Annotated in this window: 40 protein-coding genes (1 of these 40 running past the window's edge); 21 read left to right on the forward strand and 19 right to left on the reverse strand. The window is 40.6% G+C overall.

The genetic code is table 11. From position 1 onward, the window contains the following. From AABI99_RS04145 to AABI99_RS04185, 9 genes are all read left to right on the forward strand, one after another. On the forward strand, positions 1–8,205 hold an 8,205-nt coding region (locus AABI99_RS04145), incomplete at its 5' end, for a hypothetical protein (protein ID WP_338363620.1). Next, positions 8,202–10,325 carry an ATP-binding cassette domain-containing protein gene (locus tag AABI99_RS04150; RefSeq protein WP_338363622.1) on the forward strand — a complete coding sequence of 708 codons (2,124 nt, stop codon included), beginning with the start codon at positions 8,202–8,204 and terminating at the stop codon, positions 10,323–10,325. The genes AABI99_RS04145 and AABI99_RS04150, both read left to right, overlap by 4 nt. Beyond that, positions 10,318–11,625, forward strand: a complete 1,308-nt coding sequence (locus tag AABI99_RS04155; protein WP_338363624.1) for an HlyD family type I secretion periplasmic adaptor subunit — start codon at positions 10,318–10,320, stop codon at positions 11,623–11,625. Before AABI99_RS04150 ends, AABI99_RS04155 begins: the two co-directional genes overlap by 8 nt. Positions 11,626–11,637: 12 nt before the next feature. Continuing rightward, a complete protein-coding gene (locus AABI99_RS04160) occupies positions 11,638–12,939 on the forward strand; it encodes a TolC family outer membrane protein (protein WP_338363626.1) in 1,302 nt (433 codons plus the stop codon). A 2-nt stretch (positions 12,940–12,941) separates the two neighbouring features. Next, positions 12,942–13,520, forward strand: coding sequence for an OmpA family protein (locus AABI99_RS04165; RefSeq protein WP_338363628.1), 579 nt, complete (start codon positions 12,942–12,944; stop codon positions 13,518–13,520). 116 nt (positions 13,521–13,636) lie between these two features. Further along, on the forward strand, positions 13,637–14,221 hold the full coding sequence (locus tag AABI99_RS04170; RefSeq protein ID WP_338363631.1) for a VTT domain-containing protein: 585 nt from the start codon (positions 13,637–13,639) through the stop codon (positions 14,219–14,221). Between the two features lie 222 nt (positions 14,222–14,443). After that, positions 14,444–15,367, forward strand: a complete 924-nt coding sequence (locus AABI99_RS04175) for a GGDEF domain-containing protein (RefSeq protein ID WP_338363632.1) — start codon at positions 14,444–14,446, stop codon at positions 15,365–15,367. Between the two features lie 143 nt (positions 15,368–15,510). Next, entirely contained in the window at positions 15,511–16,872 is a 1,362-nt protein-coding gene (locus tag AABI99_RS04180; protein WP_338363634.1) for a hypothetical protein, read from the forward strand. Positions 16,873–17,002: 130 nt separating this feature from the next. After that, entirely contained in the window at positions 17,003–19,714 is a 2,712-nt protein-coding gene (locus AABI99_RS04185) for a DUF2339 domain-containing protein (RefSeq protein WP_338363637.1), read from the forward strand. Positions 19,715–19,767: 53 nt separating this feature from the next. Here the strand turns inward: AABI99_RS04185 and AABI99_RS04190 are convergent, their stop codons facing one another. Next, entirely contained in the window at positions 19,768–23,208 is a 3,441-nt protein-coding gene (locus AABI99_RS04190) for a PAS-domain containing protein (RefSeq protein WP_338363639.1), read from the reverse strand. A 392-nt stretch (positions 23,209–23,600) separates the two neighbouring features. Here AABI99_RS04190 and AABI99_RS04195 point away from each other — a divergent pair, with 392 nt between their 5' ends. The 5 genes from AABI99_RS04195 to AABI99_RS04215 all read left to right on the forward strand — a co-directional run bounded on the left by AABI99_RS04195 (position 23,601) and on the right by AABI99_RS04215 (position 29,140). After that, entirely contained in the window at positions 23,601–23,864 is a 264-nt protein-coding gene (locus AABI99_RS04195; RefSeq protein WP_004586074.1) for a DUF4212 domain-containing protein, read from the forward strand. Positions 23,865–23,874: 10 nt separating this feature from the next. After that, positions 23,875–25,599 (forward strand): sodium:solute symporter family protein, encoded by a 1,725-nt coding sequence (locus AABI99_RS04200; RefSeq protein ID WP_338363671.1) that lies wholly within the window; start codon positions 23,875–23,877, stop codon positions 25,597–25,599. A gap of 111 nt (positions 25,600–25,710) precedes the next feature. Then, positions 25,711–27,549: a DUF294 nucleotidyltransferase-like domain-containing protein gene (locus tag AABI99_RS04205; RefSeq protein ID WP_338363758.1), complete on the forward strand. Its 1,839-nt coding sequence runs from the start codon at positions 25,711–25,713 to the stop codon at positions 27,547–27,549. Positions 27,550–27,564: 15 nt separating this feature from the next. Continuing rightward, a complete protein-coding gene (locus tag AABI99_RS04210) occupies positions 27,565–28,188 on the forward strand; it encodes a 3'-5' exonuclease (protein ID WP_338363674.1) in 624 nt (207 codons plus the stop codon). 292 nt (positions 28,189–28,480) lie between these two features. Continuing rightward, on the forward strand, positions 28,481–29,140 hold the full coding sequence (locus AABI99_RS04215; RefSeq protein WP_338363678.1) for a peroxiredoxin-like family protein: 660 nt from the start codon (positions 28,481–28,483) through the stop codon (positions 29,138–29,140). A gap of 87 nt (positions 29,141–29,227) precedes the next feature. Here AABI99_RS04215 and AABI99_RS04220 read toward each other — a convergent pair whose 3' ends face one another. The 9 genes from AABI99_RS04220 to AABI99_RS04260 all read right to left on the reverse strand — a co-directional run bounded on the left by AABI99_RS04220 (position 29,228) and on the right by AABI99_RS04260 (position 39,280). Then, positions 29,228–29,704: a PaaI family thioesterase gene (locus AABI99_RS04220; RefSeq protein ID WP_338363680.1), complete on the reverse strand. Its 477-nt coding sequence runs from the start codon at positions 29,702–29,704 to the stop codon at positions 29,228–29,230. 83 nt (positions 29,705–29,787) lie between these two features. Next, positions 29,788–31,035: an AMP-binding protein gene (locus tag AABI99_RS04225; protein WP_338363682.1), complete on the reverse strand. Its 1,248-nt coding sequence runs from the start codon at positions 31,033–31,035 to the stop codon at positions 29,788–29,790. A gap of 50 nt (positions 31,036–31,085) precedes the next feature. Further along, positions 31,086–31,907: an ABC transporter ATP-binding protein gene (locus tag AABI99_RS04230; protein WP_338363683.1), complete on the reverse strand. Its 822-nt coding sequence runs from the start codon at positions 31,905–31,907 to the stop codon at positions 31,086–31,088. Positions 31,908–31,985: 78 nt separating this feature from the next. Next, positions 31,986–33,233: an ABC transporter substrate-binding protein gene (locus AABI99_RS04235; protein WP_338363685.1), complete on the reverse strand. Its 1,248-nt coding sequence runs from the start codon at positions 33,231–33,233 to the stop codon at positions 31,986–31,988. A 61-nt stretch (positions 33,234–33,294) separates the two neighbouring features. Then, positions 33,295–34,368 (reverse strand): branched-chain amino acid ABC transporter permease, encoded by a 1,074-nt coding sequence (locus tag AABI99_RS04240; RefSeq protein ID WP_055019334.1) that lies wholly within the window; start codon positions 34,366–34,368, stop codon positions 33,295–33,297. A 78-nt stretch (positions 34,369–34,446) separates the two neighbouring features. Then, positions 34,447–35,340, reverse strand: coding sequence for a branched-chain amino acid ABC transporter permease (locus tag AABI99_RS04245; RefSeq protein ID WP_006791860.1), 894 nt, complete (start codon positions 35,338–35,340; stop codon positions 34,447–34,449). Next, complete coding sequence (locus tag AABI99_RS04250; RefSeq protein WP_338363692.1) at positions 35,337–37,307, reverse strand: long-chain fatty acid--CoA ligase; 1,971 nt, start codon at positions 37,305–37,307, stop codon at positions 35,337–35,339. Before AABI99_RS04250 ends, AABI99_RS04245 begins: the two co-directional genes overlap by 4 nt. Continuing rightward, the gene (locus tag AABI99_RS04255) at positions 37,307–38,125 is read right to left on the reverse strand and encodes an ABC transporter ATP-binding protein (RefSeq protein ID WP_338363694.1); all 819 of its coding nucleotides are present in this window, start codon (positions 38,123–38,125) and stop codon (positions 37,307–37,309) included. The genes AABI99_RS04250 and AABI99_RS04255 overlap by 1 nt, the downstream gene beginning before the upstream one ends. A gap of 114 nt (positions 38,126–38,239) precedes the next feature. After that, on the reverse strand, positions 38,240–39,280 hold the full coding sequence (locus AABI99_RS04260) for a DcaP family trimeric outer membrane transporter (protein WP_338363696.1): 1,041 nt from the start codon (positions 39,278–39,280) through the stop codon (positions 38,240–38,242). Positions 39,281–39,489: 209 nt separating this feature from the next. Between AABI99_RS04260 and AABI99_RS04265 the strand changes: the two genes are divergently transcribed. Then, complete coding sequence (locus AABI99_RS04265) at positions 39,490–43,029, forward strand: PAS-domain containing protein (RefSeq protein ID WP_338363698.1); 3,540 nt, start codon at positions 39,490–39,492, stop codon at positions 43,027–43,029. Here the strand turns inward: AABI99_RS04265 and AABI99_RS04270 are convergent. Beyond that, positions 43,026–43,685 (reverse strand): response regulator transcription factor, encoded by a 660-nt coding sequence (locus tag AABI99_RS04270; RefSeq protein ID WP_338363700.1) that lies wholly within the window; start codon positions 43,683–43,685, stop codon positions 43,026–43,028. The two genes, AABI99_RS04265 and AABI99_RS04270, sit on opposite strands and share 4 nt — an antisense overlap. A 341-nt stretch (positions 43,686–44,026) precedes the next feature. Here AABI99_RS04270 and epd point away from each other — a divergent pair, with 341 nt between their 5' ends. The 6 genes from epd to AABI99_RS04300 all read left to right on the forward strand — a co-directional run bounded on the left by epd (position 44,027) and on the right by AABI99_RS04300 (position 51,328). Beyond that, on the forward strand, positions 44,027–45,037 hold the full coding sequence (gene epd / locus AABI99_RS04275; RefSeq protein WP_338363702.1) for an erythrose-4-phosphate dehydrogenase: 1,011 nt from the start codon (positions 44,027–44,029) through the stop codon (positions 45,035–45,037). A 65-nt stretch (positions 45,038–45,102) separates the two neighbouring features. Then, positions 45,103–46,278, forward strand: coding sequence for a phosphoglycerate kinase (locus AABI99_RS04280; RefSeq protein ID WP_338363704.1), 1,176 nt, complete (start codon positions 45,103–45,105; stop codon positions 46,276–46,278). A 204-nt stretch (positions 46,279–46,482) separates the two neighbouring features. Next, positions 46,483–47,547 carry a class II fructose-bisphosphate aldolase gene (fba, locus tag AABI99_RS04285; RefSeq protein WP_338363706.1) on the forward strand — a complete coding sequence of 355 codons (1,065 nt, stop codon included), beginning with the start codon at positions 46,483–46,485 and terminating at the stop codon, positions 47,545–47,547. Positions 47,548–48,192: 645 nt separating this feature from the next. After that, positions 48,193–48,882, forward strand: coding sequence for a phosphate regulon transcriptional regulator PhoB (gene phoB / locus AABI99_RS04290; RefSeq protein ID WP_004586083.1), 690 nt, complete (start codon positions 48,193–48,195; stop codon positions 48,880–48,882). 58 nt (positions 48,883–48,940) lie between these two features. Further along, positions 48,941–50,248 carry a phosphate regulon sensor histidine kinase PhoR gene (gene phoR, locus AABI99_RS04295; protein ID WP_338363710.1) on the forward strand — a complete coding sequence of 436 codons (1,308 nt, stop codon included), beginning with the start codon at positions 48,941–48,943 and terminating at the stop codon, positions 50,246–50,248. 114 nt (positions 50,249–50,362) lie between these two features. Then, the gene (locus AABI99_RS04300; protein ID WP_338363712.1) at positions 50,363–51,328 is read left to right on the forward strand and encodes a phosphate ABC transporter substrate-binding protein PstS family protein; all 966 of its coding nucleotides are present in this window, start codon (positions 50,363–50,365) and stop codon (positions 51,326–51,328) included. A gap of 65 nt (positions 51,329–51,393) precedes the next feature. On the opposite strand, the gene AABI99_RS04305 is transcribed toward AABI99_RS04300, so the two are convergent. The 8 genes from AABI99_RS04305 to sfsA all read right to left on the reverse strand — a co-directional run. After that, complete coding sequence (locus AABI99_RS04305; protein ID WP_338363714.1) at positions 51,394–51,630, reverse strand: hypothetical protein; 237 nt, start codon at positions 51,628–51,630, stop codon at positions 51,394–51,396. A 30-nt stretch (positions 51,631–51,660) separates the two neighbouring features. Next, complete coding sequence (panC, locus tag AABI99_RS04310; RefSeq protein WP_338363716.1) at positions 51,661–52,509, reverse strand: pantoate--beta-alanine ligase; 849 nt, start codon at positions 52,507–52,509, stop codon at positions 51,661–51,663. After that, positions 52,509–53,303, reverse strand: coding sequence for a 3-methyl-2-oxobutanoate hydroxymethyltransferase (gene panB / locus AABI99_RS04315; RefSeq protein ID WP_338363718.1), 795 nt, complete (start codon positions 53,301–53,303; stop codon positions 52,509–52,511). Before panB ends, panC begins: the two co-directional genes overlap by 1 nt. Positions 53,304–53,333: 30 nt before the next feature. Next, positions 53,334–53,819: a 2-amino-4-hydroxy-6-hydroxymethyldihydropteridine diphosphokinase gene (gene folK / locus AABI99_RS04320; protein ID WP_338363720.1), complete on the reverse strand. Its 486-nt coding sequence runs from the start codon at positions 53,817–53,819 to the stop codon at positions 53,334–53,336. A gap of 4 nt (positions 53,820–53,823) precedes the next feature. Next, positions 53,824–55,173 (reverse strand): polynucleotide adenylyltransferase PcnB, encoded by a 1,350-nt coding sequence (pcnB, locus tag AABI99_RS04325; protein WP_338363760.1) that lies wholly within the window; start codon positions 55,171–55,173, stop codon positions 53,824–53,826. Between the two features lie 214 nt (positions 55,174–55,387). Next, complete coding sequence (gene gluQRS / locus AABI99_RS04330; protein ID WP_338363722.1) at positions 55,388–56,332, reverse strand: tRNA glutamyl-Q(34) synthetase GluQRS; 945 nt, start codon at positions 56,330–56,332, stop codon at positions 55,388–55,390. Positions 56,333–56,348: 16 nt separating this feature from the next. Then, the gene (gene dksA, locus AABI99_RS04335; RefSeq protein WP_286245122.1) at positions 56,349–56,792 is read right to left on the reverse strand and encodes an RNA polymerase-binding protein DksA; all 444 of its coding nucleotides are present in this window, start codon (positions 56,790–56,792) and stop codon (positions 56,349–56,351) included. 225 nt (positions 56,793–57,017) lie between these two features. Then, on the reverse strand, positions 57,018–57,671 hold the 3' portion of the coding sequence (sfsA, locus tag AABI99_RS04340; protein WP_338363726.1) for a DNA/RNA nuclease SfsA. The gene runs 63 nt beyond the window's last position; only the last 654 of its 717 coding nucleotides appear in the window; its start codon lies beyond the right edge, outside the window — the gene reads right to left on this strand; its stop codon occupies positions 57,018–57,020.

Consider the following 57,671-nt stretch of genomic DNA (forward strand, 5'->3'; position numbering starts at 1 on the left):
GGTAATGAGCGCAGCTTTGAAGCCACAGTTACTAATAATACCTACACGATTACCGATGCAGATTTATCAAGCTTAAACGATGGCACATTAACCGCCACAGCCACAGTCAGTGATGTAGCAGGTAATACAGCAACCGATACAGACACCGCCATTCACGATAAAACAGCCGTAACCAGCATTGATGTTGCAACAGGCGATGACGCCGTTATTAATGCAGCAGAGCAAAGTAATGTAGTGGTAAGTGGTGTAATTGAAGAGGCTGATGCTAACCAAACAGCCACTGTGGTATTTACCGACATAAATGGTAAAAAAGTCACGGTTGAAAACGTCTCGATTAATAGCGCAGGTGAGTGGGCAATTAATGCCACGAATATTTCAGAGCTTGCTGATGGTGAAATTACAGCAAGTGTTAGCGCACTAGACGTTGAGGGTAATTTAGCCACAAACGAAACCACCTTTACTAAAGACACCACCATTAATATTGATATTGATACGGGTGAAAACGGCATTAACAGTAGAGCCTTTAAAGCAGGTGAAGTAACTACGCTAAACGGTACAACCGATGCTGAGCCTGGATCTACAGTCACGCTCACTATTTTTGATGGCACTACTAGTGAAGTAGTGACTGCAGCAGTCGCAAATGGTGGGATTTGGACCGTTAACGGTATAGATGTATCTGAGCTTGATGATACAAAGCAGTGGACTATTACGGCAACTGTTACTGATTCTGCAGGAAACACAGCGCAAGATGTCGCACCAACACTCGATGCGCTTGATAGCCAAACATTAAACGAAAGTAGTACTGCAAATGACGGCACAAGCTCAGCCACTAGTTCAATAGAAATAGATGACGCTGATCTTACATTAAGTGCAAACCAATCTGGTCTTGAAAGCTTAACGGTAGACGGCAACCCTGTTTCGGTTACCTTAGCAAACGATGCTTTATCTTTAGAGGTAAAAGACTCGCAAGGTAACTTAGTGCTAAGTGTGTCGCTTGCAGGTGGAGAACTTACTACTACGCTACATGCACCTATTGATCACGAAAGTGAAAGCTTACTTACTGATATTTTTGTTGATGCACTACAAACAGATGCCGATGGCACAACCGAACTAGTCGTTGTACCAACAGTCGTTACTATTACCGACTCTGCCCCACAAAGTAGTGACGACAGTTTTACAGTTACAGAAGCCGACACCGATGCGGGTAGAGTATCAACAGGTAGCTTAGTCACAAACGACAGTGTAATTGAGGGCGCACCAACCGTTACAAGTGTAACATTTAATGGCACTGATTATGATGTAACAACAAGTACATCAGCTACGATTGTAACCGATGAAGGTACATTAACGGTTAACAGCGATGGCACATGGAGCTTTAACGCGCTTGATAATCGAGACTCAACGCCTTCACCACAGTTTACGATTGAATACACAATAGAAGATCGCGACGGTGTTGGTAGTTCAACAAGTACAGCCACATTTACTGTGCAAGATGGCAGTGCGGGTAGCTTTACAAATCAAACAGAAACTTATACAGAAAGCGATTATGGCAGTACTGCAAGCAGTGGTAAAAACTTTACTGTAGAGGCAGGTTCTGACGCACTAGTTGCTAATTCAATCACCTTTGATGACACTATCACAAACTTAAATGCGTTAAACTTAACAAGTGCTGGTGTAGCTATTACCTTTGTATTAAGTGCAGACGGTAAAACAATTACAGGCTCTGCTAATGGCAGCGAAGTAATTAGCTTTAGCGTTAGTGCAACGCAAGATGCTAATGGTAAAGATTTAGATGCTAGGGTTCAAACAACATTAAGCTTACCGCTTGATAATCCTGATGGAGAAAATATAGATTTTGCGCTTTCTCTTAATGGTGAGGATAGTGATGGTACGGTAATTAGCGGTGCGGGTTACGTAACCATAACCGTTCAAGATGGCGGTGGGCCTCAGGTTGAAGATACCTCAGAAACACCTATTAGTATTGACGAAAGTGGTTTAGACCCCGCTAATAATATCACCGTATCTCAGCAAGGTACCGTGAGCACAACAGTTGGCAGTGACACAATAACATCGCTAGCATTCTCTAGTGATTCACAACCAAATTTAACTGCCGGTGGTGTCGCGCTTGTATACACTTTAAGTGATGATGGAAGAACGATAACGGCAAATACTGGCGAAGGTACAGAAACAATTTTTGTAGCGACGTTACCCGACATTAATGGCACGAGTAATCAAAACTTGACATACGAGTTTACGCTTTACCGTCCATTTGACAACACAATAGAAGGTACCGGCGTACCATTGCAAGTCGAAGTGATCGATAATGATGGGGACAGTAATACGACCACATTAAACATTACCGTTAATGATGGCGGGGCAGAGCATACTCAAAATGATATTACTTTAAATGTTTCTGAAACACCTAACAGAGTGGCTGACAATAACGAAGATGGAGATGGCCAAGCAAATACTGATACTGATACCTCATTTACAGTAACAGCAGGTCTTGATGATGTAGTGGACATGCAAGTTAGTATTACTGATGGGGCAGCGGTGCTTGATAGTAATGGTAATCAGCTAACGCAAACTACGCTCGATGAGAACGGTAATGCTGTCACCACAAATATTGTTTGGCAAGTTAATAGCGACGGTACCGCACAAGGTATTTTAGAAGGCACTTCAACCGAGGTCTTTAAAATCACTTTACCAGATGTGAATGTTGATGCACAAACCTCTGCCACCTATGCTATTTCATTCGAAATTTCAGGTGCAATAGATCACACAGGTGATACCACAGATGCACCGCAAATAGTGATTCCAGTGTACACAGAAGATACCGATGGTTCACAAGTTACAAGTAATGTTACGGTGACATTAAACGACGGTACCGACCCTGTAATAGCTAACTCAGCTACAAGTGTTGATGAAGCTAACCTTAGAGGTAATGACTCAATAACGGCAACAGGGCAAATTAGTGTTACCCAAGGCTCTGACGAGATTATTGAGATTAAGCTTGTAGATGACTTTATAACAACCTTTAACAACGAAGGTTACGTTACTGCAGACGGAAATAATGCAATTACATTAAACGATAAAAACGCTGATGGCTGGTATATCGCTACAGCAAATGGCGAAGATGTTTTACGTGTTAAATTTAATCCTGATGGCTCTTACACTTACGAGCAATTTACAGCAATAGAACATCCTGATGCTAACGGAGCCAATACGAAGGATATTAGTTTTGATGTAACAGCTGTTGATGCTGATGGCGATACAAATAACGCGTCAGTAACTATTTCAATAACAGATGATACACCAACAATTGATGCAAACCCTGTTGAAGTCAATTTAGTCGAGGGGCAAAGCACGACTATTGATTTATTAGATACAAACAGCAATGACTTTGTAGGTAATGATAATAACCCAGGCGCTGATGGTGCCAAACTGTCTTCATTTAATTACGGTGGTACTGAATATACTGCGTTTGATTCAGGCAGTGATACCAACGGTAGCTATAAAGAAGTGGCTCTGCAAGATGAAAATGGTAACGATACTCAAGGTACATTGAGAGTATACGAAAGTGGTAAAGTGGTATTTGATACATCTGCATTTGATCAAACAGCAAGTGTTGATTTTAATGAACAAATTACTTACAACGTCATAGATAATGATGGTGATGAAGTGACAGGTTCGATTATCGAACTGACCACTAGTGATGCTGAAGGTTCGATGAGCGTAACAGCACAAAATATCCGTGAAGATGCAACTGATGATAATGGCATTGTAAACTCAGCGCGTAGCCAAATCACAATAAGTATTGACCGGGGAGACATAGATCAAAACGAAACAGTGAGTGAAATTAGAATAGAAGTTGCCTCTTTACAAGGCGGTGAACTTTACCTCAATGACGCTTTAGCAACTGATAACGCTAATGTTTCGATTGTTGATGGCTACTATGTATTCACTGGCGATACGATTACAATTAACGCTGATGATACAGTGACAATAAATGACTTATTTTTTCAACCTGCGCAAAATAGTTCAGATGAAACCCAATCTGTAACTGTAAATATAGAGGCGACAATTGGCATCGGCAGTGCCTCTAGAGAGTTGTCGGCTAGTGATACTATTGCCGTTGAGTCAGTGGCTGACACCCCTGACTGGGATGGCACAAACGATTACAGTTACACAACTGCAGAAGATACCGAAGCTGCTATTAATATTGGCGCTACACTGCAAGATACAGATGGCTCAGAAACACTCACTTATATAATTGATAATATACAAGAGGGCTTAATTGTTACCGCCAATGGCCGTACGCTATCAAACGGTGATGAAATAACCGCAGCAGAGGCACAAAGCTTAACTGTAGTTGGCGAAGAGCATGTAGCGGGCACGTTTACTTTTGATATTACTGCTGTAGCAACAGAAGCTGAAAACAACGATAGTGCATCATCAAGCACGCAAACGGTAACGGTTGAAATAACCCCTGTTGCTGATGAGCCTCGCTTATTTGTGCGAAATCAAACCGTAGACGAAGATGCGCTCACCCCTGCTATAGACTTATTCAGTGGTTTATTAGTTGACCAAGACGGCTCCGAAACACTTAGTTTTGAAGTTGTACTGCCAGCAGGTTTTGAGCTGGTAGACGAAAATGGAAATGTATTAACGCAAGATACAGATGGCAATTGGCTTGTAAGCGATGTAGAGCTGCAAGCAGGGAACATATTCTTAAAACAAAAAGAAGATGCCAGCCGTGCAACCGATGCTACCTTCGATATAACGGTTACAGCTATTGCAACAGAAGCTACAGGAGAAGTAGCACGTACACAGCCAGATACTTTGCAACTTACTGTTATAGGTAAAATAGACCCACCAGAGCTTGATGAAGAAAACAGTAACGATAATTGGGCATTTACGACAGTAGATGATAACAACTTTACGCTGAAAAATACCCAAGGCATAGAAGATACTAACCTACGCTTAGATTTCTTAATTGTGACCTCTGATGTGGATCAGTCAGAAGCAATTAGTTTAGTTATTTCTGATTTACCAGACTCGGTAATGCTAGTAGATGTAAACGGCGACCCAGCAGATTTACCAATTGTTGGTACTGATGCTAACGGCAAGCCAATGTACAGCTTAACGGCTGCAGAGATGGAAAATTACTATTTAGCGCCAGTAGATGACTTTAGTGGTGAAGTTAACTTTAATATTAAAGTAGTCCCGACTGAGGCTGATGGTGATACTGCTGATTACAACATTGCTGTAACTACAAACTTTAACCCAACAATCGACAATAATACGCAAAGCCTAGCTACAACGTCTGAGGGCAGTGAAGATACACGTATTGCGCTTAACTTTAACCCAGATTTAATCGACAGCGACGGGTCAGAAACAATAACAGGTGCTGTAATTACAGGTATACCAGCAAACACTACCCTGTATGTTGATGGCAGCGAAGTGAGCGTAGGTAGTGGGTTTGATTTAGCTGATTTAATCAATGCCGAATACCCAACGCTTGAGGATGTTTTAGCCAGCGATAGAGTGCGTTTGCTGCCTGATGAGGATTTCTCTGGCACGCTAACTGTTGATGTACTTTACACGGTGACCGATACCTCTAATGTAGGCAGTGTGAGCGAGGATATTAGTAGTCAAGTTACAGTCACTGTTAATGGACAGGTTGATACCCAAAGTAGTGCTGAGCGCGATAACAGTGGTGCTGTTACCCGCCTTGAAGCAACGGATGAAACAATTACGAGCTCAAGCAGAACACTAAGCCTATCGGGGGCTGTTAGCTTTACAGAAGAGGATGTTGATGGCTCTGAGGTTATTACTCATATAGAGATAATACTTCCTGATGGCGTAAATATAGAGGTGCTTCATCCAAATGGTGCGTACCCAGATGGCTCTGGCCGCTGGATTATACCTATAGATGCAGGCACAAGTGACACAGTAACAGACGTAATTAATGACCTACTTGCTGATGTAACCTTAGAAGCACAAAACTCTACAGGTGATATAGAGGTTACTGTTAAAGCCCGTGTAGCTGATGGCAGCCATGCAGTATTACTAAGTGACAATTTTACCGTTAACTTTACTGTTGAAGGAGACGGCAGTACGTCAAAGGCTTCTGAAGTAGGGCAATTACAAATTTCTGTTGTTGATGCAGTAGAAGATGAAGCCGTAGATTTTACAGGTCATATTAATACCAGTTTAACTGACGATGAAAACGATACCGTTACTGTTTACATAAACGCTGATAGCCTACCTGAAGGCCTTATTATTGAAGGTGATGGGGTTATCGCAATTCCAGGCGATGACGGTGAAGTTGCTGAATATATTATTCCTGAAGAATCACTTGGCAATTTAAGCTTTACTAGTGCAGGTGAAGACTATTCAGGGCAGTTAATTATTCCGGTAACCATCATTGCGGTAGATGATGATAGTGGCGATGAATATATTGATGACACACAATCGTTAGAAATAGATGTAACCCCAGTCGCGGATGGTGGTGAGTTTAGCGCTGCTATTAACAAAATTAAGGAAGATAACCGCACTACAGCCCTTGGCTTAACATTAGCTTTAACCGATTTAAACCAAGTAGATGATGAATCAAACCCTGAGCAAAATGGGGGAGTTGAAGAAGTTGATTTTTCTCAGCCAATTACGATTACCTTACCAGATGGCGTTGGGTTGTATGACCCTAATAATATGTTTACCGACAACGGTGATAACACATATACATATAACGGTACAGAGGCAGAGTTTGCTGATGCGCTAGCAAGTATAGGGGTTGAACCAATTGAAGACCAATCTGGTACTGACATAGATATTCAAATAACGGCAACCATTGTTGATACCGCACTATTAAGTACAGGTACTGCCACTGATACAACACAAGTTACTAATACAATTAGTATTGCAGTAGAGGCGGTAACTGACGAAGCAGTATTAACAGTAGCTGATGCACAAGGTAGCGAAGATGCCGATATAGCATTAACAGGCCTAAGTGCGCTACTTAAAGATGATGACGGCTCTGAAACTATTTCAATTACTATCTCGGGCGTACCAAAAGATGCCATACTAAAAGATGCTGATGGTAATTTACTTGTTAATAATGGTAAAGATGGTGGCACCTTTAATGGTGAAGACACGACAAGCTGGACTGTCACTGCAGAGCAACTAGCTGGTTTGATTATTGTGCCGCCACTTGATTTTAGTGGTGAATTTGAATTAACTCTAAATGCGCTAACTCAGGATGAATCACCAGGTGATATAGATCAGACCTCAGCCTCGTTTATGGTTGTTGTAAACCCAGAAGCCGACGCACTGGATTTTTCTAAAAAGCCATTTGAAAGCTACGATGGACAAGAAGATGACACCTTGACTATTGACTTAGAGGCCTTTAGTGAAGAAGCGGATGGCACGGAGTCAATTCTGTTAACAGTTAATATAGCCGCTGATTCAGATGATTCAGTCTTGCAGTTTGTAGATGGTAAAGCGTTTATTACAGTAGGAAGTGAAACTGTGTTCTTTACTAGCGATGGTAATGGCGGCTTTAGTGCAACAATTACCAGTGACAGTAACTCTATTGAAAATTTTGACTTTAATGCCGGTGGCCTTGCGTTTGGCACATTAAACATGAGTGTTGATGTTGCAACTGTTGATAGCGCACAAATTAATGGTGAAACCGTAACAAGTGTGGGAGAGACACAATCATCAGAATTTATTATTGAATTAGAACCGCAAGCTGATGCGCCGTTATGGACAGCTGCTGAGGATGTAAATAGTAATTCAACTAATAATATTGCGCTAAACCTGGATGTTGATTTACAAAACCCTGCAGCAGATGAAACGGGCTATATTGAAATTACCGGCTTACCTGATGGATACAACTTTAACGTTGGAGAAAAAGTCGGTGATACGTGGACTGTTGATATTGCTGATATTGAAGCCTTAGCAATTGTTGATGCCGACGCTGGTGATAGTTTCACGCTAACGCTTAATGCGTTTTCTACACTTAATGGTGAAACGCAACAAGCACCTACCGAAGAGGTGAATGTGACTATTTCAGCTTCAGCAAGTAACACTTCAAGCTCGGGTGGAGCTCAAGCTCAATCATTTAATGAAGGTTATGGTGGTAATGATACAGCTCATCAGCAAAGTATAAATGATAGCTTAGAAGGCGATCAAAACGTATGAAGCTAAAGCTACAACGTGAACAAATGCAGCTACTTGGCAAGCACATTGCTGATGCCCTGCATTTACGACATCAAAGTGATAACTTGTTACTGGGTTTACCTAGTAACGAGTTTTCGGCCCATCATCTAGAGCAAGCACTTAGCAACATAAACGTCAGTGCTCAGCAACAAAAAGACCCTAAACACTATGCTTACCCAGCTCTAGCGCTTGATAAACAAGGCGACTTTTATTTTTTTGCAAGTAAAGGTGAAAGTACATTTAGTACAAACGACGAACACGCCAAACAGTTAAGCGAAATCGATACATCACTAATTTGGTATTTATCGCACGATAATGTCACCGATGATCGCTCTGAAAAGCTCCATACCCGTATACCTAGCTGGTTAAGACCTGCTTGGGAGCAGGTAAAACCCTTTTATAATTCATTGCTATTGGCGTCACTAACGGTAAATTTACTCGCTTTAGTGGTTCCGCTATTTACTATGAATGTATACGACCGTGTAGTGCCCAATGCTGCGCTCGATACCTTATGGGTGTTGGCTACAGGTGCAACAATAGCTATTGTGTTCGATTGGTTGTTAAAGCAATCTCGCGGGCATTTGACTGATGCTGCAGGCAGACAAATAGATTTACGTATAAGCAGTATGTTATACGCTAAAGTGCTTGGCATGCGTTTAGAGCAGCGGCCAGCCTCTGCAGGGGCTTATGCAAAACAAGTTCAAGATTTTGATAGTGTTAGGGAATTTATTACCTCTGCAACACTGGTCTCTGTTATTGACCTGCCCTTTACCTTACTATTTTTAGCATTAATATTTTGGCTTGGTGGGTTGATTGTACTCATCCCTGTTGCTGTGCTCAGTATTGTGATTATTACCAGTGTTGTATTACAAGCTAGACTAAACGAAAGCGTAGAGCAGGCATCTAAGTTATCGACTCAGCGCCAAGCGTACTTAATTGAGAACTTAAATCAGCTTGTTGAATTAAAGCAAATGAATGGCCAAGCAAGTGCACAGCAAAAGCTTGAGCAAACACTCGCTCAAATGGTTGATTGGCAAAATAAATCTCGCCACAGTGCAACAACACTTACACATACGGTTGCTAGCCTCAGTCAGTTTACAAGTATTGGGCTAATCGTATTTGGCGTGTACTTAATAAGTAATGGCGATATTAGCATGGGCGCATTAATAGCTATTGTTATGCTAAGTGGTCGAGCATCAGGGTCTATATCTTCGCTGGCAGGGCTTGTTTTAAAGTACAAGCAAACGCAAACAGCTATCGAATCAGTTAAAAATATAATGGCATTAGAGCAAGAGCAGCAAAGCGGCGAAAGCACAATTGATGCTGCCCTAAATGGCAATATTACAGCGCGTTATTTAAGCTTTCAGTACCATGAGCAAGAGCTTGAAGCTATTCATAATATTAACTTTGATATAAATAAGGGTGAAAAAATAGGACTTTATGGCCGCGCAGGGTCGGGTAAATCAACATTACTGGCTATTATTGCGGGCCAATATAGAGCAACCTCAGGGCAGCTTTTAATAGATGATATAGATATAAAACATTGGTCTTTAAGTGCATTGCGCAGGCAAAGTGGTTGGGTCGCACAAAGCCCTAGTTTGTTTTATGGTTCCGTACTTGAAAATATCACATTAGGTGCACAAAACATCAACCCTACCGACCTCACTAATGCGCTTGTGCAATCAGGTGTGAGCCGATTTATAGACCGTTTAGAATCGGGGCTTGAAACGCAAGTCGGTGAATTTGGACGCTTTCTATCAGGCGGTCAGCGGCAAGCAGTATGTATTGCTCGCGCGCTACTGCAAAGTAATAACGCGTTGCTTTTATTAGACGAACCCTCTTCAGCAATGGATGAAGGGCACGAAAAGCTATTAATAAAAACCTTAAAAGAGCGCACCGAAACAGTGGTTATTTCTAGCCATCGTAAAGAAATGCTCTCTATTTGCGATAGAATTTTTGTGATAGAGCAGGGTCGTTTAAAAAGCATAGAAACACCTACGTCTTTATTTGCTGAAAAATCTAATGGCGGTGTAAGGTTGGTGAGCAAAAAGGTTACCCGTGTTAGCCAGTCTAAAGTTAAAGGAGCTTCGAGTAATGGCTGATTTATATATGGGTCAATTACATGCTGCTAAACAAGCTAAAAGACTTGTTTTAATAGTATTTTCTTTACTGCTAGTTGCTTTAATTTGGGCTACGTTTGCTGAGTTAGAAGAGGTGATTTTAGGCCAAGGTACGGTTATACCTGTTCAGCGTGTTCAAACAATAGAAAACCTTGATGGTGGCATATTAAAGGAGGTACTTGTACAAGAAGGGCAATTAGTTGAAGCTGGAGACCCCCTGCTGTTAATAGACGAAACCCGTTTTGCAGCCGCATTTGCTGAGTCAAGCCAAGAGCGTGAGTCGCTGCTAGCTAGACGAAATCGGTTAATGACGGAGCTCAAAAGCGTTGAAATTGATGAGCAAATTAGTTTAGGTGCAAAAATAAAAATTTTAGAATTTTCTAAAAATGGTGTTTCTGACGCAGTATATAGGCAAGCCTATAACACTTATTTGTCGCGATTAAAGCAACTGAAATCACAATTACAACAACGGACTCAAAACTTGTTGCAGCAAGAGCAGGCAAGTAACGAGCAGCTCGCTAACATTAACGCACTTAGACAAAGCTTAAAATTAACTAGCAAAGAGGTTGCGTTAACTCAAAGTGCAGTCAATGCTGGTGCAGTGGCTGAAATGGAACTCGTTAAATTACAGCGTGATGAAATAGCCATGAAGGGGGAACTTAATCAAGCAAATGCTTTGCTACAGCAGCTAAAAGCAGCTAAAAACCAAGTAAGAGAAGAACGCAAAGCGGTTGTTTTTGATTATTTAGCCGATACACAAAATCAGCTGGATGAGGTAAGTAATGAGCTGGCAAAAATTTTACAAAGCAGCAAAGCATTAGAAGATAGATTAATAAAGGCACAGGTGAAAGCGCCGGTGCGAGGGACTGTAAAAAATATAGTATCTCGCTCTATCGGCAGTGTTATTGAGCCTGGCGAAGTAATGATGGAAATAGTACCACAAAACGATCAACTCTTAATCGACACTAAAGTACAGCCTAAAGATATTGGCTTTATAAGAGTGGGTATGCCCGCCAAGGTTAAGTTTACAGCATACGATTTTGTTATTTATGGCGGATTAGAAGGAGAGGTTACTTATATCAGTGCGGATGCTCAATACTTAGAAGATGGCACTGCTTACTACCAAGCTTATATAAAAACCACTGCAAGTGAAATTGCCCAACAACCCATAATACCAGGTATGCAAACTCAGGTAGATATAATTACTGGAAAGAAAACAGTTTTAGATTACTGGTTAAAACCTTTGCTAAGAGCAAAGGCAAATGCCATGCGTGAACCATAATAGGAATATTAAATGCGAATTTTAGGATTACTCTCTGCTTTAGCTTTAACACCCGGCTATGTAAGTGCTCTTACGTTAGAGCAAGCGGTAGCAGAAACATTAAATACAAACCCTCGCTTAATGCAAAAATATGCCAGCTTTGAAGCTAAGTATCGCGATAAGCGCAGTGCATTTAGTGAGTATTTACCGCAAATACGTTTATATGCGGCTTATGGCTATGAACACGTTAATTATAAATCGGGTAGCGAATTTGACACAGAGTTAGATCGTCGTGAATTAGGCTTAAAAATAACGCAAATGCTGTTTGATGGCTTTAGCACCTCTTCTGAGGTGGCTCGATTAGATAATGAAGCGCGTGCCGATCAGCTTGGTTTAATTTCAGAGGCAGAGAACATCAGCCTTGAAGTAGTACAAGTGTATCTAGATCTCTTAAAAGCTGTAGAGCTAATTGAACTATCTGAAAAAAATATCGAAATACATAAAAAGATTTTAAGTGATATAGAACAGCGCCATCAACGAGGTTTGTCAAGTGATGCTGATGTAGCTCAAGTGCAGTCGCGTTTAGCAACATCTCAGTCTGGTTATTTAGCGGCTAAAAATAACCTATTAGATTTACAAGCAAATTATTATGATCTAGTGGGTGAATACCCTGATAATCTTGTTATTCCTAAAGCAGATGCACATTTTTTGCCTGACTCATTAGAGGAAGCGATTAGAATTGCGAAAAATTCACACCCTGAAATTGCTGCTGCTATTTACGATATTCAAGCAGCAGATAAGCAAATACAACGAGAAAAAAGCGGTTACTGGCCAAAGGTGAGTTTAGAGCTTGATGTTGCAGATAACCGAAATATATCAGGATCACCAGGGCGAGACGATAACGGCCGTGTAATGCTAACAATGAGTTACGACTTATACAGTGGAGGTAAAACAAATGCGGACACTGACGCTGCTAAATGGCGCTATCAAGAGGCTGTAGCGGTAAAAGATTCAACTCATAGGCAAGTTAAAGAGGCAACAAGCTTTGCGTGGAATGCTTATGTTTTTTTAGATGAACAAAAGAATTTTTATCAAGAAAATGTTGGCTATGCAGAAGTTGCACAACAAGGCTACGAAAGACAGTTTGGGTTAGGGCGTCGCTCATTATTAGATGTACTTGATTCGCAAATTGAATTATTTACTGCAAGAAGAAACTATATTGAATCAGCCTATGATCAACGTATTGCTAGTTACAGATTGATCAATGCAACGGGCCGTTTGGTGAGCGCCTTAAAAGTAGATAAGCCAGACGCTTGGCAGCTTGGAGATAGATAATAATGAAAAACGTAACTTTATTAAGTGCCGCTTTACTTTTAACCGCCTGTGCGACAGAGCCAGGTCCATACGAACATAAACTACAATCTAATGATCTACTTGATCAGGATCAAGACGGCGTTATTAACGAGCGCGACAAATGTGTAGATACACCGCTTAAAGCGGTAACAGATAATGATGGTTGTCCGCTAGAAAAAAACATAAGCACAACACGTGGTGTGGTAATTAACTTTGAATTTGATAAATATGTACTCACAGCTGAGGAACAGGAAAAAGTTGTAGAGCTTGCTCAATCAATTAAAGATTCACCATTATTGAACGTTATTTTAATTGGTGACACGAGCAAAAAAGGCTCTATTGATTACAACCAAAAGTTAGCATTAAAGCGTATCGAAACAGTAAAGACAGCTCTGCTTGCGCTTAATGTAGAAGAAGAGAAAATTTCGCAACAAACCTTTATTGAAACCAAAAAAATACCGACTGAGCTGCAAGGACGAGAAACCCGTGTTATTGCATTAGTTGAAGGTGAACAGTCGAGTGTTATGCAAATGCAATTTGATGTATACAACTCAACTATCTAAATTGCTTACTTCAATTTAAAAAAGCCCGTTTTAAAACGGGCTTTTTTATGCTTAAGCGTACCTTAATCCTTTTATTATACACTTTATACATATTGGTGACTTATTAAGGGATTTACATGGCTATTCAAAAAAAACTAAAAGAAAAAACTCGGCACTTTATTGATTCGAAGCACATGCTAACGGGTATAACTGTGGCGTCATTTTTAGAGTCTACAATTGTCCCCATTCCACTTGAGGCCGTGCTTGTACCGCTTATGCAAGCACGCCGTGAAAAGCTTTGGTTAATCGCATTAATGGCCACATTAGGGTGTATAATAGGGGCTTTATTTGGTTATGCGCTGGGTTATTACCTGTTTGATGCGATAGGTGACTGGGTTATTGACATGTTTTCAAGCCAAGAGCAATTTGAAAATGTTAAGCAGCAAATGCAAAACCAAGGGTTTTGGTTTGTAATGACGTTAGGAATAGTGCCCATTCCGTTTCAAATTGCGATGCTCGCTGCAGGCGCTACAAAGTATTCAATAGGTTTGTTTTTATTAGCATCAGGTATTGCGCGCTCTATTCGCTACTTTGGTTTAGCTATTGTTGTGTATTACGCAGGTAATAAAGCAGAGCAAATAATCAGTAAGCATAAAACCAAGGCGATGATTGCTATTACTATTTTAGTATTGGCATTGTGGGGAATAAGCACCCTAATATAGCTTTAAACTCCTCAGTTAACCATACAATGCGAACACTGCTGCTCAATATCAAAGCAGTATTTGTGTGGTTATCCTTTGTATTTTGTTTGCACTGCTTGGCTTTAATCTCAGGTCATTTTTATGTTAAAGCACTAAAGCAACAAGCACTTTGTAAGGTATCGCTCTATAGCGTTTTTTTCGTGTGCTATAGTTTGTTAATAACGCACTAAAAAGCGCCGCCCTATGATTGAAACTGTAAAGCTTACCGTTCGGCTGTCTAACTTTTTTAAAATGAGTTGGGTAAATAAAACGGTAAGTATAGCGTTACTGCTCTACATAATTATTTTTTCAATTTATGCTTTAAATAGTTTCCCGCCTTTAAAGGTACAAAATAACGTATATGGTTTTACGACCGATTTTTGCAATCTTATTGTACTTGTATTCCTATTTTGGATAGTGCAATGCTCTGAGCTTTCAAAACAAGCGTATGTGTACTCTACGTTGGGTTTATCTTTATGGAGTATGGGCACAACGGCCGATGTAATAGATGAATTAGTTGTGCAGCCTTATTGGATGAGTGTTTACTTTGAAGATTTATGTAGAACCATAGGCATGCTTTTTACCGCCTATGGCTTGTTTAAAACTATGCGTTTTGTACAAAGTATCCATAACCGTTTAGCGCGTGAGTTAATTATTGATGACTTAACACAAGTACATAATAGGCGTTATTTTTATCGACACGTTAAAAGTGTTTCTGTTACACCCTATGTTATTTTAATTATCGATATTGATCATTTTAAGGCAATTAATGATGAGTATGGTCATGATGAAGGTGACTTAGTTCTTCAGCAACTTGCTAGTAAATATAATCATGCCTTTGTTAATAATGCTCGGTTTGCTCGCCTTGGTGGTGAGGAGTTTGGTGGTTACTTACCTACGAATGATTTAAATGAGGCCGCTGAGTTTTGCCTGCAACTTATAGATATTGCACACAGTGTTCAAGTTAAGCAGGCTAAACACCTTACAGTAAGTATTGGCATGGCGCTGCAAACCCCCAACGAGTCCCTCGATAAAGTAATGAAGCGTGCAGACATGGCGTTGTATCTTGCTAAAAATAATGGTCGAGACAGATTAGAAATTGCGCCACTTCCTACATCGCCTGTTTGAAACACATCCTTATTATTTGCACATTTTAAACAGTTTTTTACGTTTTCGTAAAGAATCGTCAGTGAGGGTAATACTTTGTAAACTATGAAATTAAAATGCAGCAAAAGCGTCATACTAGTGATTTTAATAATAAGGAAACTTTAATGACCAACTCTCTGTTGAAAGCTGCTTTACCTCTAAGTTTAATGTCTATTTTAGTTGGTTGTGGCGGCAGCGACGGCTCAAGTGATACAGGCTACGTGCAATTATATAATGGCTCTTATAACAGCCCATATACGCGTTTATTTGTAGATGAAACTGAACGATCAGGTACCGACTTTGCTGATGTAACCACGCGTCATAACTACAGCACCGGTACTTACGATTTAAGCTTTGAGTACTTAGATGCAAACGACAGCTACATTACAATTAGCGAACAAGAAGTATCAATAAAAAGTGATAAAACCGAGCTTATTGTAATGAGTGGCAACTTTGATGAACCTACGTTTACTGAGCTTAGTGTACCTATTTCAAGCGATACGGATGAGTTTAACTTAGGTTTTTATAATATCACCAGCGAAGAGACCAGTTACGATGTTTACTTAGCAACCGATGACGGTGTATTTGAAAGCGCAGAGCTATTCACATCAACACAGTACTTAAGTGAGCTAGATTTACAAACCCTTGATGAGGGCTACTACACAATTTATATTACTGAGGCAGGTAGTACAGATGTGGTATACGAATCTGAGTCGGTTTATTTTTACGATGAAGAAAGCTACGTAGCCATGATCCGCCCAAGCTACGCAACAGAAGAAAACGGCATTACGCTCGATATTGTGACTGACAATAACTATGTTACAGCGCTAAAGCACCAATCCGCGCTTGGTCAATTGCGCTTTATAAATACCGTTGACGATTACTCGCCAGTTAGCTTTAGCACGACCCGAGGCACAACTGTTAACGAGACAAATACAGTAGCAAGCGACACCTACACCGATTACGTAGAGCTTTCGCCAAATAGTTACAGCGTTGCCATGTACGACGAAGAGGGCACTAAGCTTGCCGATAACTTTTTAATGACCCTTGAGCGCGAACAAAGCGCCGTTGGTGTGTTTTACAACAATGTAGATAATGGTTTACGTATGATGAGTGTTGAGGAAAACCTAACACCAAGTAGCTACAGCCATACAATTTCGGTCATTAACCTAATTGAAAGCTACGCCGGGCAAACCGTAAGTGAAGTTGACGTGTACTTTACCTTAAATGGCGAAACGGTTGATGACGCCACCAATGTGATTGATGGCTTAGATAGATACGACCAAGAAGAAATTGACGTAGATGACGAAGCTTATACTGTGTATGCCGTATATGAAGATAACGGCCAACAAATAGTGTTAATTCAACAAAGCGACATAGATTTTACGCAGGAAGGTAACTACATCTTAATTTTAGAGCACGATGAGACAACAAGCTCAGGCTTTAAAATGAGTGTAACACGCACAATTACAGACAGTGTAGAATAAGTAACATGTAACACGTTCTAGAAAGTAAAAGCCCTAAGCATTATTGTTTAGGGCTTTTTTTGCACAAAAATTTACATGAACGTAAAAGTTTTAGGTACACTCATTACAAAATAAATAAAAAGAGCGTGCCATGGATGAGTTTTTAGGAATAGTCGGTTTATTTGCATTTGCAATAATAGCCGGTGCAATTTGCGGTATTATAGCCATTGCACAACTAAGTAACTTAAAGCAAGAAATTGCTCAATTAAAAGCAAAAGTACTCAGCTTAGAATTAGCTAACAACGCACAAAGCCATTATGAAGGGGCGGATGAAAGTACCGATTGCTCCACAGCTCACCATGCCGGCACGGCTCAAGCAAATAGCAATGAGGCGACTTTTAATCAAGTTAGTCCTAATCAACCTAATCAGTCAAATCAGCCTCATGGGCAGGTAAAAACGGCTGCTTCATCAATAAAATCTTTCGCGAGTGTTTCTGGCGACAAACATAAGCAAAGCGGAAAAAATCTTAAGCCTACACTGGTTACTTCTTTTATTGAAAAACTGCGTGGCGACTTTGAACAAAACTGGATGACCTGGATAGGTGCAGTCGCATTGGCGCTAGGCGGCATATTTTTAGCAAAGTACAGTTTAGAGGCTGGCTTGCTCTCTGTTGCAATGCGCTTAACCCTAGGCGGATTATTTGGTGGCGGCTTAATTGCAATAGCGGCTTACCTGCATTACAAAAACGTGGTGTTTGAAGGGTTTAATAACTATATACCCGCAGCGCTTGCTAGTGGCGGTTTTATTACATGCTTTGCACTGACCTTATTAGCGTATAGCAGCTATAGCATGATCAGCCCCTTAACAGCCTTTGTTGTACTTGGGGTTATTGCTATTAGCGCCAGTGCTATGGCATTAATGTTTGGTCCTTTATTGGCTGTGTTGGGTATTATTGGTGCTTATTGTGTCCCCGTGCTGGTCAACACTGGCAGCAATAATTTATTTGCGCTGTATATGTATATTGGTTTTATTAGCTTATCAGCGGCGTTGGTGGCACATAAAGTACAACGAGCATGGTTGTGGTATCTGCTGTGGGCGGGGCATTTAGGCTGGTATATTGTTGGCTTTACCATAGCTAACAGCAGTACCATTTGGCTTATGGGCACGTATGGGATATTCAGTGTTATTGGTTTAATTGCTGTACCGCGCTTAGGGTTAAAACTAACGGTGGTTGAAACGCGCCCGCATAGTTTAAAGCGTTTGATAAACGCACTCCCTAGTCACCCTTTAATGCTTGCCTGTATTGCCCCTTTGCTAATAGCTATGCTTTTTGATACTGCTAATTACCTACAATGGCAAATAATAAATGCATTAAACATATTAATTTTACTGTTTTTAGTGCTTAAAAACAGCCGTTGGGATTTATGGCAGGGGGCAGCGTTAATGACTGCTGCACTAATACTACTAAGTACGCCGTCCTATCACATTGATTTTTCAGACTCTCTATTTATATTTAAATACCCCTATGGTGGCGCTCTATTCTTAGGTTTAGCGCTTAGTGCTTATGGGCTTTATTTTGGAATAAAGTGGGCACCTAAACGCTTGGCTTTTCATATTACGGCCTCGTTTAGCATATTTTTAATGATTGCCTGTTTATACGCTATTACTCCCAATCATGCCTTGCAAGTCGCTTATCCATTATGGGCAGTAATATTACTTATAAGTAGCGCTATTTTAATTAAGTGCGCCATGCGCGGGATAACTCTTTTTCAGCGCTTTACATATTGGGTGGGGGCAAATGCCAACATCACGCTTGCTATCACTATGCTATTAAATGACAGCGGGCTGACCATTGCGTTAGCTATACAAGTTTTACTTATTAGTGTGTTAATAAAGCGCTATCGAGTACCAATGCCGCATTGGCCAATTAAAGCGTTAGTGGCTGCTTTATTACTACGCTTAACGCTTGCACCATGGACGCCAAGTTACGATACCCTCACTCTATTTAATCTTCATTGGAGTATTATTGTTTACCCGCTGTGTACTGCATTATTTTTTGCAGCCGCTAAGTGCTTTAATACATCGCAATTAAAAATATGGTTAGAAGGTGCGGCACTACATTGCCTGGCGTTATTTATTACCACCGAAACCAGTTATCAGCTTGTAGGGCATTATCCGAAGTTTGGCTCATTGAGTTTTTACGAACAAGCCTTACTTACGTGTAATTGGCTCGCGCTGGGTTGTGTATATTTACACCGCGCTCGTATTGCCGGCAGCTTAGCTAAGTTATACCAAGTTGCGGGTTGTGTATTAACCTGTGGCGCTGGGATTTTTACACTTAAAACACTCCTTGATGACAATCCGTTACTCACCTCTATTTATATTGGTGAACTACCCGTGTTTAACTGGCTGTTTTTACTATGGTTAGTACCTGCGCTCTTAGCGTTTTGGCTATATAAACTTATTAAACCTATTAACGCTAAGGCCGCACCATTTATACTTACAGCCGCTGGTATACTTGGCCTAATCGCTATTAATAGTTTTATTCGCCAATATTGGCAGGGGGCTTATATTTACCTGTCAAAAGGGGCGAATAATGCAGAGCTATACAGCTACTCGGTTGTTTGGTTAATTCTAGGTGCAGGTACGGTTATATTAGGGCATCTTAAAAAGCAGTTACTCATTCAAAAAGTTGGCTTAGGGTTACTCGCGGCTGTTATTGTTAAAGTGTTTTTAATTGATATGGCCAATTTAACAGGGCTGTTAAAAGCACTCTCCTTTATTGGTTTAGGGCTTTCGTTAGTGGGGTTGAGCTGGTTATTTCAAAAGCTCAGAAGCCGCGCAAATCAAGCTCAATCCTAGAGGTTAGTTATAAGCTAAAGGCCAGCAACGTGCTGGCCTTTAGCTTGATAATATTAAGTGCTGTGATTAAGCAGGGCTTTGAGCTTACCTGGTTTAATAGGCTTACTTAAATAATGAATATTAGCGGCTTTGGTTTCTTGTTTTAGCTCGGTGTCGCGTACGGCGGTAATTAAGATAGCCGGTACTTCATTACGCCAAATTTTACGAAGTGTTTTTATAAGCGTAATACCATCATAATCATTGCCTAATTGATAATCCATTAAGATAACATCGGGTGCAGAGTGCTGTTTGGCGTGCTTAAGTACGTTATCTACATCGTCAAATAAGGTGTAATTGGCTTGCCATTTTTTTAGCAAGCTTGCCATCGCGGCAAGATTTTCTGGGTCGTCATCTACGGCTATAATATTAATGGCTTCGCGATTTTCGACTAGGCTACTGGCCTGTATTTTTTGCTGTACAAACTGTGCTTCACCATAAGGCACTTCAATACTAAAGCGGCTCCCTTTACCAGGCTCTGAGTGCACATCAAGCTCTAAGCTAAGTAAATCAGCCATGCGCTTTACAACACCCAATCCTAAACCAACGCCTTTGTTATCGCCGGCCTCAATTCGGTAAAAGTCGTTAAATATTTTAGCTTGCTCAATTTCGCTAATACCTGGGCCTGTATCCCACACTTCTATGCGTAAATTGTGCTTACGGTTTCTGCACGCAATTAATACACGGCCTGTTTCGGTGTATTTAACTGCATTAGATACCAAGTTTTGAATAATTCGACGCAAATAGGTAATGTCGCTATGCACAATTTGTGCGTTTGAACGCACCGTGAGTTTTAAGCCTTTATCGCTTGATAAAATAGCGTACTCACTTTGCAGTGGCATCAGTATATCGTTTATACAAAAGTGTCGTGGGGTAGGGGTCATAGCGCCTTGCTCTAGCTTAGCTATTTCTAATAAGGCCGACATTAAATGTACGGTTGAATCTAAACTATGACCAAGCTTATTAAAGTTATTTTGATTAGTGGTATCTAGCTGCTTTTCATCAATAGCAGCAAGGTATAAACGCGCCGCGTTAAGGGGTTGTAAAATATCATGGCTCGCCAGAGCTAAAAAGCGTGTTTTACTGTCGTTTGCTTGCTCGGCCTCACGTTTGGCTAAAGTAAGTGCTTGCTCTGTTTTCACTCGGCTATCTATTTGTGCTTGTAAGTCTTTATTAATGGTTTGCACTTCTTGGGTGCGCGCTTCAATGCGGTTTTCAAGATCCATGTTAATTTCTTCAAGCGCGTTTTGAGTGCTTATATGGTTGGTAATATCAGAAAAGCTCGTTACAAAGCCACCATCAGGTAAGGGGTTACCTATCATCTCATAGACTTGGCCATTGCGACGGTGGCGAATAAAATGATGTGAGCTGCCATTTTTTAAATGCTGAACGCGTTTCTCTACTTGGCGTTCTATTTCGCCAGGGCCACACTCTCCACGAACTGCATTGTATCGTATTATGTCTTCTATCGGTTGCCCAACTTCTAAAAACCCCTCTGGGTAGTCAAACATTTGGCTGTAGCGTTTATTCCATGCCACCAGCTTTAAGTCTTTATCGACCACCGAAATACCATGGCTTAAGTTTTCGAGCGAGGTATATAAAAGATTTTGGTTAAACTGCAACGCTTGTGTGGTTTCGTCAAAAAAGTTAACCACCTCTTCAAAGGCCATACGCTTACCCGATGAAACCGTGCGTATTAGCGCCTGCGCCGACGACGCCCCTAGCACGCCAGTTAATGCACGTTCACAATAAGCGATAAACTCGGGCTCGGGGTGTGCGTTATTGTCACTTAGCTGATGCGAAAGCGAAAAGTGCGCCAGTACTTGTTGACTGCGCTGAATGCCTAAAAAGGTTTGCAGCAGTATTTTAAAATCGTAAACCGTGGCTTTTACATTTTTGTTTAAGCGGCGCGATAAAATAGCCTGATCTTTAGGGTTAACAAACGCTGCGGCTTGAATTTTATCTATTAAACGCTCTTCTGCTCCTAAGGAAAAGCTAATATAGCAGCCAATATTGGCAAATAGGGCAATCAGAGTGCCGCGTGTAATAAGTGTTTGCTGAAGTTCACTATTGAGTGCGCTACCCGCATCTAAAATTGGCATCATTAAAAATAACACCCAGCAAATAAAGCCTGCTAATAGCCCTGCATAAACACCATAAGCATGGCCTTTACGCCAATAGAGCCCGCCAACAATAGCGGGGAGCAGCTGCGTTACTAACGAAAACGCCACTAACCCCATACTGGCCAGCGCGCTCCCATGACCAAACCATTGCTGATAGAAATAAGCCAATATTAATATTCCGGCAATGGTAAAGCGTCTAACGAGTAAAATTTGTGATTTATAGCTACTAGTAATTAAATTTCGTTTAAATTTACGGCGTAGCATAAGTGGTAACACTACATCGTTAGAGATCATGGTGCTCAGTGTTAGTGTAGCCACCACTATCATGGCGGTGGCCGCAGAAAGCCCGCCAATAAATACAAAGGTACTTAAAAAAGCTTGGTCATGTATAAGCGGTAACGCTAATACAAAGCTGTCGGGTGAAAAACTGCTGCCAATGCTTGGGTGAATGGCGGCAGTTGCGATGGGAATAATCATCGCAGCGGTGAGTAATAAATACAGCGGAAACGCCCAGCGAGCAGTAAATAAATGGCGTTTGTCTTGATTATCTACCACGGTGACATGAAATTGTCGTGGTAAACATATTATGGCCGCGGCAGCCATAAGTGACTGGCCAATAAAGTTAAAACTAAAAAAGTTAAAGTTGCCCCAATGATGCCAAATCGACTCGGTGACTTTATCACCTGTAAGGGTAGGTAAATTAAATAAGGTGTATAACGCTAAGCCTGCTACGGCAACAAGTGCAATAAGCTTGATCATAGACTCAAAGGCAACGGCTAGCATAAGTCCTGAGCGATATTCAGTAACATCGACCTTACGAGTACCAAAAAATATTGCGAATAGCGCCATGATTAATGTGGCGGTGAGGGTAAGCATTTCACCAGAGATTTGATTACTGTTTTGTAAAAGCAAAAAGCTGGTACTAAGCGCTTTTAATTGCAGCGCTATATAAGGAATGGTCGCAAGCAAAGCAATAACGGTGACCAATATGGCGCTGGTTTGGCGTTTTCCGTAACGGGCAGAAATAAAATCGGCAATGGTAGTAATGTTTTGTTTTTTGCTGACCAATACCAGTTTGCGTAAAAAGCCTTGGCCAAAAATAAATAACAACGAGGGCCCGAGCAAAATGGGTAAGTAGCTCCAGCTACTGGTAGCGGCCGTACCAACCGACCCATAGTATGTCCATGAAGTACAATAAATACCTAACGATAACGAATACACAAAAGGGTGATGGCTAATCCGTTTAGCCAGTGGTGTAGTTTTATCGCCCCAATTAGCAAGCCAAAACAGCACACCAATGTAGCCCAGCGCTACAAATATCAGTACAGCAGTCATGTTGTTATTTAACCTTATTATTTACACCCACACACAATACCAGAGATAACTTTGCGTGTACGCGCCCAATTTTATGTAAAATTTTAACATTATATTTATCTATATGATTTTAAATTATTATTCTTATTTTTGTCGGTTTATTAGACTAATGTCGCATTTTTACACAGTTCGCCTTTAATCTTGCTAGTAATTCGTCTTCATCAAATTTAAGTAATTGAAAATTATAAATTAGTTAGCTTATAAATACGTTTGCATCTGCAGTTTACGTAAACGTTAATATCGTGTTACGACTATGGTCTCACTTCACTCTTTACAGTGCGTTGCTAAATTAATAATCGACTATAAAAAAACCACTCATTGCAATTATGCAATGCTTAAAGGGGAAAATAAAAATGGCTTTTAAAGATGAAGAACAAGCAAAAGCTTATTGGGCAGAAAACATTTCATTGCTATTTAAATTATTAGCAGTGTGGTTTGTGGTCTCATTTGGTTTTGGCATATTACTGGTAGATGTACTGAACGAAGTACGTTTTTTTGGGTTTAAACTTGGCTTCTGGTTTTCACAACAGGGCGCTATTTACACCTTTGTAGCTTTGATTTTTGTTTACGTTTTCAAAATGAACACGTTAGATAAAAAATACGGCGTAGACGAATAGGAGCTAGGCAATGGATGTTCAAGTACTCACATTTATAATTGTAGGTTTAAGTTTTGCGCTATATATCGGTATAGCAATTTGGGCGCGAGCGGGATCTACAAATGAATTTTACGTAGCGGGCGGCGGGGTTCCTCCTCTTGCTAATGGCATGGCAACCGCAGCTGATTGGATGAGCGCAGCGTCGTTTATTTCAATGGCGGGGATTATATCGTTTGCAGGCTACGATGGCGGTGTTTACTTAATGGGGTGGACTGGCGGATATGTGTTACTCGCCATGTGTTTAGCGCCTTACTTACGTAAATTTGGCAAATTCACTGTACCTGACTTTATTGGTGATCGTTACTACTCACAAACAGCACGTGTTGTGGCTATTTTATGTGCCATATTTATTTGTTTTACCTACATTGCAGGGCAAATGCGTGGTGTAGGCGTGGTATTTTCGCGCTTTTTAGAAGTAGAAATTGAAACCGGTGTTTACATTGGTATGGTGATTGTTTTCTTTTATGCGGTACTTGGTGGCATGAAAGGTATTACTTACACGCAAGTAGCGCAGTATTGTGTACTTGTTTTTGCATATTTAGTGCCTGCTATTTTTATCTCAATGATGATGACCGGCCACTTCTTCCCACAAACAGGTTTTGGTGCCACATTAAGTGATGGCTCAGGCATGTACGTACTCGATAAACTTGACGGCTTAAGCGCAGAGCTTGGCTTTGCACAATACACCGAAGGCTCTAAAAGTATGATTGATGTGTTTGCCATTACCGGTGCGCTAATGGTCGGTACTGCGGGTTTACCCCATGTAATCGTTCGCTTTTTCACAGTACCGCGCGTCAAAGATACTCGTATTTCAGCAGCATGGACATTGGTATTTATTGCCATTGTTTACACCACGGCCCCAGCAGTTGCTTCGTTTGCTCGTGTAAACATGATTGACACTATTAACGGTAAAGATGGCAGCGGTACTGAGTATGCACAAGCTCCAGCGTGGATCAAAAACTGGGAACGCACAGGCCTAATTACCTTTAATGATAAAAATGGTGATGGCAAAATGTTTTACACCGCAGGCAAGGTAGAAGATCCTAATAGCGCAAACGAAGTAAAAGTAGACCGCGATATTATGGTACTGGCGAACCCTGAAATTGCCGACTTACCAGCCTGGGTAATTGCACTTGTTGCAGCGGGTGGTATTGCAGCAGCACTTTCGACTACTGCAGGTTTATTATTGGTTATTTCAACCTCCGTGTCGCATGATTTACTCAAACGAACCATGAAACCTGATATAAGTGATAAACAAGAGCTATTGGCTGCAAGGCTATCCGCGATGATTGCTATTGTTATATCGGCTTACTTTGGTATTAATCCGCCAGGGTTTGTGGCATCGGTGGTTGCTTTTGCCTTTGGTTTGGCGGCAGCGAGTTTCTTCCCAGCAATTATTATGGGGATATTCTCTAAAAGCATGAACAAAGAAGGTGCCATTGCAGGCATGGTAACCGGTATAGGTTTTACCGCTGCGTATATTATCTTCTTTAAATTTGTAAGCCCTGAGCTCAATAGCCCCGAAAATTGGTTTTTAGGTATTTCGCCAGAAGGGATTGGCTTAGTGGGAATGGTGGTCAACTTTGTGGTGGCAGCACTTGTACTTAAATTAACTAAACCAACACCAGTAGAAATACAGCAAATGGTAGAAGGTATTCGTAATCCTAAAGGGTCAGGTGAAGCTCACGCTCATTAATGCGCTAAACCTACTTAAAAAAGTACCAAAAGCCCGACTTTAGTCGGGCTTTTTATTTGTTCAAATAATGAGTACATTAGGTTTTGTGTATACTTTTTAATGAGTACAACAATGAGTGTAGAGCAGCAAGAAGTTGCCCAGTTTGTGTGTGTGCAGGCGCCATTTAGCATGCTGCATGACAGTGCGTGTGAGTATTTTGTAAGCCATATTGATAGCGTATATTTAACCCGCGAAAACCAAGCACAGTGGCTACAAACACAATCGCCAAAGCTATTTTTAATACGTTCAGGATTATACGATTTAGTCGATGCAAAAGGCGACGTAGTAAAACGTTTAGCACAAGGTGATTATTTTGGTTACCCTTCTTTACTAACAGGGGAAGCGATTCAAAACAGGCTGCAGGTACAAAAAGAGGGCATAGTGTATATGCTCTCCCAAGACGACTTTGACTTTTTACGACGCCAATATAAGCCATTTGAGCAATACTTTGTTCGTGCGCACGCTAACCGTTTACTCTCATCGCATTATAAAAGTAAAAACGATAGCTGGTCTGAGCGCAGAATATCAGAGCTGATGACCCGAACAGCCATCACTCTAGCCCCTGATGCAAGCATACGACAAACCGCTAAAAAGATGAAAAAAAACGGTGTATCGTCAATTATGATCACCGAACACGCCATTTTAGTGGGGGTTGTGACTGACCGCGATTTACGTAACCGCGTACTTGCCGACGAAGTCGACCCGCAGGATGCAGTGAGCACCATAATGAGTGCCAAACCTAAATTTATATTTGAAAACAATCGGGTATTTTCTGCGTTGCATTTAATGCTTAAATACAATATTCATCATTTACCCGTGCTCGACGAAAATCATAAGCCCTTGGGCATGCTTACCAGCACCGATTTACTGCGCCAGCAAAAAAGCGACCCTGTACAGCTTATTGGCCGCATTTATAAAGCCCACAGCATTGCCGATTTAAAACATTATGCAAGCGAAATCCCTGAGTTACTGCGAAGTTTTTCGTACAACATAGAAGACATATCGCTAATTGGTAAATTACTTAGTGGCTTAACCGATGCGCTCACCTCGCGCCTCATTCACTTATTTCAAGAAGAAAATGGCGCAGCGCCCACCAGCTTTTGCTTTATATGTTTTGGCTCGCAAGCACGCGAAGAGCAAACTCTGCATTCAGATCAAGACAATGGGTTATTACTGCCTGATGACTTAAGTGACGAGCATCAAGCTTATTTTAAAAACATGGGCGAGTTTGTATGTGAACAATTAATAGAGTGCGGCATTAGGCGTTGCCCCGGTAATATAATGGCCAGCAATGATGAATGTAGAATGAGCGTAAGCCAGTGGTGTGAGCGCTTTTTTAGATGGATAAAGAGCCCAACGCCAAGTGCCATGCTTAATTGCAAAATATTTTTTGATTTGCGCTTTATAGAAGGCTCCAACGCCTTATACAGCGGCTTTTGCGAGCAGCTAAATAGAATATCGCGCGATGAATTATTTTACGCTGCGATGGCCACCGACATAAAAGCAAGCTCAGTGCCTATTGGCTTGTTTAATAAACTTAAAACGCAAAAAAGCGACAACCACCATAAATACATAGATTTAAAAAAACGCGGCGTTGTTATTATTAACGACATAGTGCGTTTATATGCGTTAAAAGCCGGCATAAAACGCGCCAATACCCAAGAGCGTTTAGATGCGTTACTAAAGCACCCACTGCTAAATAAAGACGATATTTATAATTTAAAAGATTGTTGGCGATTTTTAACTCAGTTGCGTTTTAGTACGCAAATAAACGAAGAAGGTTTGCCAAGTAATTGCATAAACCCAGATAAATTAAGTTCATTAGAGCGTCATCAGCTTAAAGAGGCTTTTTATTTAGTTAAACAAGCGCAGCAAGCCGCGGCGTTTAAATTTGCCCGAGGTAGTTTGTAACAAGAGGTAAGCGCTATGGTTAAAAAATGGCTCAGTAAGTATATAAAAAGGCGTAATTTATTAAGCCAAAATGCACTCACTCAGCGCTATTTAGTGATTGATTTGGAGCTTACTGGACTTGATGTAAACCAGCATGAAATTGTCTCGGTGGCTTGGATTAAAATAGACAACCAATGTATAAAAATGAGCGAATCGCAGCATTTAATAAACAAGGATGTAAAAAGCCTAGAGCAAAGCCCTGTTTTTCACGGCATTATTGACGACACTGTGGCTAAAGGGCAAAGCTTAGAAAGTATATTAATGCAGTTAAGCCGTTATTTTAGCGACCATATTTTGGTATTTCATAACGCGATACTCGATTGGGGGTTTTTAAAAGCAGCCCTTAAAAGTAGCAATATAAACGCACAACCTAAGCTAATACTAGACACCCTACACATAGAAAAAAAGCGCCTTATTTGCCAAGGTGCAGAAATAAAGCAAGATGATTTAACCCTAAGTGCGTGTCGCAAACGTTATGAGTTACCAAGCTATCACTGTCATAACGCACTAACAGACGCACAAGCCACCGCCGAATTATTGCTAGCCCAGTGCCATCAAATAAACCGTGGTAAAGAGCTAAAAATTGGTGAGTTAACGTAGGCTGGCTGTAGGCGTGGCTTTATGCCGCGCGAGGTAAACTCTGCTTACAATAAAGCGTAGTTTATTTTTACATGTATGATTATAGGTACGTTTGGGTAATCATTATTTAACTAACTAATTTAAGGAACGATCTGAAACTCATTACCGCTATTGCTCTACTCTTTTTACCACTCGTCCATTAACGTGCTGTTTGATTTAGAATTAACTGGATAAATTAAAATTTTCATTCCAAATATATGTTCGTCCTGTAAGCTAGCTTTATGTTTTTGATTAATTGGAAGGTAGCCATACTATGAGCGATGAAAGCAACACATTAAAAGCACAAACCGAGGCAAAAGTAGCAGCAGGGAGAAAAGGTAATCCTGATTTTATGAAAGGCGTTGATGAAACCATTGCGCAGGCAAAAGCGTTTCAAGAAGGGGCAAATGCAGTTGCTCTAAACCAAAACGCGCCAAACTTTGAGTTACCAAATCAACATGGCCAATCGGTGCAGTTAAACGACTTACTTGCTAAAGGCCCCGTGGTTATTACTTTTTATCGTGGTAGTTGGTGCCCTTATTGTAATTTACAGCTAAAAGCGCTTCAATCACGTTTACCTGAAATTCATGTATTAGGTGCGCAGCTGGTGGCTATTAGCCCACAAATGCCCGATGGCTCAATGAGCGAAAACGAAATAAGTAACATGGATTTTGTTGTGCTGAGTGACCAAAATGCAGATGTAGCAGCAAGCTATGGCGTAGCGTGGCAAGTTCCTGAATTTTTACTAGAGCATATGCGTGTAGACCGCGGCCTTGATTTAGAGTCGCTTAATAATGGCAACGGCAGTATTTTACCTATCCCTGCCACCTTTGTTTTAAATAGCGAGGGTAAGGTAACGTGGCGCTATGTCGATGTTGATTACCGCACACGCTCAGAGCCAGAAGATATAATTAATGCCTTAAAAGCACTGTAGTAAGCAATAAAGTAAGCTTGCTTTATACCCAAAAGTAGCCAAGTTAATTAGCTAGTTTTGAGTTCATTTAAAAGTTTTAAATACTGCTTATTTAAACGTGGCTGGCATTTTAACAGCGACTACTTCACCTTTTACGCACATAACGTTTTGTGTAGATAAAGTAATATCAACAATTACTTTGTTATCTTTTACTTGGCTAAACTCGCCTACGAGCTCTAGTTGTTTATCTATAGGTGTTGGCGCTAAATAATTAATATTTAAGGCCGCTGTAACAAAGCGAATTGTAGGGTCGCTGCCAATAGTTAAGTTATTTTTATAATGGACAACGGCTGCTGCGCTCCCTGTGCCATGGCAATCAATAAGAGAGGCCAATAAGCCACCATACACAAACCCAGGAATAGCGGTGTGGTAAGGCTTAGGTGTAAAGTGAGCTCTTGTTTTACTTCCCTCAAAGTTATCTAACCAGTAGCTTTTAAGCTGATGCCCTTCGGGGTTGTTTTTACCGCATCCATAACAATGGCTTAAGCTTTGTATGTAGCAGTCTTGAAAAGCGATTTTACTCATATATTGCTCTTTTAGAGATAAAGGCTTTAAATTGCTGAGGTAGGAATTTTATTAGCAAACTCAAAGCCTTGTTGAAAGTAAAACTAACAAGTAGCTCTTAGGTCGTCGATCACTTTGCCGTCATCGTTTAAAGTGCCGGGGCTCACAAGCTCAATACTGCCATTTAACTTTGTATATAGCTTTAGGTTTTCTGTTAGTGTGTTTTGCAGTGTTTTTGTGTCTATATCATTGGCACTTGTACTTAGCTCACATAAAAGGTGCATTTGATCGTTATGGCTTTCACTTGTAACATTAAGCCTGACTTTAGCAATGCCATTAACACTTAACCTAACGCGCTCCACCTGCTCGGGATGGACAAACATACCTTTAATTTTGGTTGTCTGATCTGCTCGGCCCATCCAGCCTTTTATGCGTAAATTTGTACGCCCACATGTACTTTGCCCTGATTTAATAGCAGATAAGTCACCTGTAGCGAAGCGAATTAAAGGGTAGTCATGGTTGAAGCTGGTTACAACTACCTCACCCACTTCGCCATCGGCTACCGGCTCTAAACTGCCAGGGCGAACAATTTCTACGATAAGGTCTTCAGCAATAACTAAACCGTCATCTGCAATACTCTCGTAAGCAATTAAACCTACATCTGCGCTGGCATAGGCTTGTAATGTATTAATGCCTGCTGCTGTAAACTCATCACGCAGTGCTTTAGGTAAAGCCTCACCGGTGACTAATGCTTTAGTAATACTGCTTATATCGCGCTTTTGTTGCTGAGCTTTGTTTAATAAAATTTTTAAAAACGAGGGAGTGCCGCAATAGCCTTGAGGTTTCAACCCTTCAATGGTGTCGAGCTGTTGTTCGGTTTGCCCAGGTCCTGCGGGTATTACAATACAGCCACAGGCGCGAGCTCCCGAATCAAGTATGAACCCACCTGGCGTTAAATGGTACGATAAGCAGTTTTGCACTTTATCGTGCTTTCTAAAACCAGCTGCGTAAAATGCTTGACCCATTCTCCACCAGTCATTTTCACAGTTTTCTGGGTCGTTAATAGGGCCGGGGGATTGAAACAACCGACTAATATGTCCTTGTTCTGAGTTTAAACCCGCTAACGGCGATTCTGTTTTTTGTAAGCTAATGAGTGATGATTTTCTGGTAATGGGCAGTGTGGCCAATTGTTCCCGATTAGTTATATTATCCGCAGTAATGTTGGCTAATATATTTTTGTAATAGGGACTGTTTTGCTTTGCGTACGAAATAAAGCCAGGTAATTTTTCAAATAAATCGTTTTCTCGGCTTAGATGCGATTGGCTTTCTTTTGAGCTAAATAAGTTAGTCATAAGGGGCTCCGAAGTCATGCTAAAAAGTAAATTTATTTAAACTGTTTTTATTACAGCCAGCGCTTTCTGCGTTTATAAGACTTTAAATCTTTAAAGCTTTTACGGTCTTCGTTACCACCGCCTAAGTAAAACTCTTTAACATCCTCGTTATTCATGAGCTGCTCTTGCGTTCCGTCTAATACCACTTTTCCAGACTCCATAATGTAGCCATAATTAGCAGCACGCAGCGCGTAATTAGCGTTTTGCTCTACTAAAAACATAGTGATGCCTTGCTCTTCATTTATTTTTTTTATTATCGCGAATACTTCTTTAACAAGTAGAGGCGATAGGCCCATTGATGGCTCATCTAGGCAGATCATCTTTGGCCTCGCCATTAATGCCCGGCCTATTGCTAACATTTGTTGTTCACCGCCAGATAAATAGCCGGCTAAACCTGTGCGCTCTTTCAAACGTGGAAAGTAATGATAAACCATGTCAATATCTTGGTTTATTTGCGAGTCTCTTCTAGTAAAGGCACCGAGCTTTAAGTTTTCTAAAGACGTCATATCTTCGATAATGCGACGCCCCTCCATTATCTGAAATAAACCACTGCGCACTACATCTTCTGCATTTTTAGAATCTATGCGCTCGCCCATAAAAGTAATGTCACCTTTAGTTACTTCACCGTTCTCGGTTTTAAGTAATCCAGAAATAGCTTTAAGTGTTGTTGATTTACCGGCTCCATTTGGGCCTAATAAAGTAATAATTTCTCCCTCTGGTACATCTAAGCTAACACCTCTGAGTACCTGAATAACTTCATCGTACACAACCTCTATATTATTGACGGTTAAGATGGGTGAGGCGGGCTCTAATTTTTTTGTTGCTGATGACATACATACTCCGTAATTATTTAGTCTTGTAGGTTGGTTGCAAAAAACCTTTGGGGTCTTTGCAACCAATTTTTGTATTTATTAGTAGCCTAACCAATCGTCACGGCGTTCAAGCGTTACTACTGACACTTTCTCAGCTGTTACATTGCCTTTGTTATAATTACCTTTATATATGTTTACTTGGTTTACGCCGCGGTGATCGTCTTTACTCCAGTTGGCAGCTAAGCACACACCCTCAAGCCCTTTAGGCACCCAGTTCTTTTTAACGTACATCCCTTTTATAATGTTTTCGCCAGTTAAACCGCCGTTTTCTTTTGCCCATTCCATGGCTTCTTTCATATAAAACGTTGAACAAACACCGCGCACATAATGGTGAACGCGCTGCGCTTGTCCTGATGGATCTGATTGTTTTGATATTTCTCTCACCAACTTCATGCCAGGTGTTTCATCTTCCCAAAAAGGGGTCATAGTAGGGAAAATATAATCTTTAATGCCTTCACCCGCTGCATTGAATATTTTTTTGTCTCCTCCCCAAATATTCGACATGAATTGAATATCGGTTCCCACGGTATTACATGATTTAACCAGCGAAAGTACAGAGCCACCTAAGTTACCAATGTAGCCGTAATTAGAACCTGAACTTTTTAAACTTAAACATTGCGCTTTAAAATCGCCTGGTTTCATTGAAATCACGATTGCAGGTTGTACATCAAAACCTAGCTCAGTTGCGTATTCTGCACAGGCTTCTTTAGGTGCATTAGGAAATGGATGATTTGCGCCGAGGTGAGTAAATTTAGGTTTACCTTTACCGCCTTTATTCTTCCAATCCTCAGCTGCCCATTGAACAAGTCCACGGCAAGAGTCTGAGTATGAAGCGCCATAAAAAAAGTTATAAGGCGCTGGTTTTTTAGTGTGTGGGTTTTTGCCTGTCGGGTCGGTTAAATGTCCAGAATAAGACGCTGAGAATACGGGGACTTTGTCTCTGGCTACAAACGAAATTAGCGCTTCTGTATCTGCGGTACCCCAGCCTTGCATTGCGACCATTTTTTTACGCGAATACCATTTTTTATAAGATGCAATGGCCTGTGGTACCTTATAGGCGTAATCAATAGTTTCAGACTCTAATTGAGTGCCATTAATGCCGCCATTTTCATTAATATAAGCAAGTGAGTCTCGTACTCCGTCAGCATAGTTTTTACCAACAAATGAGGTAGGCCCTGACATATCAGCTAAGTGGCCTACAAAGACTGAATCTTGAGCAATAACATGGTTACTCATGGCTAATGAGCAACATACAAATACAGAACTAAGTTTTAATTTATTGTGCATGATAATTTCCTTTTCATTTTTGGCTGTGTTGCCAGTGAGCTTGTTGTTGTCGTGTAATTTATTAGTAAGAAAACGGGTAAAATTTCCAATAGTTTTTAATTTGTGCCCAGCGATGCGCCATGCCTTCAGGTTCAAAAATTAAAAATAAAATAATGACTAGGCCAATAGCCATTTCTTTAATGTAAGCAAGGCCATCAACCACCATAGGAATATTGCCCCAATCCGTCATTTTCATTAACCCAACGCCGCTTTCTAACACTTCAGGTAAAAACACCATAAATACAACACCCATAAGAGTGCCTTTAATAGAACCTAAGCCACCAATGATGATCATCGCTAGAAATTGAATCGACATGAATAATGTAAATCCTTCAGCTGAAACGTAGCCTAGGTAATGCGCGTATAACGCACCGCCAATACCCGCATAGAAAGATGAAACTCCAAATGACAGCAAACGGTACTTATTAAGTTTTATTCCCATAATTTCTGCTGATAGGTAGTGATCTCTTACTGCAATAAAGGCGCGACCTTCTCGGCTGCGCATTAGGTTACATCCCCAGATATACATAAAAACAAGGGCAAACAACGCAATGTAAAAAAAGCGTTGGTCGGTATTAAACACAAAGCCAAAAATAGAGACAGGGTCGGCTGATGAGCCTGCTGAGCCACCAGTAAACCATTGGGCGCGAGCAAAAAAGTCTTCGAGAATAAACTGGGCGGCTAAAGTGGCAATTGCTAAATAAAGCCCTTTTATACGCGAAGCGGGAAGGCCAAATAGCATGCCTACCAACATAGTTAAAAAGCCTGCAATAGGGATACACAATAAAACAGGGATGCCAAAGGACATATTCAGCCAAGCTGACGCAAACGCACCAAAGCCAAAAAAGGCGCCATGGCCTAATGATATTTGACCCGTATAACCGACTAAAATGTTAAGCCCTAGTGCTGCAATGCCTAAATATGAAATTTGAATAAAAAGCGTTAGAAAGTATGCATCGACCAAAAATGGTGCGCAGCATAGTAGTGCAATGGCAATAATAGCTACGTTACGAATAGTTTTAGTTTCGTAAATGGTATTGTCTTGTTTGTAACTGGTTCTAAAGTCGCCACATGGGCGCATAGTTAAGCTAGACATAATAAAATCCTAATTTTTATAATTTATGTGTAAGCGCATTACGCTGTATTTTTACAGCGAGTCGCTAAATGTAAGCTCTTAAATTCGTTCAATATCTTTAGTCCCAAATAAACCGTAAGGTTTAAACCAAAGTATGATGAGAAGGACGTAAAATGGCGCTATGTCGTACATGTTGCCAACATGAAGGTATTGGCTATCAAAAAACTCAGCTAAGTTTTCCAGCACTCCAATTGTTAAACCACCCACAATTGCACCTACAATCGAGTCAAGGCCACCTAAAATAACGGCTGGGAACACTTTAATCCCCATCATTGATAGGGAACTTGAAACCCCGTTAACCATCCCTATTACAATACCGGCTGTTGCTGATACCGTTGCCGCAATGCCCCAGCTCATAGCAAACACTTGTTTAACGGAAATACCTAAGCTTTGTGCAATTTGCTGATTAAATGCAGTGGCTCGCATAGCGAGACCATATTTTGAATGTTTAAAAAAGAGGTAAAATGCAACCATAATAATTAAGGCGATAACCGTACTCATTAAGTAGGCTGACTCAATATTTAGGCCAAAGATTTGAATGCTTTGCGCATCAAATACCTGCGGGTAACTTTGCGCTGATACACCAAAGATCCATTTCATCAATGCTTGGAAAAAGATAGATAAACCAATTGTGACCATAATGACTGAAATAATTGGCTCGCCAATCATAGGGCGTAATACAATCATTTGAATTAAAATACCAAAGGCCGCCATAAACGCCATTGTGAGCAAAAAGCCAACAATAAAGGGGAGTTCTAAATAAATAAGCACGCTCCAGCACACCCAGGCACCTACAAGTAAAAATTCGCCCTGTGCAAAATTTACAATTTGTGTCGACTTATAAACTAAAACAAAACACATACCGACGACGCCATACAGCAGGCCGACAATAAGCCCATTAATGATTAACTGAATGAGTAATTCAAAGTTCATGATGCTCTCCGTTGTGCTTCAGTGTGAGTGTTTGCCACGGGAGTGACTGTGGGAATATTAATAAGAGATTGGATTTTAAGTTGCGTTTGAATGCGTGTTTTAGTGCCATCTTGAAATACAACAAGGGTATCAATATCAACTATATTTTGATCTTGGTATATCGCATCTATGATATCGCCATACTTTTGGGCAATAACGCTGCGTCTTACTTTACGCGTACGTGTAAGCTCTCCATCATCGGCATCAAGCTCTTTATAAAGCAGTAAAAACTTATGTATTTTTTGAGCGTCAGGAAGCGATTCATTAACACGTTGTATTTCTTCACTGAGCTTTTTATAAACTTCAGGGTGGGTCGATAAGTTAGTGTAATTTGTGAATGAGTAACCGTGTTGTTCTGCCCATTTAGCAACGATACTAAAACGAATACAAATGATGGCTGATAAATAAGGTTTGTTTTTACCTAATATGACGGCTTCGCCAATAAATGACGAAAACTTCAATTTATTCTCAATGTATTGCGGTGAGTATTGAACGCCGTTACTTGTACATGCTAAGTCTTTTATCCGATCAATAACAACCAAATGCCCTGAAGGCTTAAAGTAGCCAGCATCGCCTGTTTGCATCCATCCATCTTTAACATCTTCGTTGTATGCATTTTGATTATTAAGGTAGCCGGTAAACATACCCACTGTTTTTGCAACAATTTCGCCAACACCGGCTTCATCTTCGTTAATAACCTTTACTTGCGCATTATCAAACGCAAAGCCAACGCTATCGTAATCAACATCGTTTTGATGATGAATTGTATAAGCGCCGCACATTTCTGTTTGACCATAAAGTTGTCTTAACGGTACCCCAATGGTTTGAAAAAACCTAAATGTGTCAGGTCCCATTGCGGCTCCACCTGTTGCTGCAGATTTTAAATATGAAAAGCCGAGTCTGTCTCTAAGCGCTCTCATTAAAATAAGCTCTGCAAGCCACGATTTTTTTCCTTTAAGCTGGCTCTTTTGGGCAATGCCCATGGCAAAAGAAAATAGTTTTCTTTTTAGTGGAGTTGAGTCCATCATCCGAGCTTGAACATCCGCTAATATTCCTTCCCATACGCTTGGGGCTAGTAATACAAAGCTTGGTCCTATTTCTCTAAGATCAGACATTAATGTTTGTTGCTCTTCAACAAAGTTAACTATTTGACGTGCAATAAGCGCTTGGCCAACAGCATAAACTTGCTCCATTATCCAAGGCAGAGGTAATACCGATACGTAATTATCGCCTGGTTGGCGTGGATCGGCTCTTAAGTAAGCGCTGCAATGTTTAACAAAATTACCACCGTTGAGTAGTGCTATTTTAGGCTTTGAAGTAGTGCCTGATGTTGTGCAGTAAATTGCTATGTCGTCTGGGGAGGTTGCTTCAACTAGTTGTGGGTAGCGATTGGGTTCACTGTTATCTATAGTTTGGCCAAGTGCATACAGTGAATTTACGTCAATTAAGCGCTCATCGCTGTATTTGCGCATGCCTCTAGGATCGCAGTAAACAATTAATTTTACGTGTGAAATTTCATCGCCTAGTTCGAGTAATTTATCGCACTGTTCTTCATTTTCAGCTATTACAACCGTGGAATGGCTACTTTGGAGTAAGTAGGCCACTTCCTCATGCATTGAATCTTGATAAATACCTAAAGAGTGGCATCGCATTGCGTGTGCAGCTACTTCTCCCCACACCCATTCTGGGCGATTATCGCCAAGCAAAGCAATTGCATCACCTTTTTTTATCCCTTTATCTAGCAATGCAAGTGTGAGCCACTTTACTTGGTTGTTATAATCTTCCCATGTAAATTCATTCCAAATACCAAACTCTTTTTCTCGCATGGCTATTTCATGAGGCCACTGCTTGGCATTGAACTGTAATATTTTAGGAAAGGTATTGAGTTCGGCCATTTCAAAGTCATTAATTGAATCATGTTGAGTCATTAGCTTACTCTCTCTAATATGATTGCTTTTTCAGGTTCGCTATTGGCTTCTTCGAGCCCTAAATAGGCACGTTTTACATATGGGTCTGCCATTACTTGCTCGGGTTTGGCACAAATTAAGTTTTTCCCAAAATCTAAAACCATTACTTCATGGGAAATGTCCATTACCACGCCCATGTCATGTTCAATCATGACAACGGTGATCCCAAACTCTTCATTAAGGTCAAGAATGTACCTAGCCATGTCTTCTTTTTCTTCTAGGTTCATGCCTGCCATAGGCTCGTCGAGTAAAATAAGTTTAGGGTTGAGGGCCATTGCTCTTGCAAGCTCTACGCGTTTGCGTAGACCATAAGACAGGGTGCCTGCTATGGATTTTCGGATGTGGGATATTTCTAAAAAGTCGATGACTTCTTCAACTTTTCGTCTGTGTTCGAGCTCTTCTTTTTGAGCACCTGATGCCCAATATAATGGACCCGTTAGCCAATTATTTTTTAATAAGTGATGACGGCCAACCATAATGTTGTCTAATACCGACATATGACCAAATAAAGCGAGGTTTTGAAATGTTCGACCCATGCCTAAATCTGCACGGTCGTTTGGCTGCAAGTTTGTTACGTTTTTATTATTAAAAAAAATGTGACCGCTATGAGGAGTGTAGCGTCCTGAAATACAATTTAACATTGAGGTTTTACCGGCTCCATTAGGACCAATAATCGAAAAAATAGACCCTTCTGTTACAGAAAAGCTGACATCGGTTAAGGCTTTAACCCCACCAAATGCAAGTGATATGTTTTCTACATTAAGTATTGAAGTTGTCATTGCTGCTCTCCAAGTTTTTTGGATTGACTGTCTCTAAGGTAAAAAGGGGAGGAGAGTATTCTCCTCCCAAACGCAACATTGGTTGGAAGTGTTACGCGGTGCTAAGCATTAGAGCTAAAGTGCAAACCTCAGTGTGGCTTGAACGTAGTTAGAGTCTTTATCTTGTTCATCCATACAAAAGTTACCTACTTCAAAACCGACCACTAAATCCTTGGTTAAATTTTGAAATATGTTAACGCCCCATTGAGTTCGTTCGCGCTCAGACACATTACCTTCAACTTTCCCGTAGAGTACGCTTGAACGAAGTGTATCTGTCCAAAAGTGGCGGTATGCTATGAGTACTGAAGTAAGATCTTCAACTTCGTTATCGTATACATCTTTTGCAGCGGCAGCACCGACATAGCGCCCAAGCTCACCTTTGTGTAACTGAAAACGAAAATCATCCTTGCCAGTTGTTTTAACTAAACCTGCCACAGAGACACCAAAAGCAGGTTCTTGCTCACCTGAGAGAGTGTTAAGCTGACGCGCAAGGGCTGATACTGATACGTTGCCCCAGTCATCTTTAAAGTTATAGCGAGCGACTAAATCTGGAAGTTTGTCGTTAGAGGTATCGCCGCCCCATGTTTCTGGGTTTTCTAGCGATAGTTGAAAATTACCCATGTTATAGCGCACTTGCCCTTGACGGATAAAAACTAAGCCCGTGGTAGCCCCTGCAAAATCGGCTGCTTCAGGAATGGCACTAGTATTCATAAATGTTGACCATGTTTGCCCAACAGTAAGGTCTTGATAGTTTATAAAAGCGTGGCGAATACGTGGGTTTGCAGAGTTCGATATGATTTCATTACCACCACCACCATTAAAGTCCATTTCAATAAAGCCGGTAACATCGCCATGAACATACTTGGTGTTGAAACGGGTTTCATTTGCAAATATTTTAAACTGAGAGGCGTCTTCTTCAAGCGCTGTACCATCTCCAATCCAGAAATCACGATAAGCTACATCGCCATCAACATACCGAGAGTCAATTTTTATATAACCACCAAATGTGAGTTTATCATTTTCAGTTAGCTTGATTTCGTAGCCGGCAAAAGCGGATGAACTTGCAGTTAGTAACGCAGATACCAAGAGTAGTTTTTTATATTTTGAATCGAACATCTAGCTTATTCCCTTGTATTAGTTGTTCAGCTAATAGTAAGTAAACCGAACAAACCAACAATTAGTAATAAGACTTAGCACCTAGCGTTTAGTCCTTTAGTCTAGTTCTTTAGTGGCGTGCTATATGATTAAATTCAGGTCGTAAAAGGGTAAATTCTACTTCTAACAATAATAAAAAACGTGCTAAAAGTACGTAAAAGAAGCTAATTATGTTTTCTAACTGGTTACTAATAAGTGTTAGCATTGGCTATATAAGTTTACTGTTCTTAATCGCTTTTTTAGGCGGTAAGTATCGCCACAAGCTTGTTGCTAAGCAGCATGCCATTATTTATGCGCTATCGCTTGGAGTTTACTGTACTTCGTGGGGGTTTTTAGGCACATCTGCACAAGCTGCTGGTGGTTCCTTCAATTATATCCCTGTTTATTTAGCCCCTATTTTATTATTTATATTTGCTTGGCCTTTTATACAACGAATTATAAAAACGAGCCTGCAGTTAAAAACAAATTCAATAGCAGATTTACTCTCAGCACGTTTTGGCAAATCACAAAGTTTGGCACTCATTATTACATTGGTTGCTCTAATCGGTACTTTGCCTTATCTAGCCCTACAGCTTAAAGCAATTATTGACTCATACATTATCTTACAAGAAAGTCAGGACCTACCTATTTGGCAGCTAGGTTTGATTGTGAGTATTATTTTAACTGGTTTTACAATTATTTTTGGGATCAGAACAATTGATGTAACAGAGCGCCACCCTGGTGTAATGATAGCCATTGCTTTTGAGTCCACAGTTAAGTTAATCGCATTTTTACTTGTTGGACTGTTTGTGTCGTTTGTAATTTATGACTCACCGCTAGAAATCTTAGAAAAGTCTAAAGGGCATGTTTCTTTAGCGCAGCAATTTGAGCCAAGTAACTTAGTGGGGCTATTTGGTTTACTATTTATTGTTATGTCAGCATGTTTATGTTTGCCTCGGCAATTTCAGGTGATGTTTGTTGAAATAAAAGATCGAAAAACAAGTAGCTTAGCTCGCTGGTGGTTACCTGCTTATATTTTAGTATTTGCATTTTTTGCTGGACCAATTGGTTTAGCGGGTACATTAAATTATGCCGACTCTCTTAACGCTGATGCTTATGTATTATTTTTGCCCGCCTATTATGGGCAAGTTTGGCTATCGCTGTTTGCGTTTTTAGGAGCTGTTTCTGCTGCAAGTTCTATGGTTATTGTTTCAACTATTGCGTTGAGTACGATGTTGAGCAATGAAATTGTTTTTCCGCTTATATTTAAATTTTCACCTAGAAAAAATCATGACTATTTGCATTTTCAATCAAGGCTGTTGTTTATCCGCAAGGCATTAGTTGTCGTTGTAATAGCGTTGAGTCTTGGCATGTTACTTATTTCTCCGCCTGGCGCATTATCATCTTTAGGTGAAATTGCCTTTGGTGCCATTGCGCAAATAGGACCTGCGTTAATAGCTGCTTTTTTTTGGCCAAGAGCCACACAAAAGGGCGTGTTTTGGGGGATTATGTGCGGATTTCTAATTTGGGTGGGGGGCAATTTATTTCCACAGCTTGGTTTTTACGAGCACTTATTTAGTAACACAACTTGGCCTAAAACCACAGTAATGACCTTAATAGGGTTAAGCTTCAATATAAGCATATTATTTATAGTGTCGTTGTTAACTCGGCAAAACATTCGCGAAGAAGTGCAGAGTAAATTTTTTTACGACTCTGGTAAAAATCATCATCGACATTTTCCTAAGCAACCGAAGGTAGATATAAGTGAACTTGAACTGCTTTTGGCCCGCTTTATTGGCTTTGACAAGTCAAAAGAATGTTTTGCGCAATTTAATTTACAGCACAAAGATAAAAAGCATAAAACCTATAATGAGGCGTTACTGTTTCATGCGGAAAATACCTTAGCACCCGTACTTGGAGCTGCATCGGCCAAGCTAGTATTGTCTTTTGGCTTAGGTGGTCGTGATATGGCTTTTGACCAAGTGGCAAAAATTGTAGAAGACAATTCTACTCAACAGCTTGAGTTTAGTCGCTCAGTTTTACAAGGCGCAATTGAGAATACCAGTGAGGGTATTTCAGTGATTGATGGCGACTTAAATTTAGTCGCTTGGAATAAACAATATCTTGATATTTTTAATTATCCTAAAGACTTTATTTATATTGGTTGCCCTATAAGTGAACTTATTAGATACAACCTTACTAATCAAAAGCGTTATGTATGTGATATTGAAGCTCAAGTAAATAAACGCTTAGATTACTTAAAAGCAGGCAGTAAACACCAGTCTGAGCGACGTTTGCTTAATGATAAAATTATTAATATTGAAGGAAATCCGATCCCAGGCGGAGGCTTTGTAATGATTTTTACGGATATTACAGAGTTTAGAAAAGCTGAAAAATACCTAAAAGAAGAAAATACAGACCTAGAAAGTCGCGTTTTGGCACGAACAAAAGAGTTAGAGCAAGCGAATGTTGAGCTTGAAAAAGCGAATCAAGAGCTTGTAGCTGCACAACTAAAAGCTGAGCAAGCTCACCTTAAAAAAAGCCAGTACTTAAGAGCATGTAGTCACGATTTGTTACAGCCCCTTTCTGCTGCCCGCTTGTTTTCATCTGCGGTGAGTTTAAGCGCCAAAGTTTCTCCACAAGAGCGAATGCAGATTAAGCAAATAGACAACTCGTTAGAGATTGCAAATAATCTTTTACTCGATTTAAACGAAATAGCACGTATTGAAAGCGGGAATATAACTCCTGATATCAGTGTATTTTCAATTGAAAAATTATTCTCTATGTTAAAGCTTGAGTTTTCAGCTTTAACGCATGATTACAAAATAGATTTTAGATGCACGTCGAGTAAGTTGTATATAAAAAGTGATTTAACTTTACTTGCCCGAATTGTGCAAAACTTTTTGAGTAATGCTTTTCGTTATGCACACGATGGAAAAGTATTATTAGGCTGTCGCAGGAAAGGGCAGAGTCTATGTATACAAGTAATTGATAATGGTCCAGGGATCCCATATGAAAAACAACAGCAAGTGTTTGAGCAATTTACACAATTATCAACCAAGCTAGTGGGTCCAAAAGGGCTTGGTTTAGGCTTAAATATTGCTAAAAGTTTAGCTGAAATACTCAATCATAAGCTTGGGCTACTCTCTAAAGTAAATTGTGGCAGTACGTTTAGTGTAGAGGTGCCATTAGCGTCAGAGATTAAGATAGAAATACCTCAACCTTTACAAGCGAGTAATAACTTACAAGGTGTGTGTGTATTATGCATAGACAATGAGCAAAGCGTGACGGCGGGTATGAAGGATTTACTATCAGCATGGAAGTGTAATGTGCTCATAGCCTCAAATGCTCAACAGGCTTTGTCTATTTACAAAAGTCATGAAGAAGATATTGATATATTACTGGTGGATTATCAGCTAACAGACGAGGAACAACCCGCATGCGATTCACAAACGAGCACCGGGTTGCTAGGGGCACAAAAACACAGTCCTTCACATATTAGTTACTATAATGGAATTGAGCTGATTCAAGCTATACGTGCCGTAAGTCGTTATCCATTACCTGCAATTCTCATTACAGCCACAATGGATGAGTCAGTTCAGAAACAAGCGCACAATGCTGATATCGGATATTTGCGTAAAATAGTTAAACCTATTGCGTTGAGAGCTTTGATGAGCTCTCTTTTAACTAAGCGGTTAGAAAAAAACTATATATCTGATACATTTCTTTAAGGTGTGTTATGAGTAAAAAAGTCATGTTCATGCTTATGCTGGTTTAGTAATATAACTGCTTGAGTGCGATTTTTAACACCAAGCTTTAAAAATATGGTACTTACATGGCTTTTTATTGTAGATTCAGACAAGTTTAGGTCATACGCAATTTGTTTATTGAGTAAGCCATCTGCCAGCATAAAAAGTATTTTTCGTTGTTGATTAGTTAGTGTTGAAATTTTACTTTTTTCTTTACCCTGTTGCGCCCCTTGTTTTAATGCGTAAGGGGGAACCCAAAGCTCACCATTAATAACGCTTTTAAGTGCAGCAACCATGTCGTTAACAGGAGTAGATTTAGGTATAAAACCAGCTGCCCCAAATTCTATTGCCTTATTAATGGTTTCAGACTCTTCAAAACCTGAAATAACCACTACTGCGATATGTGGATATTTGAGGCGAATACAATTGAGTGTATTAAACCCCTCTGCACCGGGTATATCCAAATCTAATAAAATAAGGTCGATGTCGGGTGTGTTAATGAGTGCTTGTTCTAGCTCAGCTATGGTTTGTGCCTCAAGTAATGATGCATTAGTAAAACTTGATGTAACCATTAACGACAATGCTTGCCTAAACAGGGGGTGATCATCTGCGATGATAATTTTTGTGTGTGCTGTCATTTTATTTTCTAACCTAGAGTTTAGATAAATGATCTTTTATTTTGATAATTTACTTTTAAGAAAAGGTAAATTTTTTTGTTTTAATAACATAACCCGATTAGATTAAAATTCAATGTTAATTCTATAAATTAGACTAAAGGACTAAGACTTTTATTGTTTAATTAGAAGGATATAAATGCTGTTAACTAATTTTGCTTATTAATATTGATATTAAAAGGTTTATTAATTTAAAGTTTCTAATCGCTCCCTCTTATAAAAATGTTCAAGGTCGATTACAATACAGCCATCTAAAAGGCATCGATGCCTTTGTCTGCACGTAAAGAGAGTGGATTTTATATTTCATGGCAATCAAACTTGCAATTAATGGTTTTGGTCGTATTGGTCGAAATATTGTCCGCGCGTTGTACGAGTCAGGTTTAAGCAACGAGATAAAAATTGTTGCGATTAACGAACTTGCTGACCCTGAAGCTATTGCTCATTTATTAAAATACGACACGTCCCACGGTCGTTTTTCTTTTCCTGTAAAACTTGGTGAAGACACCATTAGTGTTGCAGGCGATACCATTGCACTATTTTGTGAAGAAAACCCAGTAGAATTGCCTTGGCAAACCCTTGATGTAGATGTTGTGCTTGAATGTACCGGTGTTTATCACTCGCGTGAGCATGCACAACTACACATTACTGCGGGTGCTAAAAAGGTGTTGTTTTCTCACCCAGCTGATAACGATGTAGATGCCACCATTGTGTATGGCATTAACGACAATGAGCTCAAACACGAGCACACTATTGTATCTAACGGCTCGTGTACAACAAACTGTGTGGTGCCTGTTATTAAAGTGCTCGATGATGCATTTGGCATTGAGTCGGGCGCTATTACTACTATTCATGCTTCAATGAACGATCAACAAGTGATTGATGCGTATCATCATGATTTACGCCGTACTCGCGCTGCGAGTCAGTCTATTATTCCGGTAGATACAAAGCTTGCGCGTGGTATAGACCGCATTTTACCCAAATTTAAAGGTCGCTTTGAAGCCATTGCGGTTCGCGTACCAACGATTAACGTAACAGCGATGGATTTAAGTGTGACAGTAAACGCCGATGTAGATTTAAACGCGGTTAATAATGCACTTAAAGCACAAGCAAAAGACCGCTTAGAAGGTATTTTAAGTTACACCGAAGAGCCACTGGTATCGGTTGATTTTAATCACGACCCGCATTCTTGTATTATTGATGGCACGCAGACACGTGTTAGTCATAAAAGGCTGATAAAGTTACTTGTTTGGTGTGACAATGAGTGGGGTTTTGCCAATCGCATGCTAGATACAGCACGTGCGATGATGGCTAAGTAAACGTATTTTATAATAATTTTAAAATTTATTTTTCAGGTTCAAGTATCGTTAACTAAGGAGATGTTATGTCGGTCATAAAAATGGCAGATTTAGATTTAAACGGCAAACGCGTATTAATTCGTGAAGATTTAAATGTACCAGTTAAAGCAGGTAAAGTGACCTCAGATGCACGTATTCGTGCAGCACTGCCTACGATTAAATTAGCGCTTGAAAAAGGCGCTAAAGTAATGCTTATGTCACACCTTGGCCGCCCAACAGAAGGCGAATACGACGACGAGTTTTCACTTGCTCCTGTAGCTGATTACCTAAACGATGCACTTGAGCAAAATGTACGTCTTGAAAAAGGCTACTTAAACGGCGTTGACGTTGCAGATAATGAAGTGGTTGTTTTTGAAAACGTACGCTTTAACAAAGGCGAGAAGAAAAACGACGAAGCGTTATCAAAACAACTTGCAGCTTTGTGTGATGTGTATGTAATGGATGCATTTGGTACTGCTCACCGCGCACAAGCGTCTACTCATGGCGTTGGCTTATTTGCAGATGTTGCCTGTGCTGGCCCGCTATTATCAGCAGAACTTGAAGCACTTGGTAAAGCATTAGATAACCCAGCTCGCCCACTAGTGGCTATTGTTGGTGGTTCTAAAGTTTCAACTAAGTTAACTGTTTTAGACTCGCTTTCAACCATTGTAGATCAGCTTGTTACAGGTGGCGGTATTGCTAATACCTTTATTGCTGCAGCAGGTCATCCTGTTGGAAAATCACTTTATGAAGCTGATTTAATGGATGAAGCAAATCGCTTATGTGCAGCCGCTAAAGCTAACAATGGCGAGATCCCAGTACCGACTGATGTTGTGGTAGGTAATGAATTTTCAGACTCTGCAGTTGCGACGCTTAAAGATGTAAGTGAAGTAACAAGCGATGACATGATTTTTGATATTGGCCCAGATACTGCTAATCAGCTTGCAAAAATTATTGCAAACGCAGGTACTGTAGTGTGGAATGGTCCAGTAGGTGTATTTGAGTTTGATCAATTTGGTAATGGCACACGCGCTATTGCACAAGCTATCGCTAACTCGAATGCGTTTTCAATTGCTGGTGGTGGCGACACTTTAGCGGCCATTGATAAATACGGCATTGCCGATAAAGTATCTTACATTTCTACCGGTGGTGGTGCGTTCTTAGAGTTTTTAGAAGGCAAAAAACTTCCAGCAGTAGAAATGCTAGAATCGCGCGCTAAATAAGTTATTATTTAGCCGTGAGTAGTGAGGGGAAACCCTCACTAACGATTAATTATTAAATACCTCTCACCCTTATTTAATAGTTAATGAAGACAAAACTAAGCAGTCTAGCTTGCTTTATTTTGTGGCGCAGTGATTGCGTCAAACTAACATATCCGTTCAAACTAGATGGTAGGAGACTGCTGTCGATAAATTGGAGAATACCCAATGGCTTTAATCAGTATGCGACAACTTTTAGATCATGCAGCTGAACACGGTTACGGCGTTCCAGCCTTTAACGTGAATAACCAAGAGCAAATGCGCGCTATAATGGAAGCGGCTGATAAAACAAACAGCCCAGTAATTGTTCAAGGATCAGCAGGTGCACGTGCTTATGCTGGTGCTCCATTTATCCGCCACATGATTTTAGCAGCCGTTGAAGAATGGCCGCACATTCCAGTAGTAATGCATCAAGATCACGGCACCTCACCTGGTGTTTGTCAACGCTCAATTCAACTTGGTTTTTCATCAGTAATGATGGATGGCTCACTAATGACTGATGGAAAGACCCTTTCAAGCTACGAATATAATGTAGAAGTAACACGCGAAACAGTGGCTATGGCACATGCTTGTGGTGTGTCGGTGGAAGGCGAGCTGGGTGTACTTGGCTCACTCGAAACTGGTGAAGCGGGCGAAGAAGATGGTGTAGGCGCAGAAGGTAAATTAACTACCGATCAAATGCTTACCGACCCTGAAGAAGCCGCCGATTTTGTAAATAAAACCCACGTTGATGCCTTGGCAATAGCGTGTGGTACGTCACATGGTGCGTACAAATTTACGCGCCCACCCACAGATGATATTTTAGCGATTGATCGTATTAAAGAAATTCACGCACGTATCCCGAACACGCACTTAGTAATGCACGGATCATCGTCTGTACCGCAAGAGTGGTTAGAGATCATAAATCAATACGGTGGCGAAATTCCTGAAACGTATGGTGTACCTGTAGAACAAATTGTAGAAGGGATCAAATACGGTGTACGTAAAGTAAATATTGATACCGATTTGCGCCTAGCCTCTACCGGTGCTATTCGCCGCCACTTAGCACTCAACCCGTCTAACTTTGATCCGCGTAAATACTTAGCAGAAGCGACAAAAGCGATGACAGAGATTTGTGTGGCGCGTTATAACGCGTTTGGCACCGCAGGACAAGCTGGTAAAATTAAGCCAATTTCACTGGACGACATGCACCTTAAATACTTAAGCGGCGAGCTAGATCCTAAAATTAGATAACCGCATTTTTTAAGCTGTTTACTTAAAAGCCAGCAAGTTAGTTGCTGGCTTTTTAATGCTTGTAAGTTTTATTATGCACAGATCACTGTATTACTAACCCTGTTATTTGGGATCATGTATTTACTAACACATGTACTTTTTGGATCATTAATTTACTAAGCGCCGCAAATTTTAAGGCTGCTCTTGAACTAAAAATAATCCGATCGTTTTATATTTAAACAACTAATCAGTTACTTAGCGGTTTGACTAAGTATAACAATGATCCCAAACACGATCAGCTTGGTAAAACTCTGATCTTTTACACAGCCCTTAGTAAAAAAACGATCTATTTTTGAGCGAAAACTTTGGTGTTTTTACTTATTATTGGGCAAAAACGAAAGAGGGCTAGTTAAGTTAGTAAACCAATGATCTATCAAAACGATCCAGTTTATATTCGTATTGAATAAACCGGTATTCTCTTTTAAATATGTTTATGACCATATAAATAATCAAAATACTTTTAAAAAATATGCCTCTAATGGACGGTTTAGTAACAAATTTGTATTTTTTTACCAGGATTTTAATTTACACGTTACACTTTCATAAAAATGTCATACTTAGTCATAATAATGAAATCTAATTCGATAGCGTAAGAGATAATTTGGAATGTCACGTAAAGTACTAGTCGTAGATGATGAAGCTCCTATCAGAGAGATGTTAGTTTTTGTTTTAGAGCAAAATGGATTTCAAGCAATTGAAGCAGAAGATTACGATTCTGCAATTGCAGCTATGGTTGAACCCTACCCAGATATGGTGTTGCTTGATTGGATGTTACCAGGTGGTAGCGGTATTCAAATTGCTAAGCAATTTAAGCAAAGTGAATACACACGCCAAATTCCAATTATTATGCTTACAGCCCGCGGCGAAGAAGAAGACAAAGTACGCGGTCTAGAAGTAGGGGCAGATGACTACGTCACTAAACCTTTTTCTCCTAAAGAGTTAATGGCTCGTATTAAAGCGGTTATTCGCCGGGTATCGCCTACCTCATTAGAAGAAGCCATAGAAGTACATGGCTTGCGTTTAGACCCAATATCGCACCGCGTTACCTCTGAGGGAAGCGAGCTTGATATGGGGCCTACCGAATTTAGGTTGTTACATTTTTTTATGACTCATCCAGAACGTGTTTATAGCCGAGAGCAATTGCTTGATCATGTGTGGGGAACCAATGTGTACGTTGAAGACCGTACTGTTGATGTGCACATACGCCGTTTACGCAAAGCGATTGCACCGCTGGGGCATGATCGCTTAGTACAAACAGTGCGTGGTGCAGGTTATCGTTTTTCTAGTAAATTATGAGCTACCGCAACTAGATTGTGAGTATGGATAATTTACTACTCAAAGGTAAAGTGAGTGTATGTATCGAGTTATTAATAAACAGGCGTTAGTAAAACGCCTGTTTATCTATTTTTTACCTCTATTATTAATTGGTGTGCTTACTGGCGCACCATTTTTGCTTTTATTTTTAGGCACTTCTTCTCTTTTAGTCTGGCATTACCATCAACTTTATCGCTTAAGCGATTGGCTTTTAAATCAACGTAGCTTTAACCCACCAGAGGGCGAGGGTGCGTGGGAACAAGTATTTGAAGGCATTTATCATTTACAGCACCGTAATCGTAAAAAACGCAACGAGTTGGCTGATTTAATTCGTCGCTTTCGCGATGGAGCCGAAGCCGTCCCCGATGCGGTAGTGGTGTTGCAAAGTGATTTAAGCATTGTTTGGTGTAACCAACTTGCACTTAAAGTATTGGGCTTACAATGGCCGACCGATCATGGCCAGCGCCTAGATAACCTAATACGCGAACCTAAATTTGCCAAGTACATGCTGCGCGGTGAATTTGAAGAGCCACTCGAACTTGATAACGGGCATATTGTTGACCAAGTGCTTGAATTTAGGGTAATGCCATATGCCAACACGCAGCTTATGGTGGTAGTACGTGATGTAACACGCCTAAAGCAGCTAGAGCAAATGCGCAAAGACTTTGTTGCCAATGTATCCCATGAGCTGCGTACGCCGCTTACGGTTGTTACTGGCTACCTAGAGATGATGGATGGCGATTCGATGCCACCGCCTGCAATGTGGAATAAAGCGCAAAACACCATGCTTGAGCAATGTAAGCGTATGGACAGCTTAGTTAATCAGCTTTTATCTCTTTCGCGTATTGAAGGCTCCCGTAGACAAGACAACGACAAAGCCATTGATGTGCCGCAAATGCTCAACTACATTAAAACCGAAGCGCAGTCTATAAACCAAGATAAAGGCCATGAGCTTATTTTTAATATAGACAATGAGCTTGATATTAAAGGCTCTGAAGATGAGCTACGCAGTGCATTTTCTAATTTAGTGTTTAACGCTATACATTACACTAAAGCGGGTGGAAAAATTGTTGTTACCTGGCAGCGTAAAGATGGCCTTGCGCACTTTAGTGTGAGTGACAACGGCGATGGTATTGCACCTGAGCATATTAACAGGCTAACCGAGCGTTTTTACCGTGTAGATAAAGCAAGAAGTCGCACAACTGGTGGTTCAGGTTTAGGCTTAGCCATTACAAAACACGTGCTAACACGTCACGATAGTCAATTAAATATAACCAGTGAGCTTGGTAAAGGTTCGTGTTTTTCTTTTGATTTTTCAAAGGATAAACTTGTTAACTTAGCAGGTTAAAGGAAATAAAAAGTAAAGTCATAAAAGTGTCATTTAAGAGTAATGCAACTGTCATGTACTCACTTTAAAGTAGTTTGCAGTTAGGAAATGGGACGAACAAATCGGAGAACCCGCATGAAGTTTAAAAATTTAGTTGCCGCAATGGGTGTGGCTGTTACAACATTAGTATCTGCACAGGCTGTTGCTCTTGACGACGCAATTCCTGAATATCAAAAAATTAACGGCGTTTCAGGTAACTTTTCATCTGTAGGCTCTGATACGTTAGCTAATATGATGACTTTTTGGGCTGAAGAGTACAAACGTATTTACCCTAACGTAAATATTCAAATTCAAGCGGCCGGTTCGTCTACAGCGCCACCAGCGCTCACTGAAGGTACCTCTAACATGGGTCCTATGAGCCGTAAAATGAAATCAAAAGAAATCGAAGCGTTTGAAAAACGTTACGGTTACAAGCCTACAGAAGTCCGTGTAGCGATTGATGCATTAGCAGTATTTGTACACAAAGATAACCCAATTGAAGGCTTACGTATTGACCAAGTAGATGCTATTTTTTCATCTACTCGTAAATGTGGTGCGTCTGAGCAAGTTAACCGCTGGAGCGATGTTGGCCTAACGGGCGACTGGGCTGCAAAAGACGTTCAATTATACGGACGTAACTCTGTATCAGGTACTTACGGTTACTTTAAAAAGAAAGCACTGTGTAAAGGTGACTTCCGTAACAACGTAAATGAGCAACCAGGTTCAGCCTCTGTTGTACAGTCAATCTCATCGTCATTAAACGCGATTGGTTACTCAGGCATTGGTTACAAAACATCAGGTGTACGTACGGTACCTTTATCTAAAAAAGGCACTAACTACGTAGATGCAACGCTTGATAATGTTGCTAAAGGTAAATACCCACTTTCTCGTTTCTTATACGTTTACGTGAACAAGCACCCTAATAAGCCGCTTTCACCAATTGAAGCTGAGTTCTTAAAAATGGTACTTTCTAAAGACGGTCAAAAAATCGTTGAAAAAGATGGTTACGTACCACTATCTGCTAAGTTAGCAGAAGCAGAGCTTAAAAAGTTAGGTTTATAATTTAAACCCAACCAATAAAAAAACCGCTCAATGAGCGGTTTTTTTGTGTGTAAAATTAACACCGACTATAAATCAGTTAGCTTTTGCGCCTGAGCTTTACATTGGTTGTAAGTCTCAACACATTTAGCAGAGCACACTTGTTGTTTTAAGCCTTTGTCAATCGATTGCTGATCACAGCTATTTTCACACTGATAGTTTTGTTGTGCGCATTGGTTTAACTCAGGGTTTTTCACCTGATTTTGGCAAGCTGCTAACAATGAAAATGAAAGGGCGAGGGCGCTTGTTTTAATAAATGTTTGCATGCTTATCCTTAACGTTGTGCTGCGCTTTTGTTAAATCTCAACTTGTAAGTTGTCGATTAATCTAACATTGCCTAAAAAGGCGGCAGCTAAAATAACAAATTGTGTATCATCAAGTGTAGCAGCTTTTAATGTATCTCGTTGAGCTATCTCAAAATAATCTGGCTTTAAGCCGGCTTGCTCTAAACTAAGCTTTGCGCTTTGCTGCAAAGCGGTGTAATCAGTATTGCCTGCTTTAAGCTCTTTTGCACAGCTGCTTAATGTTTTAAATAATGCGGTCGCCGTGGCTTTTTGCTCTGCAGATAAATAGCCATTACGCGAGCTCATAGCAAGCCCTGATACTTCACGCATGGTCGGTACACCAATAATTTCAACCGGAATTGATAAATCACGTACCATGGTTTTAATCACTTGCAGCTGCTGAAAATCTTTTTCTCCAAAGCAAGCGTAATCCGGCTGTACTAAATTAAATAACTTAGTCACTACTGTGGCAACGCCTCTAAAGTGCCCAGGGCGCGTGCCGCCACAGTACCCCATAGACACGCCAGGTACATCAACAAAGCTTTGCTCACCGAGCCCGTTTGGGTAAATAGTATCGACGCTTGGAGTAAATACAATATCGGTGTTTAGCTCGGCTAAGCCTTGTTTGTCTTCATTTAATGTACGTGGGTAGCTATCTAAATCTTCGTTAGCACCAAATTGCATTGGGTTGACAAAAATACTTACTACAACCTTATCGGCTATTGTTTTTGCTTTTTCAACTAATGAAAAGTGACCACGATGCAAATTGCCCATTGTTGGTACGAGTGCCACGCTTAAGCCTGCTTGGCGCCACGCTTTGATTTGACTACGTAACGATTTAATTTCAGTGATTGACTGCATTATTTAAACTCATGTTCGGCGCTTGGAAATGCGCCACTTTTAACGTCTGTACAATATTTTTTAACTGCATCAGGCATGTTGCCCGTTTCCAGTAAAAAGTTTTTAGAAAATTTAGGAATGTATCCTGCCGAAATACCCACTAGGTCGTGCATTACCAGTATTTGGCCATCTGTTACATTGCCTGCGCCAATACCTATAGTAGGAATAGTCACGGCATCAGTAATGCGTTTAGCAAGCGCGCTTGGGATACACTCAAGTACTAATAATTGCGCGCCTGCCTCCTCAAGTGCTTTTGCATCGTCAATCATTTTTTGTGCTTTGTCGTCTTCGCGTCCTTGAATTTTAAAGCCACCAAATACGTGTACTGATTGCGGCGTTAATCCTAAATGACCACACACAGGAATACCTTGCTGCGTTAAGCTTTTAATGCTGTCGTAAAGCCATTCACCGCCTTCAAGTTTTACCATATTAGCACCGGCACGCATAAGCTCAGCTGCATTTTTACAGGTATCGCTGACGTTTGAATAACTCATAAACGGCATATCGGCGATAACAAAAAGCTCACGGCTGCCACCACGTACACAGCGGGTATGATAGGCTATATCTTGGTTTGTAACAGCTAAGGTATCGTCGCTACCTTGTAGCACCATGCCTAAAGAGTCACCCACTAAAATAACATCCACGCCGTTATCATGAAATAACTTAGCAAAACTGGCATCGTATGCGGTTAATGCGGTGATCTTGTTATTTTCTGCTTTCATTTTATTTAAAGTAGAAACGGTTATTTTAGACATAATATCCTCGCAGGCATAAGCCTTGGTTAATTACAGAGGTAATTGTTGTAAGTCGTTTAGCGGTAAGTTTTGCGCAATGGTTTTTAATGCAATGCCGCTTGGTAAAATCAGTTCAGGTGTAAGCTCTAGCAGCGGGTAAACTACAAACTCACGCTCGCACAGGCCATAATGTGGAACCGTTAAGCGCTCGGTATTAATCACTTGCTGCCCAAATAATAAGGTATCTATATCAAGCGTACGCGGACCCCAACGTTCGGCTTTTCTTACTCGTCCATGCTCAAGCTCTATGGCTTGCGTTAAATCAAGTAATTGCTCAGGTTCAAGCGCGGTTTTAATACACGCAACGGCATTGACGTAGTCGGGTTGATCTTGAGGCCCCATTGGTTTGCTTGCGTAATAATGAGATACACTAATAAATTCGCAATGGGGCAGCTTTTTAAGTGCTGCCACTGCGTTATCAAGCTGTTCTTTGGGTGAGTTTAGGTTGGCACCTAAACCCAAATATACACACTGCATACAATTACTCAGTCGGCTTTTTAGTGGTTCGGCGGCGTGAGCGCTTACGTGGTTTAGGCCCCCCTTGATGGCCTAGATTTTTTACCATGTCTTTTTGGCCATTTATATCTTGGCTTAAGTACTGAGTCCACCACTGGGCAAGTTCACTGTGTTGGTGTTCACCGGCATCAACACGTAATAGTAAAAAGTCGTAAGCGGCTTTGAAGCGAGGCTGCTGAGTTAATCTGTAAGCGCGTTGGCCGGCACGTTTATCTAAACGTTGCTGAATATGCCAAATATCGCGTGCGCCCAGAGTAAAGCGTTTTGGTACGGCTATATGCTGGGCGTTTTCACTTAATACTTTGTTCATTGCTTGTGCAAACGCATCAAAGTAAGAAAGCTGCTCTTGTTGTTTAATTTTATTTGCACGTTCAAGCAGTGGGAACCAGAGTAAGGCGGCAAATATGAATGCAGGCGTGACTTTTTTATCAGCATTAATGCGTTTATCGGTATTTTGAAACATTTGCTGAATAAATGCCGCTTCTAAACCGTCAGGGTTCTTATCTAAAATTTTATCAAGCACCGGAAATAACGATTTAAACAAACCGTATTGACGTAGCATTAAATAGTTAGCTTCGGCTTTACCGTTTAAAAATAGCTTAAGGACTTCTTCAAATAATCGTGCTGGCGGAATATTATCCAATAAATTGGCAAGCTCAGTAATCGGTTTTTCGCTTTTAGGGGCAATGCTCATATCAAGCTTTGTTGCGAATCGTACGGCACGTAGCATGCGCACAGGGTCTTCGCGGTAACGTTTAACGGGGTCGCCAATTAACTCTATTTGTTTTGCTTGAATAGCTGCTAAGCCATTTGCGTAGTCGTAGATGCAAAAATCATTAATAGAGTAGTACAACGCATTGATAGAAAAATCACGGCGTTCGGCATCTTCTTCAATGCTACCGTAAACGTTGTCACGCAGTAATTGGCCTTGCTCACTTGATTGACTAATTTGGTTTTTGTCTTCTTGCGCTTCGTGGTGTCCACGCATGGTGGCCACTTCTATAATCTCACGACCAAAAACTATATGCGCTAAGCGAAAGCGACGGCCAATTAACCGACAGTTTCTAAATAGTTTTTTTACTTGCTCAGGGGTAGCGTTGGTAACTACGTCAAAATCTTTAGGTTGTTGACCTAACAATATATCGCGAATACAACCACCTACTAAGTAAGCATCGTAACCACCGTCTTTTAAACGGTAAAGGACTTTGATTGCATTTGGGCTAAATTGTTTACGTGAAATACCATGTTCGCCGCGTGTTACAACAACCGGTTCATCACTTGTTTGAGTGCTTTGCACATCGGCATTAGGGCCGATTATTTGCCTGCAAAATTGAAAAAGCTTGGAAATAATAATCTGTCTCCTACAGAAATGATGGTCGACTGGTCATCGCAATCAAAAGCACATAAATTAGCTACATAGTGCGGTGCTTTGCATTTATTGTAAATAGCCTCTATTAAGGCGGCTATCATATACTAGCATGGTATAAAAATTAAGTTGATGGACTGAAATTAAGCGCTTTTTAAGCTTTTTATTTGCTTAAATGCGTAAATTTAGTGCTGTTTTGTTGCTGCCCTTGCGAAATTTGAATTTCGGGAATGGTTGGCACTACGCTTAAGCTAAATTCCTTAATAGCCCATGTCATTAATTGCTCTACAGTAAGATCGTGCAGCTGCTTATGCACAGGTAAATTTAAAAACGCAAATGCATCAATCAATGCAGGTTTAGGGTTGCTTGAACTAATTGCAGGGGCGTAATTTTGTTTAGAAAGTTTAAACCCAGGTTTTGCAACCGCTAATGGCAAATGTGCGTATTCTGGTATGGGTTTATTGAGTTGTTTAAATAAACTAATTTGCCGTGCTGTGGGCTCGATTAAATCGGCGCCACGCACTACACGGTTAATCCCTTGCTCTATATCATCGATCACTACGACTAGTTGGTAAGCAAATAATCCATCACTGCGTTTAATTATGTAATCTTCATGGGCTAAGGCACTATTTACAGTTATCTCACCTTGAATCAAGTCAGTAAACTGACATGTTGGATATTGCTGGCTAAGGCGAAGTGCCCCTTGCTCTGTTGATAAATTAAGTGATTTACAGTGTCCCTGATAAATCCCACCAATGGCTTTTATTTGTTTGCGAGAACATTGGCAGCCATATACATATTGCTGCTGGATCAGAGAGTTTGTCACCTCTTTGTAAAGGTGTAAGCGCTGAGTTTGGTAAACAACAGGTTCGTCCCAATAAAGGCCGTAGGCTTGGAGGGTGTTGAGAATATCGGAGTCGGCATTTTTTACCACGCGTGTGGTGTCTATATCTTCAATGCGAACTAACCATTTACCTTGATTTACTTTAGCATCAAGGTAGCTGCCCACAGCCGCCACAAGTGAGCCAAAATGAAGTGGCCCTGAAGGAGACGGTGCAAATCGACCGCGATAGTCACGCTTTGGCGTGGTAACGGCTGTAGGAGACATAGTTAACTAAGTTAAATTAACCGCGCCCAGCTTGTTTTTCTTTAATTTCTGCAAGGGTTTTACAGTCTACGCATAAATCGGCTGTTGGACGTGCCTCTAAACGGCGAATACCAATTTCGATTCCGCATGACTCACAAAAACCAAAATCATCTTCTTTAATTAAGTTGATTGTTTTTTCAATTTTTTTGATCAGTTTACGCTCACGGTCGCGAGTACGAAGTTCTAAAGAGAACTCTTCTTCTTGCGCAGCGCGGTCAACTGGATCAGGAAAGTTGGCAGCTTCGTCTTGCATATGCGATTTTGTGCGGTCAACTTCATTACGTAAGTCGTTACGCCACGCTTCTAAAATCGCTTTAAAATGAGCACGTTGTGCTTCATTCATATACTCTTCGCCCGGCTTTTCTTGGTATGGTTCTAAACCGGCTTGAGCCAATAAACCATGTCTTTGTTGGTCTGGCATAACTCTCTCCTAAATCCTTAATTTAATGCCTCAGCATTAGCCGGCGGTATAAATAGCAGAATCTTATACCCTAGGCAAATTTATTTTTTAATTAATCGAATTAGCTTCAACCAGTGTGTTGACTAAAAAGGCTCATATTTTAATTTTGATGCTTTATTAATCGTTATTTCGGTATTTAAACTTGCCTAGTTATATGGGCATAAAGTTTAAAAGCAAGTTAATTTTTTATTTAAAGGCTACTTTCTCACTGAGCGTTACTTCACTTGGCGAAATAGATGCCTTATAAGCGTAGACCTCCACGCCTTTTTTAATCGCTTGGTTTAGTAAATCGTTGTATTTTTTATCTATATGGCTTGCGGCACTCACAGTATTGATACCTTGGTGTAAAACAACGAACAGTAATACTGCGCGGTGGCCTTGTTCGATCATTTCTATGAGTTCGCGAATGTGCTTTTGCCCACGCACTGTTTGTGCATCAGGGAAGTAACCTTGACCACTTTCTGGAGTTGTTTCGCTCAATAACGTGACTGACTTCACCTCTACATAGCAATCGGGTTTGTTATCATTGGTGAGCAAAAAATCGATACGGCTGTTCTCGCTGCCATATTTTACTTCACTTTGCAGGTGCGCATAGCCGTTAAGCTCCGTAATAAGCTGGTTGGTAATTGCCTCTTCGACTACTTTATTTGCCACGGCGGTATTTACACATATCAGCTGCGACAAGCTGTTCTGTGTGAGCTCTAATGAATGCGGGTATTTTCGTTTACTGTTATCGCTGGTTGAGTAAAAAGCGTTAAAGCCAGGCTCGGCACAGCCGGTCATTTTTCCTGTATTGGCGCAATGTGCGGTAAATTCAGTGCCATTGGTAAGCTGTAAGTC

It is taken from the genome of uncultured Pseudoalteromonas sp. (assembly GCF_963922945.1).
Taxonomy (GTDB): Bacteria; Pseudomonadota; Gammaproteobacteria; order Enterobacterales; family Alteromonadaceae; genus Pseudoalteromonas.

Coding starts and splice junctions, on each gene's coding strand:
- AABI99_RS04155 (WP_338363624.1), top strand. CDS start 10,318: ATGGCTGATTTATATATGGGTCAATTACATGCTGCTAAACAAGCTAAA.
- phoB (WP_004586083.1), top strand. CDS start 48,193: ATGTCACGTAAAGTACTAGTCGTAGATGATGAAGCTCCTATCAGAGAG.
- AABI99_RS04255 (WP_338363694.1), bottom strand. CDS start 38,125: ATGACAACTTCAATACTTAATGTAGAAAACATATCACTTGCATTTGGT.
- folK (WP_338363720.1), bottom strand. CDS start 53,819: ATGCAGTGTGTATATTTGGGTTTAGGTGCCAACCTAAACTCACCCAAA.
- AABI99_RS04300 (WP_338363712.1), top strand. CDS start 50,363: ATGAAGTTTAAAAATTTAGTTGCCGCAATGGGTGTGGCTGTTACAACA.
- AABI99_RS04305 (WP_338363714.1), bottom strand. CDS start 51,630: ATGCAAACATTTATTAAAACAAGCGCCCTCGCCCTTTCATTTTCATTG.
- AABI99_RS04210 (WP_338363674.1), top strand. CDS start 27,565: ATGGTTAAAAAATGGCTCAGTAAGTATATAAAAAGGCGTAATTTATTA.
- fba (WP_338363706.1), top strand. CDS start 46,483: ATGGCTTTAATCAGTATGCGACAACTTTTAGATCATGCAGCTGAACAC.
- AABI99_RS04215 (WP_338363678.1), top strand. CDS start 28,481: ATGAGCGATGAAAGCAACACATTAAAAGCACAAACCGAGGCAAAAGTA.
- AABI99_RS04240 (WP_055019334.1), bottom strand. CDS start 34,368: ATGTCTAGCTTAACTATGCGCCCATGTGGCGACTTTAGAACCAGTTAC.
- AABI99_RS04260 (WP_338363696.1), bottom strand. CDS start 39,280: ATGTTCGATTCAAAATATAAAAAACTACTCTTGGTATCTGCGTTACTA.
- AABI99_RS04150 (WP_338363622.1), top strand. CDS start 8,202: ATGAAGCTAAAGCTACAACGTGAACAAATGCAGCTACTTGGCAAGCAC.
- panC (WP_338363716.1), bottom strand. CDS start 52,509: ATGCAGTCAATCACTGAAATTAAATCGTTACGTAGTCAAATCAAAGCG.
- epd (WP_338363702.1), top strand. CDS start 44,027: ATGGCAATCAAACTTGCAATTAATGGTTTTGGTCGTATTGGTCGAAAT.
- AABI99_RS04200 (WP_338363671.1), top strand. CDS start 23,875: ATGGATGTTCAAGTACTCACATTTATAATTGTAGGTTTAAGTTTTGCG.
- AABI99_RS04220 (WP_338363680.1), bottom strand. CDS start 29,704: ATGAGTAAAATCGCTTTTCAAGACTGCTACATACAAAGCTTAAGCCAT.
- AABI99_RS04225 (WP_338363682.1), bottom strand. CDS start 31,035: ATGACTAACTTATTTAGCTCAAAAGAAAGCCAATCGCATCTAAGCCGA.
- AABI99_RS04280 (WP_338363704.1), top strand. CDS start 45,103: ATGTCGGTCATAAAAATGGCAGATTTAGATTTAAACGGCAAACGCGTA.
- AABI99_RS04235 (WP_338363685.1), bottom strand. CDS start 33,233: ATGCACAATAAATTAAAACTTAGTTCTGTATTTGTATGTTGCTCATTA.
- AABI99_RS04265 (WP_338363698.1), top strand. CDS start 39,490: ATGTTTTCTAACTGGTTACTAATAAGTGTTAGCATTGGCTATATAAGT.
- AABI99_RS04245 (WP_006791860.1), bottom strand. CDS start 35,340: ATGAACTTTGAATTACTCATTCAGTTAATCATTAATGGGCTTATTGTC.
- dksA (WP_286245122.1), bottom strand. CDS start 56,792: ATGCCAGACCAACAAAGACATGGTTTATTGGCTCAAGCCGGTTTAGAA.
- AABI99_RS04175 (WP_338363632.1), top strand. CDS start 14,444: ATGATTGAAACTGTAAAGCTTACCGTTCGGCTGTCTAACTTTTTTAAA.
- AABI99_RS04180 (WP_338363634.1), top strand. CDS start 15,511: ATGACCAACTCTCTGTTGAAAGCTGCTTTACCTCTAAGTTTAATGTCT.
- AABI99_RS04270 (WP_338363700.1), bottom strand. CDS start 43,685: ATGACAGCACACACAAAAATTATCATCGCAGATGATCACCCCCTGTTT.
- AABI99_RS04170 (WP_338363631.1), top strand. CDS start 13,637: ATGGCTATTCAAAAAAAACTAAAAGAAAAAACTCGGCACTTTATTGAT.
- AABI99_RS04250 (WP_338363692.1), bottom strand. CDS start 37,307: ATGACTCAACATGATTCAATTAATGACTTTGAAATGGCCGAACTCAAT.
- AABI99_RS04195 (WP_004586074.1), top strand. CDS start 23,601: ATGGCTTTTAAAGATGAAGAACAAGCAAAAGCTTATTGGGCAGAAAAC.
- AABI99_RS04185 (WP_338363637.1), top strand. CDS start 17,003: ATGGATGAGTTTTTAGGAATAGTCGGTTTATTTGCATTTGCAATAATA.
- AABI99_RS04160 (WP_338363626.1), top strand. CDS start 11,638: ATGCGAATTTTAGGATTACTCTCTGCTTTAGCTTTAACACCCGGCTAT.
- AABI99_RS04205 (WP_338363758.1), top strand. CDS start 25,711: ATGAGTGTAGAGCAGCAAGAAGTTGCCCAGTTTGTGTGTGTGCAGGCG.
- phoR (WP_338363710.1), top strand. CDS start 48,941: ATGTATCGAGTTATTAATAAACAGGCGTTAGTAAAACGCCTGTTTATC.
- gluQRS (WP_338363722.1), bottom strand. CDS start 56,332: ATGTCTCCTACAGCCGTTACCACGCCAAAGCGTGACTATCGCGGTCGA.
- AABI99_RS04190 (WP_338363639.1), bottom strand. CDS start 23,208: ATGACTGCTGTACTGATATTTGTAGCGCTGGGCTACATTGGTGTGCTG.
- panB (WP_338363718.1), bottom strand. CDS start 53,303: ATGTCTAAAATAACCGTTTCTACTTTAAATAAAATGAAAGCAGAAAAT.
- AABI99_RS04230 (WP_338363683.1), bottom strand. CDS start 31,907: ATGTCATCAGCAACAAAAAAATTAGAGCCCGCCTCACCCATCTTAACC.
- AABI99_RS04165 (WP_338363628.1), top strand. CDS start 12,942: ATGAAAAACGTAACTTTATTAAGTGCCGCTTTACTTTTAACCGCCTGT.